This window comes from Klebsiella sp. 4_1_44FAA (assembly GCF_000238715.1).
GTDB lineage: Bacteria > Pseudomonadota > Gammaproteobacteria > Enterobacterales > Enterobacteriaceae > Klebsiella > Klebsiella pneumoniae.
The window spans coordinates 19,238-75,112 of the sequence record NZ_JH414804.1 but is presented as its reverse complement, the minus strand read 5'-3'; the positions used below and the strand labels follow the sequence as shown (position 1 = coordinate 75,112).

Sequence of the window (55,875 nt, the reverse complement as noted above, 5' to 3'; positions counted from 1 at the left end):
GCAGCTATGTCGTCTATGGCGATAGCTGCCCCGCTAACCGTAGGTTTTTCGCAGGTCGGTTCTGAATCCGGCTGGCGTGCGGCGGAAACCAGCGTCGCGAAAGAGGAGGCCGCCAAGCGCGGTATCACCCTGAAGATCGCTGATGGTCAGCAAAAACAGGAAAACCAGATCAAAGCAGTGCGTTCCTTTATTGCTCAAGGGGTCGACGCGATCTTCATTGCGCCGGTGGTGGCCACCGGCTGGGAACCGGTGCTGAAAGAGGCGAAAGAGGCCAAGATCCCGGTTTTCCTCCTCGACCGTTCCATTGATGTTAAAGATAAAGATCTCTACATGACCACCGTGACCGCCAACAACGTGCTGGAAGGCCAGCTGATTGGCGACTGGCTGGTGAAAACCGTCGACGGTAAGCCGTGTAACGTCGTTGAACTGCAGGGCACCGTTGGGGCCAGCGTGGCCATCGATCGTAAGAAAGGCTTCGCCGACGCGATTGCCAAAGCGTCGAATATCAAAATTATCCGCTCCCAGTCCGGTGACTTCACCCGCAGTAAAGGGAAAGAGGTCATGGAGAGCTTTATCAAAGCTGAGAATAACGGCAAAAACATCTGCATGGTGTTCGCTCATAACGACGATATGGCCATCGGCGCCATCCAGGCCATTAAAGAAGCTGGCCTGAAGCCGGGCAAAGATATTCTGACCGGCTCCATCGACGGCGTGCCGGATATCTATAAAGCGATGATCGCCGGAGAAGCCAACGCCAGCGTCGAGCTGACGCCAAATATGGCCGGCCCGGCGTTTGATGCGCTGGAGAAATACAAAAAAGACGGCACCCTGCCGGAGAAGCTGACCATTACCAAATCGACGCTGTACCTGCCGGATACGGCGAAAGAAGAGTTAGAGAAGAAGAAAAATATGGGCTACTGAGTGGGGAGCCCCTCATTCCATCCCTCCCCCCGGTGGGAGAGGGTAAAAAGCAGCGTTCCAGAAACCCCGGGAAGCCCAGCGCGACCCGGGGTAACCTGACATCATTTGAAGGTGACATCGATTATGAGCGCCGAGGCACACCAGGAGATCCTTCGCACCGAAGGACTTAGTAAATTCTTCCCCGGCGTTAAGGCGCTGGATAACGTCAACTTTAGCCTGCGGCGCGGCGAAATCATGGCCCTGTTGGGCGAAAACGGCGCCGGAAAATCGACGCTGATCAAAGCGCTCACCGGCGTTTACCATGCCGATCGCGGCACTATCTGGCTGGAAGGCCAGGCTATTTCGCCCAAAAATACCGCCCATGCCCAGCAGCTGGGGATCGGCACCGTCTACCAGGAAGTGAACCTGCTGCCTAATATGTCGGTGGCGGATAACCTGTTCATCGGCCGTGAGCCGCGGCGGTTTGGTCTGCTGCGACGTAAAGAGATGGAGGCCAGGGCGACGGCGCTGATGGCCTCCTACGGCTTTTCCCTCGACGTGCGCGAGCCGCTGAACCGCTTTTCGGTGGCGATGCAGCAGATCGTCGCTATCTGTCGGGCCATCGACCTGTCGGCCAAGGTGCTGATTCTCGACGAGCCCACCGCCAGCCTCGATACCCAGGAGGTGGAGATGCTGTTCACCCTGATGCGCCAGCTCAGGGATAACGGCGTCAGCCTGATCTTCGTCACCCATTTTCTCGACCAGGTCTATGCGGTCAGCGACCGCATCACCGTGCTGCGTAACGGCACATTTGTGGGCTGCCGTGAGACCCGCGAGCTGCCGCAGATTGAGCTGGTGAAAATGATGCTGGGTCGCGAACTGGACCACAATGCCCTGCAGCGGGCGGGCCGTACCCTGCTGAGCGATAAACCGGTAGCGGCGTTTGAAGGCTACGGTAAAAAAGGAACCATCGCCCCGTTCGACCTGCAGGTCCGCCCGGGAGAAATTGTAGGCCTCGCCGGCCTGCTGGGTTCCGGACGCACGGAAACCGCCGAGGTGATCTTCGGCATTAAAACGGCGGACAGCGGGAAGGCGTGGATCAAAGGCAAACCTCAGACCCTGCGCTCCCCGCATCAGGCTTCCTGCCTCGGGATCGGCTTCTGTCCTGAAGATCGCAAAACCGACGGCATTATCGCCGCCGCTTCGGTGCGGGAAAATATCGTTCTGGCCCTGCAGGCGCAGCGCGGCTGGCTGCGGCCGATCCCCCGGCGTGAACAGAACGAGATCGCCGAGCGCTTTATTCGCCAGCTGGGGATCCGTACCCCGAGCGCCGAGCAGCCGATCGAGTTTCTCTCCGGCGGCAATCAGCAGAAGGTGCTGCTCTCCCGCTGGCTGCTGACCAAACCGCAGTTCCTGATCCTCGATGAGCCGACCCGCGGCATCGACGTCGGCGCCCATGCGGAAATTATTCGCCTGATTGAAACCCTCTGCGCCGATGGCCTAGCGCTGCTGGTTATCTCTTCTGAACTGGAGGAGCTGGTGGGTTACGCCGATCGGGTCATTATCCTGCGCGATCGCCGACAGGTGGCGGAGATCCCGCTCGCCGAGCTCTCTGTTCCGGCGATCATGAACGCTATTGCGGCATAAGGAGTAACCCATGATGCCTCGATCTCTTTCGCAAACCGGCCCGGAGAAGCGACGCTTCACCTGGCCGAAGGGCACCCCGCAGATTATTGCCCTGCTGCTGGTTCTGCTGGTAGACAGCCTGGTGGCGCCCCATTTTTATCTGGTGGTGCTCCAGGATGGCCGCCTGTTTGGCAGCACGATCGATATTCTCAACCGCGCCGCGCCGGTGGCGCTGCTGGCGATTGGCATGACGCTGGTGATCGCCACCGGCGGCATCGACCTGTCGGTAGGGGCGGTGATGGCGATTGCTGGCGCGACGGCCGCCTCGATGACCGTCGCCGGGCACAGCCTGCCGGTGGTGCTGTTGGCCGCGCTGGCCGCGGGCGCGCTGGCCGGATTGTGGAACGGCATCCTCGTGGCGGTCCTTAAGATCCAGCCCTTTGTGGCGACGCTGATCCTGATGGTGGCCGGGCGCGGGGTGGCGCAGTTGATCACCGCCGGGCAGATCGTCACCTTTGATTCCCCGGCCCTGGCGTGGCTCGGCAGCGGATCGTTTCTGCTGTTTCCGACGCCGGTGATCGTCGCCGCAGCTACGCTGCTGCTGTTCTGGCTGTTTACCCGTAAAACGGCGCTGGGCATGTTTATTGAGGCGGTAGGGATCAACATCCGCGCGGCGAAAAACGCCGGCGTCAATACCCGCATCGTGGTGATGCTGGCCTATGTCCTGAGCGGCGTCTGCGCGGCGATCGCCGGGATCATCGTGGCGGCGGACATCCGCGGCGCGGATGCCAATAACGCCGGGCTATGGCTTGAGCTGGACGCCATTCTGGCGGTGGTCATCGGCGGCGCCTCGCTGATGGGCGGGCGCTTTAACCTGCTGCTCTCGGTGGTGGGGGCGCTGATTATCCAGGGAATGAACACCGGGATTTTGCTCTCCGGCTTCCCGCCGGAGCTCAACCAGGTGGTGAAAGCGGTGGTGGTGCTGTGCGTACTGATTGTCCAGTCGCCGCGCTTTATCGGTTTACTGAAAGGGGTACGCGGCCATGATAAAACGTAATTTACCATTGATGATCACCCTTGCGGTGTTTGTGCTGGGCTACCTCTACTGCCTGACCCAGTTCCCCGGTTTTGCCTCAACGCGGGTGATCTGCAATATCCTGACGGATAACGCCTTCCTCGGGATCATCGCCGTGGGCATGACCTTTGTGATCCTCTCCGGCGGGATCGATCTGTCGGTGGGGTCGGTGATCGCCTTTACCGGCGTCTTCCTCGCCAAAGCGATTGGCTTTTGGGGAATTTCGCCGCTGGTGGCCTTTCCGCTGGTGCTGGTGATGGGCTGCGCCTTCGGCGCGTTTATGGGGCTGCTGATTGACGCCCTGAAGATCCCGGCCTTTATCATCACCCTCGCCGGCATGTTCTTCCTGCGCGGCGTGAGCTATCTGGTGTCAGAGGAGTCGATTCCGATTAACCACCCAGTGTACGACACCCTGTCCGGGCTGGCATGGACCATTCCCGGCGGCGGTCGTCTCAGCGCCATGGGACTGCTGATGCTGCTGGTGGTGGTGGCCGGTATTTTTGTCGCCCATCGCACCCGCTTTGGCAACCAGGTGTATGCCATCGGCGGCAACGCCATGTCGGCGAATCTGATGGGGATCTCGACTCGCAGCGCCACGATCCGTATCTATATGCTCTCCACCGGACTGGCGACACTGGCCGGGATTGTCTTTTCCATTTATACCCAGGCGGGCTATGCGCTGGCGGGCGTCGGCGTCGAGCTGGATGCGATTGCCTCGGTGGTGATCGGCGGTACGCTGCTAAGCGGTGGCGTCGGTACCGTGCTGGGAACGCTGTTCGGGGTGGCGATCCAGGGGCTGATTCAGACCTACATCAACTTCGACGGCACCCTCAGCTCATGGTGGACGAAAATCGCCATCGGCATTTTGCTGTTTATCTTTATCGCGCTGCAGCGTGGTCTGACCGTGCTGTGGGAAAATCGGCAAAATGCGGCGGTGACGCGGGTGAGCGGGGCGGGGAGTCGCTAAGAAATGCTCCTCCCGCAGGCGCGGGAGGAGCGGGCAGGGCGCTTAGGCGTCCGGGAACGCTTTAATAAAGTTCTCGACGTCTTCTACCATGTGGTTGTTGCCGACGAAGAAGGAGCGACGCTGATGCAGGCTTTCCGGGATAATATCCAGAATACGCTCTTTACCGTCGCTGGCCTTACCGCCCGCCTGTTCGGCGAGGAAGGCCATCGGGTTGCATTCATACAGCAGGCGCAGCTTGCCTTCCGGGTGGCTGGCGGTGCTCGGATAGAGATAGATGCCGCCTTTCAGCAGGTTGCGGTGGAAGTCCGCCACCAGCGAGCCGATATAGCGTGAGGTATAAGGACGCTGAGTCGCTTTGTCCTCTTCCTGACAGTACTTAATGTACTTCTTCACGCCCTGCGGGAATTTGATGTAGTTGCCTTCGTTGATGGAGTAGGTATTGCCCTTCTCCGGGAAGCGCATGCGCTCCTGGCATAGACAGAAGACGCCAAGGGACGGGTCGTAGGTGAAGGCGTGAACGCCGCAGCCGGTGGTATACACCAGCATCGTCGACGATCCGTAGACCACATAGCCCGCGGCCACCTGCTTGTTGCCCGGCTGCAGGAAGTCTTCTTCTGTCACCGGCGTGCCGACAGGCGTCACGCGGCGGTAGATAGAGAAGATCGTACCGACAGATACGTTAACGTCGATGTTAGAGGAGCCATCCAGAGGGTCCATCAGCACCACGTATTTGGCGTGTTCACACCCTTCGAAGACGACAATCTCATCTTCTTCTTCAGAGGCGATCCCGGCAACAATATCGCGTGCTCGCAGTGCGGCTTTTAATTTTTCATTAGCGAACAGATCGAGTTTTTGCTGAACCTCGCCCTGAACGTTTTCAGCACCGCTGGCACCCAGGATATCGACCAGACCGGCCTTGTTGATATCGCGGTGGATGATCTTGGCGCCCAACTTTATTGCTGACAACAAAGCAGTCAGCTCACCGGTGGCGTGGGAGAACTCGTGCTGCTTTTCAACAATAAACTCACCTAACGTTTTCATAACTCGTTCCCTGCATTTTTATGTTGAGTAAAACGAACGCAACAATCTTAACAAAGAATCAAAAAAGTGCGCACAGGTGAATCGCGCCAGCAAAATACAGATTCGCCTGAAATGCATTTCGCCAGGGCCCGGGATATGGGTAAAATGTGCCCCGGATAAGAAAAGGAAATGACGAATGCGCATTCATATTTTAGGAATCTGTGGCACGTTTATGGGGGGGCTGGCCATGCTGGCGCGCTCCCTCGGTCATGAGGTAACGGGGTCGGATGCTAACGTCTATCCGCCGATGAGCACCCTGCTGGAAAACCAGGGGATTGATTTAATTCAGGGCTATGACCCCAGCCAGCTGGAGCCCCGGCCGGACCTGGTGATCATCGGTAACGCCATGACTCGCGGCAACCCGTGCGTTGAAGCGGTGCTGGAAAATAATATTCCCTATATGTCCGGCCCGCAGTGGCTGCACGACTTCGTGCTGCGCGATCGCTGGGTGCTGGCCGTCGCCGGGACCCACGGCAAAACCACCACTGCCGGCATGGCGACCTGGATCCTTGAAGCCTGCGGCTATAAACCGGGGTTCGTGATTGGCGGCGTTCCGGGCAATTTCGACGTCTCCGCGCGCCTGGGCGACAGCCCGTTCTTCGTCATTGAAGCCGACGAATATGACTGCGCCTTCTTCGACAAGCGCTCCAAGTTTGTTCACTACTGCCCGCGGACGCTGATCCTCAACAACCTTGAGTTCGACCACGCGGACATCTTTGATGACCTGAAGGCGATTCAGAAACAATTCCACCATCTGGTGCGCATCGTGCCGGGCAAAGGCAAAATTATCCTGCCGGAGAACGACATCAACCTGAAGCAGGTGATGGCGATGGGCTGCTGGAGCGAGCAGGAGCTGGTGGGCGAGCAGGGCCACTGGCAGGCGAAAAAACTGAACGCCGACGCCTCGCAGTGGGAAGTCTTACTCGACGGCGAAAAGGTCGGCGAAGTGAAGTGGGCGCTGGTCGGCGAGCATAATATGCATAACGGCCTGATGGCGATTGCCGCGGCGCGTCACGTCGGCGTGCTGCCGGCGGATGCCGCGAACGCGCTGGGCAGCTTTATCAACGCCCGCCGTCGCCTGGAGCTGCGCGGCGAAGCCAACGGCGTCACCGTGTATGATGATTTCGCCCATCATCCGACGGCAATCCTCGCCACGCTGCAGGCGCTGCGCGGTAAAGTAGGCGGTACCGCGCGCATTCTCGCCGTGCTGGAGCCGCGCTCTAACACCATGAAAATGGGCGTCTGCAAGGACGATCTGGCGCCGTCTCTCGGCCGCGCCGATGAAGTGTTCCTCCTGCAGCCGCAGCATATTCCGTGGCAGGTGGCGGAAGTGGCGGAAGCCTGCGTCCAGCCGGCCCACTGGAGCGCCGACGTCGATACCCTGGCGGAGATGGTGGTCAAAACCGCCCACCCGGGCGACCATATCCTGGTGATGAGCAACGGCGGCTTCGGCGGTATTCATCAGAAGCTGCTGGATAAGCTGGCGCAAAAAGCGGCCGCGGCTGAATAAGCGCGTACGCCTCCGGTAACTGCCCTCCGCGTGAGGGCAGTTTTATTTTAGCTACCAGGAATTGTGTGATGCTGACCTGCGAAAGCGTACGTTCTACCGACTCGCCCCATTTCGCCATGCTGGACGCGCTTTACGCGCGCGCCTTTCCGTGGCACGAGCAGCGCGAAAGCGAGGCCAAACGTCAGGCGCTGAGCCACCCGCGCTACGCGCTGGAAGCATGGTTCGATGAAGGCGTCTTTGTCGGCCTCAGCGGCTGCTGGCAGTTTGCCGGCTACGGTTATATCGAACATCTGGCGATTGACGACACGCTGCGCTCCCGCGGCTATGGTAAACAGCTGCTGGCGCAGATCCTGACGCGCGCCCCGCTGACCATTCTGGAAATCGATCCGCTAACCACGGCCATCGCCCATAAACGGCTGCGCTTTTATCAGTCGATGGGGTTCCATGCTAATCCCTGGGCGCATCATCACCCGAGCTATCATCAGGGCATTGCGGATCATGAGCTGCTGGTGCTGAGCTACCCGCAGCCGATCGATGAGCGGCAGTATCAGCAGTTTGCCCGGGATCTCGGGCACGAGGTGATGGGGCGGGAGTAGCCCGGCTCGGCGTACCGCTCCGGGCATTCGACTGGCGGCGCTGTTACTCTTTGGCGATCGGCGTCTCGTTCTCCGCGACTTTGTTATCGCCCTGAATCTTAGCGATTTTCTGCTCAACGGCGGCTACCTGGGCGCTGTCGCGCAGCAGGGTGTAGGTTAGATCAAACTGCGCGCTGGCGCCCGGCTGCAGCTGCTTCACGCGTTTTTGCTCGCGTTCAATGGTCACCGGATAGGCGTAGCTGGTCCCCGGCTCGATACCGGTGACATAGCCCTGCTTGACGGTATCGGTGTTTTTCCACAGCGTCAGGACCGGCAGCTGACGGGTATCAAACTGAATAGAGGCCCCTTTATCGCCCGCTTTGTTGACCACCGCGGCCAGGGTCTGGTGATTTTCATCGGCCAGCGGCTGAATATTAAATACCATCTCGTCAAAATCTTTGGTCGGTCCCTGATAGGTCTGCCAGGTTTTTAACCCGCTCTTCGCGTAATCATTGAACGGGCTGATGCTGGACATCGGGGCGAGGAAGCGCGCGCCTTCTTCGAGGATCGGGGTGCCGAAGTTGCTGTGGTAGATGATCTGATAATCATGCGGATAGTCGGCATGGTTGGTTAAGACGTCATGTAAGCTGAAGCTGTTGCTACCCGGCACGTAGCGCAGTTCGGTCAGGGTCTGCAGATCGGCTTTTTTAAAGGTGCTTTCTTTCACCAGCCCGCGGATGCGGATTTCATACGGCGCGCTGTCGGCCACCTCCACCTCCACCAGAGAGGCCGGCGTGTTGCCCGCCTTGCCGTGTAGGGTATAAATTTGCCCGTCCGCGGTCACCGGATGGCCGGTCCATTCATAGCCGCAGCGGACCATCATCTCGTTGAATCCTTCCAGCCAGCCGAGGCCATTGCGGCTTTCCAGGTTGATAAACGCCGGGTTGACGACCTCTTTAACCGGCGAATCCCAGCCCATCCGGCTGCCGAAACCCTCAATACGCAGCAAGTTCATGCCGCGTGTCGGGCTCAAGGTAATGGTCAGGCCGTCTTTACTGTGAATGGTAAGGATTTTGCTGCCTTCCTGCTTACCGCCGTGCAGGACTTTCTGCTCAATGCTGAACGCATGATCTTTCACCTTCAGCTGATCGCTGTTGATCTGCCAGTTTCCTTTATCCATCCCCTCTTCAGCGTTCGTCAGCACCCATGTTTTTGCCGCGGCCGAGCCGGAAACCAGCAGGGCGATCGTCGTCAGAACCAATGTCTTTTTCATTTTTATTCCCTTTTTGCTGAATCGATTGTGTCATTGACGTGTGAAATCTACCGGCATGGGGGTGATTAAAATGTGAAGCGCCTCACCTGGTGAGAAAGTGGCCGTTTTTATGATGTTAAATGAGATGAAAGTCGTATTATTTTGCTGAGTAATACGTATTTATCACCAGGATATGTGATCAATATTGTTTTCAGCTTTAACGATTCAGCTTGGCAGCAAGGCAATAAACAAACGTATCGTCGTGTGGATGAGGGGATTCAGGCGATGCGACGGGAATCCCCCTGCTGGCGCAAGCCTTAGAGCTGGGGTGAAGGTAGGCCGGATAAGGCGTAGCCGCCATCCGGAACAATGACGGGAACGGAGCCTGGTACAGCTTGCCCGGCGGCGCTGCGCTTGCGCGGGCCTACGGTGTTGCGTAACCGTTTGATATACAGGGCTCCGTAGGCCGGATAAGGCGTTAGCCGCCATCCGGCACAATGACGGGAACGGAGTCCGGTACAGCTTGCCCGGCGGCGCTGCGCTTGCGCGGGCCTACGGTGTTGAGTAACCGTTTGATATAGGGAACCGTAGCCCGGATAAGGCGCAGCGCGCCGCCATCCGGGAGACTATTGCGGGCAAAAACAGCGGGACTTAGCCTTCGTTTTCCGCCAGTTCACGCAGATACTGGAAGATCAGGCGCGCCGATTTCGGCGGCTTGTTGCCTTCTTTCTCTTTCTTCGCATTGCGGATCAGCGAACGCAGCTGCTGACGGTCAGCCTCTGGCCACAGGTTCAGTACTTCAGCGACGGCGTCATCCCCGTCGTCAATCAGTCGATCGCGGATCTGCTCCAGCTTGTGGAACAGCGCAACCTGCTGGTTGTGACGGTTTTTCAGCTTGTCCAGCGCCTGACGAATCGGATCGACATCGCGGTTGCGCAGCATCTTGCCGATAAGCTGCAGCTGGCGGCGGCGACCCTCTTTTTTGATTCGCTGGGCGAGTTCGATGGCGTCGCGCAGGTCGGTATCCAGCGGAATTTTATCCAGCGCGTTTTTCCCCAGGTCAACGAGTTCCGCGCCAAGACGCTTCAGTTCTTCCGCGTCGCGCTTAATTTCACTCTTACTGACCCAGATGATTTCATCATCTTCATCTTCAACGTCATCACCGGGCACGTCGTCGAGCCAGTCTTCGGGCTGCTTTGTCATCTCAGGCTCCTTAAAAAAAGAGGCTAATGTTACCAGTTAAGGCGCGCACTGAAAAACGGTTCTCTGTTAGACTTCAGTTAACTCCTTCTTACATTATGGCATTAGCAATGAAAGTCATCTCTCAAGTTGCACAGCAGCGTAAGACGCTGGAAGAAGCCGTTACCACGGCACTGGAACTGGCGGCAGGTAAATCTGATGGTGCGGAAGTTTCCGTCAGCAAAACCACGGGCATCGGCGTCAGCACCCGCTATGGCGAAGTGGAGAATGTAGAATTCAACAGCGATGGGGCATTAGGCATCACGGTTTACCATCAGAACCGCAAGGGCAGTGCCTCCTCCACCGATCTTAGCCCGGACGCTATCGCCCGCACCGTGCAGGCGGCGCTGGATATCGCCCGCTATACCTCCCCGGACCCGTTTGCCGGCGTAGCCGATAAAGATCTGCTGGCCTTTGACGCCCCGGATCTGGACCTGTTCCACCCGGCGGAGGTCTCCCCGGACGACGCTATCGAACTGGCCGCCCGCGCGGAGCAAGCGGCCCTGAAGGCCGATAAACGCATCACCAACACCGAAGGCGGCAGCTTTAACAGCCACTACGGCATTAAAGTGTTCGGCAACAGCCATGGCATGCTGCAGAGCTACTGCTCGACTCGCCACTCCCTCTCCAGCTGCGTCATTGCGGAAGATGACGGCGATATGGAGCGCGACTACGCGTACACCATTGGCCGGGCGATCGAGGATCTGCAGTCCCCGGAATGGGTCGGGGAAGAGTGCGCCCGCCGCACCCTGTCGCGCCTGGCGCCGCGTAAGCTGTCGACCATGAAGGCGCCGGTCATTTTCGCCAACGAAGTGGCGACCGGGTTGTTTGGTCACCTGGTCGGAGCGATTGCCGGCGGCGCGGTCTACCGTAAATCGACCTTCCTGCTCGATTCGCTGGGCAAACAAATTTTGCCGGAGTGGCTAACCATTGAAGAGCATCCGCACCTGCTGAAAGGGCTGGCCTCCACGCCGTTCGACAGCGAAGGCGTGCGCACCGAACGTCGCGATATCGTCAAAGACGGCGTGCTGACCCAGTGGCTGCTGACCAATTACTCAGCGCGCAAGCTGGGGATGAAAAGCACCGGCCACGCCGGGGGCATCCACAACTGGCGCATTAACGGCCGCGGCCTGAGTTTTGCAAAGATGCTTAAAGAGATGGGCACCGGTCTTGTGGTTACCGAACTGATGGGGCAGGGTGTCAGTGGCGTCACCGGCGACTACTCACGCGGCGCATCCGGCTTCTGGGTAGAAAACGGCGAAATTCAATATCCTGTCAGTGAGATCACCATTGCAGGAAATCTGAAAGAAATGTGGCGTAATATCGTGACCATTGGCGATGATATTGAAACGCGCAGCAACATTCAGTGCGGTTCTGTGCTGCTGCCGGAGATGAAAATCGCCGGGCAATAACACCTGTTTGCTTAAATAATAAAAAGGAAGTGAGCAATGCGTAAAAAACTGTTAGCGATGCTGGCTGTCTCTGCTTTTGCGCTCGGTTCAGCGTCGGCCTTCGCCGACCTGGGCGAAGACATGGACACTCTGGCAGAAAACCTGCAAGTGGTACAGAAGACCTCCGACGCCGGCGAGCTGAAAGCGGCGCTGAATAAGATGCGTACCGCCGCGGTCGATGCTCAGAAAGAGACCCCGCCGAAGCTGGAAGGCAAAGCGGCCGACAGCGCTGAGATGAAAGATTACCGTCACGGTCTGGATATTCTGATCGGCCAGATCGACGGTGCGCTGAAGCTGGCGAACGAAGGCAAGGTGAAAGAGGCGCAGGCCGCCGCGGAGGAGTTTAAAACCACCCGCAATACCTATCATAAGAAGTACCGCTAACCGTTCTTTTCGGGAGGCATCAGCCGATGCCTCCCACCTGAAAGCCTACCTGTATCACATTTTTCCCTTTTCTTTTTCCGGTCTTTCTGCGGTCGTTTTCCGCTAAACCTCGCTCATTGTTGTGATGCGCATCACGTCATATCGCCTGTTTTTACATTTATCCGGCGAATATGTGGAGTCGATCACCTAAGCCTTCTCCCTTTCCACTTCGAAGTGGAAAACAACTCGCTACAAACTCCTGACCCCCGGCGCTACCTTGATTTCCAGAGACATCAGCGGGGTAACACAAGTGAATAACGGAGCGGTAATAAACGACGTAGGGGAGCAGGCGGCGCAGACCGAACGCCTGGCTGACAAGATGTTACAGCAGGTATTCGCCCTGTTAAGCCGTCACGACATCGTCCCTAACGACGTTCAGGAGCAAATGCTGACTTCCCACGTGCGGGCCATGGCCCACCGGTCAATCAGCGGCGAACCGCTACCGGAAGTGGATGCCAGTCTGTTCGAAGAAATTTCTGAAGATTCAATGATGCTGGCCCGCGAAGTGGTCGCACAGTTCGGCAACCTGCCTGATGAAGAGGCCTGGCTGCTCTCCGTCCACTTCGAAGTCGCGAAAGATAACCTGTAAGGAGCAAAACATGGAACAAATCACCGTAGTCATTGGCGACCGTCTGGGTAAAGGCCAAAAAGTCGCCGCAGGCGCTGAAAAAGCGGGCGCACGTGCTGTGGTCGTCCCTGGCGTTGCGGCCGACATGAAGCTTGGCGACATAATGAAAGCGGAAAACGCCACCTTCGGCATCTCCTTCTGCGGCAGCGGCGGCGCCGGCGCCATCACCGCCCAGACCAAATACGGCTACAAAGCAAAATATGGCATGCGCTCTATTGATGAGGGCGTCACCGCTATCAACGAAGGCTGCAACGTGCTGGGCTTCGGCTTTATGGATAAAGAAGAGCTGGGCGAGCGGCTGGTCGAAGCCTGGAAAAAGAAATACGGCGCATAAGTATGAAAGAGCAATTCACCACCACGGTGAGGGTTGCCGGCAAAGGCGAAAGCAAATCACGGGCCTTCGCCGATGCCCTGAACCATGTGCAGGCTGCGGTGATGAAATCATCCTCGCGCATCCTACTGCGTATTGAGCCACAGGACGTGACGGTTGTTCATGCGCGCGAAGCGGTACGAAAAGAGGCGTTTCTGTTCTTCTTTTTGCGCCGTGAACGACGGACCTACAGCGTGGAGCTGGACGTCACCGTCAATGTGACCGCCATCGATCTCGATAAAGTGGATTTCGTCACGCAAACCTGATTGTTAGCAAAAGGTCTGACTATGTTCCTGATAATTTTAATAAAATCGCTTATCATCGGCGGCCTGGTCGGCGTCGGCGTGGGCGCCGGAGCGGCACGCATGTTTCATGCCCCCACCACGCAGGGGATGGGGGCGTTTCGAACCCTGGGCGAGCTGAATTCCTGTGAGGGCGATCCGGCCTCCCACTTCTCCTTTGGCCTTGGCTTCTTCTTTAACGCCTGGGCCTCTTCCGTTGCAGCAGGCTCCTTCACCCAGGATGTTGACCACCGCATTATACCCAACTGGGGCGCGGCGGCGCTGATGCTGAAAAATCGTAACGTCGGCGAAACGCTGCACGATCCGAAAAAAATGGCCATCTCCTGCGGCATCATCGGCATGATTGTCGTCGCCTTCCTCAACCTGACCGCCTCGTCCGTACCGGAAGCGCTGCAGGTGACCGCCGTTAAGGTACTGGTGCCGGCGGCAAACCTGCTGGTAAACACCGTGATGCCGGTGATCTTCTGGCTGGCGGCGATCGATGCCGGTAAAAAATCAGGCTTCTGGGCGACGATTTTCGGCGGCGCCGCGCAGCTGATTATGGGTAACGCCGTACCGGGTCTGGTGCTGGGGATCCTGATCGGTAAAGGCGTCGAAGAGAGCGGCTGGAACCGGGTGACTAAAGTGATGATGGTGGCCATCGTCGCGCTGTTTGTCCTCAGCGGCTTCTTCCGTGGCTTCGACATGAAGATGATCGAATCCTTCCATCTGACCGTGCCGAACTGGCTGGACATGATCCACAACTCACTCAGCGGCAAGTAACGGGAGCCGGATAATGGAACAGAATAAAGGTTTTTGGTATGCCGACTGGTCGTTCCCGATCTTTGTTGGCCTGCTCTCCTCCGGCGTCTTCGCCGGGACCCACATGTACTACCTGTACGGCATCGGCGCCTTTAACGAAGTGGCCTTCGTGGCGATGCTGAAGTCGGGGATTGATACCGGCGTTTACGGCGCGGTGGCGGCGTTTGGCGCCAGCTTCCTTTTCGCCCGCATCATCGAAGGGTCGCTGGTAGGGATCCTCGATATCGGCGGCGCGATACAGACCGGTATCGGTCTTGGCGTGCCGGCGCTGCTGCTCGGCGCGGGCTTTGTCTTCCCGGTGGCGAACTTCGCCGCGTCGCTGGTCACCGGTCTGGTCCTCGGCCTGGCGGTGGGCTATATCATCATTCTGGCGCGTAAGTTCACCATCAACCAGAGCGATTCCACCTACGGCGCCGACGTGATGATGGGGGCCGGTAACGCCTCCGGCCGCTTCCTTGGTCCCTTGATCATCCTCAGCGCAATGACCGCCTCGATTCCTATCGGGATTGGCTCGCTGGTTGGCGCACTGCTGTTCTACATCTGGCAGAAACCGATCACCGGCGGCGCCATCCTCGGGGCGATGATCCTCGGTTCCATCTTCCCGGTGGCGATTAGCTAAGCGCCCGATGGCGCTGCGCTTATCGGGCCTACAAGCCAGCGCGGTTTGTAGGCCGGATAAGGCGGTACGCCGCCATCCGTACACTCTTTTCATCAGGAGATAGCTATGTTTGATTTACTCCTGCGCCGCGCGCGCCTCGTCGACGATACCCTGACTGATATCGCCATTCAGGACGGGAAAATCGCGGCGCTGGGCGAGATTAGCGCGCCCTCCCGTAAAACCATTGAGCTGAACGGCAAGGTTTACGTCAGCGCTGGCTGGATTGACTCTCACGTTCACTGCTACCCGAATTCACCGATTTATCACGATGAGCCGGATAGCGTCGGCATCGCCACCGGCGTCACCACCGTGATCGATGCCGGCAGCACCGGCGCCGACGACGTCGATGACTTCTATCAACTGACCCGTAAAGCGGCGACGGAAGTTTATGCGCTGCTCAACATCTCCCGCGTCGGGCTGATTGCGCAGAATGAGCTGGCCAATATGGCCAATATCGACGCCGCCGCGGTGAAGCAGGCGGTGCAGCGTCATCCCGACTTTATCGTCGGCCTGAAGGCGCGGATGAGCAGCAGCGTGGTGGGCGAAAACGGCATTACGCCGCTGGCGCGCGCCAAGGCCATTCAGCAGGAAAACGACGATCTGCCGCTGATGGTGCACATCGGCAATAACCCGCCGAACCTCGATGAAATCGCCGATCTGCTGAGCAGCGGCGACATCATTACCCACTGCTATAACGGCAAGCCGAACCGCATTCTGAATCCTGCCGGCGAGCTGCGCAGCTCTATTACTCGCGCTCTGCAGCGCGGCGTGCGTCTCGATGTCGGCCATGGCACCGCCAGCTTCAGCTTTGAGGTGGCGCGGCGGGCGATTGCGCTGGGCATTCTGCCGCACACCATTAGCTCCGATATTTACTGCCGCAACCGGATCGACGGCCCGGTGCGCTCGCTGGCGCTGGTGATGTCGAAATTCCTCGCCATCGGCATGACGCTGCCGCAGGTGATTGACTGCGTGACCGTCAGCGCCGCAGAAGGGCTGCGCCTGTCGCGTAAAGGGCGGCTGGAAGTGGGCTTCGACGCCGATTTAACGCTATTTCGCCTGGAGCACCGGCCCTCGCTGCTGGTGGATGCCGAAAAAGAGAGCCTGCAGGCTGTCAACATTCTGGTGCCGCTGGCCGCGATCCGCGCGGGCAAAGGCTATCTGACCGAACAAGGGAGCGCGGAACATGCCTTCGATTTTTGAGAAATACCATTTAAAACAGGTGATTAATACTTCTGGCCGCATGACGGCGCTGGGCGTTTCCACACCGCGCCCGGAAGTGGTGGAAGCCGCGATGGCCGGTATGAACCAGTACTTTGAAATGAAAGACCTGGTGAATAAAACCGGCGAGTACATCGCCAAACTATTGGATGTGGAAGGGGCGACCGTTGTCTCCTGCGCATCGGCGGGGATTGCCCAGTCGGTAGCGGCGGTGCTGGTGAAAGACAGCGACTGGCTGCTGGAGAATCTGCACGTTACGCCGATTGAGAATAACGAAATCGTGTTGCCGAAGGGCCACAACGTCAACTTCGGCGCGCCGGTTGGCACCATGGTGGCGTTGGGCGGCGGTAAGCTGGTGGAAGCGGGCTACGCCAACGAATGTTCTGCCCAGCAGCTGGCGGCGGCGATCACTCCGCGCACCGCGGCGATTCTGTACATCAAATCCCACCACTGCGTGCAGAAAAGCATGCTCAACGTGGCGCAGGCCGCGGAAGTGGCGCGCCAGCATAACTTGCCGCTGATCGTCGATGCGGCGGCGGAAGAAGATCTGCAGTGCTACTACCGCATGGGCGCCGACCTGGTTATCTACAGCGGCGCGAAAGCGATTGAAGGGCCGACCAGCGGGCTGGTGATCGGCAAAACGCAGTACGTCGAGTGGGTTAAGCGCCAGTCGATGGGCATTGGCCGGGCGATGAAAGTGGGTAAAGAGGGCATTCTCGGCCTGACCTGCGCCATTGAACACTACCTGACGGCGAGCAAAGAGAGCGGTCAGCAGATGGTGGACAAGATGACGCCGTTTATCGAACAGCTCAATACTCTCAACGGCGTGACCGCGCGGGTGGTGTGGGACAGCGCGGGCCGCGATATCGCCCGCGCCGAAATTAAATTTGATGAAGCCGCGACCGGCGTGAAGACCGGCGATCTGGTTAACGCGCTGAAGCAGGGCGAATACGCCATCTACTTCCGCGGCTATAAAGCGAATGAAGGCATTATCGAAGCCGATGTCCGCAGCGTAAACGCGGAGCAGCTGGCGGTGGTCGCTCGCCGCATCGCAGAAGTTCTGAATAAGGAGAAACAAGCATGAAACTGACCCCAAACTTTTACCGTGACCGCGTGTGCCTGAACGTCCTGGCGGGCAGCAAAGACAACGCCCGTGAAATTTACGACGCGGCGGAAGGTCACGTCCTGGTCGGCGTGCTCTCCAAAAACTATCCGGACGTCGCCAGCGCGGTGGCCGATATGCGCGACTACGCGAAGCTTATTGATAACGCGCTCTCCGTCGGGCTGGGGGCAGGCGATCCAAACCAGTCGGCGATGGTGAGCGAGATTTCTCGCCAGGTGCAGCCGCAGCACGTCAACCAGGTCTTCACCGGCGTGGCTACCAGCCGCGCGCTGCTCGGGCAGAACGAGACGGTGGTCAACGGCCTGGTCTCTCCCACCGGTACGCCGGGAATGGTTAAGATCTCCACCGGCCCGCTGAGCAACGGCGCGGCGGATGGCATTGTTCCGCTGGAAACCGCCATCGCGCTGCTGAAAGACATGGGCGGCAGCTCAATCAAATACTTCCCGATGGGCGGCCTGAAGCACCGCGCCGAATTCGAAGCCGTCGCTAAAGCCTGCGCCGCGCACGATTTCTGGCTCGAGCCGACCGGCGGTATCGATCTGGAAAACTACAGCGAGATCCTGAAAATCGCCCTCGATGCCGGGGTAAGCAAAATCATCCCGCATATTTACAGCTCGATTATCGATAAAGCCAGCGGTAACACCCGCCCGGCCGATGTTCGCCAGCTGCTGGAGATGACCAAACAGTTAGTGAAGTAGTGCCCTTGCCCCTCACCCTCAAAGGGTGAGGGGCAGCTTATCCCACTGAACCATCAAGGAGTTGCTATGCCTGTCGCTCGTCATCTGCTTGTCGCTTCACTGTCCCTGTTTGCCGCCGCCGCGGGCGCCGCGCAAACCCACTATGCCTGGGTAGGCACCTATAACCCCAATGGCGAAGGTCTGTATCGCTTTACCGTCGATGCCAAAACCGGCGCCCTGCGCGATAAGACGCTGGTGAGCTCGTTGCCGAACGTCGCGCAGTTAACCGTGTCGCGCGATGGCAAAACGCTGTATGCCGCCAGTGAAGTCGAAAAAGGCGTGGTGCAGGCGTGGCGCATTGAAAAGAACGGCGAGCTGACCGCGCTCAATCAGGTCGCCTCCGGCGGCGCCGGGCCGGTGTATCTCTCCCTGACGCCGGACGGTAAGCATCTGCTGGTGGCTAACTATGTCAGCGGCAGTATCGCCGTGCTACCGGTGCAAGAAGATGGTAGCCTGGCTGAGGCGGTGGACAGGCATCAGGATGAAGGCCCGGCAGGCGCCGAACGCCCGGCGGCGGCCGTCGAGGGCAGCTTCGCCATCAGCGATCACAATGGCCCTCACGCCCATATGATCGCCGCGGATCCCAGTGGGAAGTTTGTTTACTCCACCGATCTGGGGCTGGATCGGATCTATCAGTATCGGCTGGATAGCGCCAGCGGCAAGCTGACGCCGAACGATCCGCCGTTTATCGCCGCCTCGTCGCCGGGAGCCGGCCCGCGCCACTTCGTCTTTACGCCACAGGGCGACGGCCTGTGGCTGATTAACGAGGAAGCGTCGACGCTGACCTTCTATCATCTGGATAAGCAAAGCGGCCTGCTGCGTGAAGGCAAAACTGTCTCCGCGCTGCCGGAAGGGTATAAAGGCACCAGCTTTGCCGCCGGACTTGTGTTGAGCAACGATGGCAAACAGCTATATGTCGCCAACCGCCTGCATAACAGCATTGCCCACTTCACGGTGCTGGCCGACGGCAGCCTGAGTCACCAGGAAGATATCTGGACGCGTGGCGATTATCCCCGCACCCTGACGCTGGATAATCAGGGGCAGTGGCTGTACGTCATGAACCAGCGTAGCGATAATATTACCCGCTTCAGCGTGGCGCCGAAGGATGGCAAATTAACCTTTGCCTCCGACTATACGCCGGTCGGTAGCCCATCGCAGATGGTGATATCCGCCCAACCCTGAGCCGTAATTACAAGGAACTGACATGCGATTTCCCAACCAACGCTTAGCGCAACTCTTCACCCTGCTGCGAAATGAAACGCTGCCGCAGGATGAGCTGGCGCAACGCCTGTCGGTTTCCACCCGTACCGTGCGCGCCGATATTACCGCCCTGAATACGCTGCTGGCGCAGTATGGCGCGCAGTTTATCCTTAACCGCGGCAGCGGTTATCAGCTGAAGATAGATAATCCGACGAGTTTCCAGGCGCTGGAGGAGACCGCGCCGAAGGCGCAGCACGTGCCGCGTACCGCCCAGGATCGCATCACGTTTCTGCTGGTGCGTTTCCTGACCTCGGCATTCTCCATCAAGCTGGAAGACCTGGCGGATGAGTGGTTCGTCAGCCGCGCCACGTTGCAAAATGACATGGTTGAGGTGCGCGAGCGCTTCCAGCGCTATCAGCTGACTCTTGAAACCCGCCCGCGCCACGGCATGAAGCTGTTCGGCAGCGAGGTGTCAATTCTCGCCTGCCTGACCGACCTGCTGTGGGAGCTGACCCAGCAAGGCGATATCGCGCCGCCGATCGGCGCCGAGGCCTTTGCGGAGGAGGTGCCAGCGCTGCTGGAGCCGGTGCTGCAGGAGACGCTCACGCGGCATCATATTCGCCTCACCGACGCCGGCGAGCGCTTTGTCTGCCTGTATGGCGCGGTGGTGGTGCGCCGCGTCAGCGAAGGCTACCCGCTGGCCGAATTCAGCGCTGAAGATGTGGCGCAGAACGTCCGCGACGCCGCGCGCGAGCTGACGGGTGAGCTGCAGCGGCTGGCCGGGAAACCTTTATCGCCCGCCGAAGAAGAGTGGCTATGCGTGCATATCGCGGCCCGTCAGGTGCAGGATGTCGATCCGGAAACTATCAGCGCCGACGATGATGAAGCGCTGGTCAATTACATCCTGCGCTACATCAACAGCCAGTATAACTACAACCTGCTGGACGACGCCCAGCTGCATGCCGATCTGCTGACCCACATTAAAACCATGATTACCCGGGTGCGCTACCAGATCATGATCCCCAATCCGCTGCTGGATAACATCAAACAGCACTACCCGATGGCCTGGGATATGACCCTGGCCGCGGTCTCCAGTTGGGGGAAATATACTCCGTACACCATCAGCGAAAACGAAATCGGCTTTCTGGTACTGCATATCGGCGTTGGGCTGGAGCGCCACTACAACATCGGCTACCAGCGTCAGCCGCAGGTGCTGCTGGTGTGCGATACCAGCAATGCGATGGTACGGATGATCGAGGCGATCCTGCAGCGTAAATATTCGCAGCTGGAGATCGCCGCTACCATCTCCCAGCGCGAGTACGAACAGCGGGACGCGATCGAGGCGGATTTCGTTATCTCAACGGTGCGGATCGGCGAAAAAGACAAGCCGGTGGTGACCATCGCGCCGTTCCCCACCGACTATCAGCTGGATCAAATCGGCAAGCTGGTGCTGGTGGACCGTACCCGTCCGTGGATGCTGAATAAGTACTTCGATGCCGCCCACTTCCGGGTGGTGGATAAGCCGATGGATCAGCAAACGCTGTTCGCCGAGCTGTGCCAGCAGCTGCTGGAGGAAAGCTTTGTCGATGCGGAGTTTCATGCTTCGGTGGTGGAACGTGAAGCGATCGTCAGCACCATGTTGGGGGATGGCATTGCGCTGCCGCACTCCCTGGGGCTGCTGGCGAAAAAGACGGTGGTTTATACCGTTATCGCCCCGCAGGGCATCGCCTGGGGCGACGAAACCGCCCATCTCATCTTCCTGCTCGCTATCAGCAAGCGCGAGTATGAGGAGGCGATGGCGATCTACGATATTTTCGTGACTTTCCTGCGCGAGCGCGCCATGAGTCGCCTCGCCGCGACCCGCAGCTTCGATGAGTTTAAAACGGTGGCGATGGAGTGCGTCAGCCGGTTTTGAGAGGCGTTTTCCAGATACGAGTGTAATTCAAATGTAATGCTATACTGCATTACAAAATTCCCTTTTCTGGAGGCATAATGGCCACGCTCAATGTTCGACTGGACGATAAACTCAAAAAAGAGGCTTATGCCGTGCTGGAGAAACTCGATATGACACCAACGGAGGCGGTACGCCTGCTGTTTCAATACATTGCGGAAAATGGCCGCATGCCGGTGAAAAGTATGACCATCAGTGATGGCGAAGCGGCGTTATTACGCACCGTTCGCGAACGGCTGGAAAACCCACGGCCAGGGGTTAAGGTGAGTCTGCATGACCTATGAACTGGAGTTTGATCCACGAGCCTGGCGCGAATGGCAGAAGCCTGGCGAGACGGTCAAAAAACAGTTCAAAAATAAGCTCCAGCAGATTGTGCAGAATCTGCGAATTGAGTCGGCCAGGCTGAGCGATTTACCGGATTGCTACAAAATCAAGCTTAAGGCGTCAGGTTATCGGTTGGTGTATCAAGTACGAGATAGTGTGGTGGTGGTTTACGTTATTGCCATTGGCAAAAGAGAGAAAGCGGCCGTTTATCATCAGGCGAATAAACGGCTCTAAACGCTATCGCAAATGATGTACGACCTGGTTGCTGCTGCCGCGCCAGATCAGCGCCGGATCTTTCAAATCCTGCACAAACTTACCGTCAACCAGCACGTTAATCAGGTTCACCACCTGCATTTGCGCCTCATTCAGCTCATCAAGTTTATAGCCGGTCCAGACCCAGATATCTTTGCCGGGGCATTCGGCGCGCACGCGCTGAACCAGTTTGATGATCTCCGCGACGTTCTGCGGATGCAGCGGATCGCCGCCGGAGAGCGAAAGCCCCTGGCGTTTGATGCGGGTGTCGTTGAGGTCGGCGATGATACGGTCGGCCATCTCAGCGGTAAACGGCATACCGGAGTTCACCCGCCAGGTGCTTTTGTTGTAGCAGCCGGGGCACTCGTGGACGCAGCCGGAGACAAACAGGGTGCAGCGGGTGCCGGGGCCGTTGACAATATCTACCGGGTAGTACTGATGGTAATTCATTTTTCGCTTCTCAATTAACGCCATAGCCGCGTTGGCTGCGCTCGCTCACCCCAGTCACGTACTGAATGTACGCTCCCGGGGATTCCCTCGTTTGCCGCCTTGCTCTGACGCTAATTGCTTTGCGAAAACGGAGGTGCTGTGCATTTGTAAAGGGAACGGCTCCCGGCGTCGCTGCGCTCGCCCGGGCTACGAAAAGCCGCATACGCGGTTGTAGCCCGGATAAGGCGCTATGCGCCGCGATCCGGGAACGGCTCCTTAGTGGCCAAACGGCTACGGGGCCGGTCCCTTCTCCCCGTTGGGGAGAGGGGGAGGGGCTAAACCAGCTGGAATTAACCAATCTGCCCATTGCCCAGGTGCTTCACGCGGCGCTTCACCTCTTCCTGCTTGCCGGCGTTGAACGGCCGCGCGTCCGGGCTGCCGAGATAACCGCACACCCGGCGGGTAACGGAAACGCGGGCGGCGTCGTGGTTACCGCATTTCGGGCAGGTAAAGCCCTTGCTGGTGCACTCGAACTCGCCGGTAAAACCGCACTCGTAGCACTCATCGATCGGCGTATTGGTCCCGTAGTACGGCACGTGCTGATAGCTGTAATCCCACACGTCTTCCAGCGCCTTGAGGTTATGCTGGATATTCGGGTACTCGCCGTAGCAAATGAACCCCCCGTTGGCCAGCGGCGGGTACGGCGCTTCGAAATCGATCTTGTCGTACGGGTTGACCTTCTTCTCCACGTCGAGGTGGAAGCTGTTGGTGTAGTAACCTTTGTCGGTTACCCCTTCCACCACGCCAAACTCGGCGGTGTCGAGACGGCAGAAGCGATCGCACAGGTTTTCGCTCGGCGTGCTGTACAGGCTAAAGCCGTAGCCGGTTTCTTCCTTCCACAAATCGACGGCGTCGCGCAGGCGCTGGACGATGGCCACGCCTTTCTCACGCAGCGCCTCGCTGTCGTACATATGCTGGTTGCCGTACAGCGCATTGATGGTTTCATGGATACCGATATAGCCCAGAGAAATGGACGCGCGGCCGTTTTTGAAGATCTCGGAGACGTCGTCGTCGGCTTTCAGCCGCACGCCGCAGGCGCCTTCCATATACAGGATCGGCGCCACGCGAGCCTTCACTCCTTCCAGGCGGGCGATACGGGTCATCAGCGCTGTACGCGCCAGCTGCAGGCGCTCGTCCAGCAGCGCCCAGAAGGCGGCTTCATCGCCTTTCGCTTCCAGGGCGATGCGCGGCAGGTTGAGACTGATCACGCCGAGGTTATTGCGTCCATCATGCACCTGCTCGCCGTTCTCGTTTTCCCATACCCCGAGGAAGCTGCGGCAGCCCATCGGCGTTTTAAAGGACCCGGTGACTTTCACCACCTGATCGTAGTTGAGGATATCCGGGTACATGCGCTTGCTGGCGCACTCCAGCGCCAGCTGTTTGATGTCGTAGTTCGGGTCGCCGAACTTATGGTTCAGGCCGTCGCGGATCGCGAACACCAGTTTCGGGAACACCGCGGTTTTGCGATTTTTACCGAGGCCGGCAATGCGGTTGCGCAGAATCGACTGCTGGATCAGCCGCGATTCCCAGCTGGTGCCAAGGCCGAACCCGAAGGTGACGAACGGCGTCTGGCCGTTGGCGGTATGCAGTGTGTTGACCTCATACTCCAGCGACTGGAAGGCGTCGTAGCACTCTTTTTCGGTACGGGCGCGGGCATAGCCTTCGGCATCCGGGATCTGCCACTCTTCGGCGATTTTGCGATGCTTTTTGAAGCTTTCGCTGACGAACGGCGCCAGCACTTCATCGATGCGGTTGATGGTGGTGCCGCCGTAAATATGGCTGGCGACCTGGGCGATGATCTGCGCCGTCACCGCGGTGGCGGTAGAGATAGACTTCGGCGGCTCGATCTCCGCGTTGCCCATCTTAAAGCCCTGGGTCAGCATGCCTTTCAGGTCGATCAGCATGCAGTTGAACATCGGGAAGAAGGGCGAGTAATCGAGGTCATGATAGTGGATCATGCCGCGTTCGTGAGCCATCACCACATCGTGGGGCAGCAGGTGCTGCCGGGCGTAGTGCTTGGCGACGATCCCGGCCAGCAGGTCGCGCTGGGTCGGGATGACTTTACTGTCCTTGTTGGCGTTCTCGTTGAGCAGCGCGGAGTTGGTCTGCTCGACGAGGCCGCGGATCTCCTGATTGAGACGGCCGCGCTTCTCACGCTGGCTATCGCGGTCATGGCGATACTCAATGTAGGCGCGCGCCAGCTGCTTATAGGGGCCGGACATCAGCTGGTTTTCCACCGCGGTCTGGATCTCGTTGATGTCGACCTGGGCGCGGCCCTGCATTTGTTGGCTAACGACTTCTGCGACGGTGGCGCAATAGTCTGCGTCATCGACTCCCGCTGCTTTAGCTGCACGCAGAATTGCTTCCTGAATGCGCTCTGAGTTGAACGGCACTTTACAGCCATCACGTTTCATCACATGCGGTGTCATGATCACTCCATATATAGAACAGGTTATCCACAGAGGCGGAGGTTATCCCGAAGGCGCTGCACGCTACGGCTCGTGCTGTTTACCTTCGGATCCGGCCCGTTTTATCCACATCTCATCACCGCCAGACATCGACAAGATATGGTGACATAATAGACGATTAATACAACATGTTGGGCCGAGGCGCATTTTAAGTTCTATATGTAGTGATTTGCATCAAAGATGTTTGCGATTTTATTGACCCAGAACAAGGTAAAAAGGTGAGAGTACGGATGATGGGCGCTGGCGATAAATGTAAATTTAGACGCTTAAAATATAAGCAAAAATCGAGCCCGTTCACGCATGAAACGGGCAAATATTCAGGCAATCAACGTATCGTTAAGCAGATCGACCAGCAGTAGCAGGGCATAGCGAGCCTGCTGCGGGTCAGCGGGCAGCGGCAGGATGGCGCTGGCCATATCGCCAAGGGCGTGCTGTTCCGGCGTCAGAGCAATAATGGTCACTCCCTGCGTGCGCGCCTGCAAGGTGGCGCTTTGCAACACAGGGTTGGCCTCGGCAGTGGCCAGCACCAGCAGCAGATGATCGTCATTGAGGGTGCTGGCGGTCAGCCGCATCAGCGCCGCATCCTGACAGAGATTAATCGCGATGCCGGAGGGCAGTAGCTGATGCTGGAGCAGCGCGGCCAGCGTCACGTCCTGGGCGCCAAGGGCGAAGCAGTGTACCGCACGGGCGCTCAGCAGGCGCGATTTACACTTTTCCACCGCCGCTTCCGCGGTATGGCCGAGCTGACGAGTTAGGGTAACGCCAAGGCTGCTAAGTTTGTCGCGCCAGGCGACGGGCAGGGCGGCGCTGTCCGGCGTAAGCCAGCTGGCGCGCCGTTCGCTGGCCTGCGCCAGCTGTTTACGCAGATCACGAATATCATCGCAGCCCACTGAGCGGGCGAAGCGGGTAATGGTGGCAGGGCTGACCCCCGCGCTGGCTGCCAGCTCGTCAATAGAGGCGCTGGCGGTAAAGCTTAGATTTTGTAGAATAAAGGTGGCGACGCGCGACTCCTGGGCACTAAAGCGGCGCATTCCTTCCTGCAGCTGACCTACGATATCCATCCTCATGTTCCCTTTGGCAAAACCCGCATTTGAAAATATTTTTCAATTATCGACTGTCTCTCTTTATAGCACCCACGCCGCATATTTCCTATGGTCAGAGCAGTAAAGGGTGACACCCTGGCGATAAAAATGCGCAAAAATTGAGCCTCGATCACATCGGTGAAAATTATTTTCATATAGCCTTCACTATCACACAATATTAACAATATAGTCGTCCAGGCCCTGAGGGCTGAAGCGATAACACGTAAAGGGGAAGCGCAATGCCACGAATCGTACTCTGTTGTGCCGCAGGCATGTCGACCAGCATGCTGGTGAACAAAATGAAAGCAGAAGCCCAGCAGCGTGCGCTGGCGCTGGAAATCTATGCGGTGGCGGTGGCGGAATTTGAACGTGAATTGCCACACGCCGACGTCATCCTGCTTGGGCCGCAGGTTAAATATGAAGCCGGGCGCCTGGCCGCGCTGGCCGCGCCGCAGGGCAAGGCGGTGGCGGTGATCGATATGGCTGACTACGGCATGATGCGCGGCGCCGCGGTGTTGGATAAAGCGCTAGCCCTGCTCGAACACTAATTTTCTCATCCCGTTTTTCATCATCATCACGTGCGGTCCTGGCGATCGCGCGCGGCGCTCTGTATGCCGAAAATCCGAAAAGAGGACACTATGCAAGCACTGAAAATTGCCGTTATCGGCGGCGGCAGCAGCTACACGCCGGAGCTTATTGAAGGGATTATCGTTCGTTACGAGCAGCTTCCGGTCACAGAGCTGGCGCTGGTAGATGTCGAATCCGGCCGGGAAAAGGTGGAGATCATCGCCGCGCTGACCCGGCGGATGCTGAAACATAAAGGGCTGGAGCAGGTGGCGGTCAGCGTCCACTTTACGCTCGATGAGGCCATCCGCGGCGCCAGCTTTGTGCTGACCCAACTGCGTGTCGGACAGCTGGCGGCGCGCGCCGCCGATGAGCGGCTGGGTCTCAAGTACCACCTGCTGGGCCAGGAGACCACCGGCGTCGGCGGTTTTGCCAAGGCGCTGCGGACGATCCCGGTGATCCTTGAGGTGGCGCGCAAAGTGGAACAGCTGGCGCCGGAAGCGTTCATTCTCAACTTTACTAATCCGACGGGGATCGTCACCGAGGCGGTCAGCCGCTACAGCACGGCGAAGATCATCGGCCTGTGCAACGTGCCGATCAATATGCAGCACATGATCGTCGGGATGCTGGGCGCCCAGGAGTCCGAAGTAAAACTGCGCTTTGCCGGGCTCAACCATATGGTTTGGGTGCATAAGGTGCTACAGGGGCGCGAGGATGTCACCGGCAAGGTGATCGACATGCTGTGCGACGGTAAGGCGCTGTCGATGAACAACATTAAAGAGCTGCCGTGGCCGGCGGAATTCCTGCGCGCGCTGAAGGCGATTCCGTGCCCCTATCATCGCTATTTTTGGCTGACGCCGGCGATGCTGGCGGAAGAGATCGCCGCGGCGAAAACCAAGGGCACCCGCGCCGAACAGGTGATGAAAGTCGAGCAGGAGCTGTTTGCGCTGTACGCCGACCCGCAGCTGGAAGAAAAACCGGAGCAACTGAGCTTTCGCGGCGGCGCCTACTACTCGGAGGTGGCCGTCGAGCTTATCAACGCGATCTACAACAACCTGGGCGCGGAGATGGTGGTGAATACCCGCAACAACGGCGCGATTCATGGCCTGGATGATGATGCGGTGGTGGAAACCAACAGCATTATTGATGCGCAAGGGGCGCGGCCGCTGGCGTTCGGCCCGCTGCCGCCGGCGATGAACGGCCTGACCCAGCAGGTGAAAGCCTTCGAGCGGTTGACGATTGAAGCCGCGGTACACGGCTGTCGCGAAAGCGCACTGCTGGCGCTGGTGACCAACCCGCTGGTCGGTAACGTCACCGATGCCCAGGCGCTGCTGGATGAAGTATTAACCATCAACCGTCAATGGCTGACGCAATTTAACTGACCGCTATTTCCCCTCGGGAGCACACCATGTCGAATACAAGCTGGATTGAACGTTACGTCATGCCGGCGGCGCTGAGAATCGCCGGGCAAAAGCACGTCCTGTCGGTGCGCGACGGCATCATTCTCAATATGCCGTTTATGTTGATTGGCTCATTCTTCCTGATTTTCGCCTACCTGCCGATCCCCGGCTATGCCGATATGATGAGCGGCCTGTTTGGCGAGGTCTGGCGCGATAAAATGCTGTACCCGGTGAAAGCGACCTACGACATTATGGCGCTGATTTCCAGCTTCGGCATCGCCTACCGGCTGGCGGAGAAGTATCGCACTCTCGATCCGCTGAGCGCTGGAGCGATGTCGCTGGTGGCCTTCATGATGACGATCCCGCAGAACACGCTGTTTACGCCGGTACACGGCGCGGCGGAGGTGATTAAAGGGGTGATCCCAGTGAGCATGGTCGGCAGCCAGGGGCTGTTTGTCGCCATTGTCATTTCGCTGCTGTCGACGGAGATTTATCGTTTGGTCGCCAGCCGCAATCTCGTTATCCGCATGCCGGACGGCGTGCCGCCGGCAGTGGCGAAATCTTTCCTCGCCCTGATCCCCGGCTTCTGTGTTCTGGCGGTGGTGCTGGCGCTGCGCCTGGCGGTTGAGGCCTCGCCGTTCGGCGACATCAACAGCATGATCGCCACTTTGATCGGTATTCCGATGCATCACGTCGGCGGTACGCTGCCGGGCATGATTATTTCAGTCATTTTGATTGGTATTTTGTGGACCCTGGGCCTGCACGGCGACGCGATTGTGCTGGTATTTATTCAGCCGGTGTGGCTGTCGAATATGTCCGAGAACCTGACGGCCTTCCAGAACGGCCAGCCGATCCCGCATATCATTACCCAGCAATTTTACGACCTGTGGATTGCCCCCGGAGGTACCGGCGCGCTGCTGGGGCTGGTGATTTTTATGTTGCTGCGTAGCCGTAGCCAGCAGATGAAGCAGCTGGGGAAAATTGCCGCGCCCGGGGCATTGTTTAACATCAGCGAGCCGATGGTGTTTGGCATCCCGCTGGTGATGAACCCGTACTTTTTCCTGCCGTTTATTTTAACGCCGGTGCTGCTGGTGATCGTGTCCTATACCGCGATGGCGACCGGGCTGGTGGCGCCGCCCGCCGGAATCGCGCTGCCGTTCACCACGCCGATCTTCATCAGCGGCTATCTGGCGACCGGAGGGCATATCTCCGGCACGGTGCTGCAGGTGGTGAATTTAGCGATTTCGCTGGTGGTCTACTATCCGTTCTTCTGCGCCTGGGATCGGCTAAAGGCAAAAGAAGAGCACGCCTCGGCGCAACCCCAAGCGAGCGCTGCGATTGCTGATGCCGACCGCGCATAACTTCCAGCCTGACGAATCGTAGCCCCGGTGAGCGTTGCGCCACCGGGGAAAAGCGTTATCCCTGCAGCCACCATATCGCTTCGAACGGCCGCAGCGTCAGCCCGGTCGGGCGCGGGGTGGTCTCGGCATAGTTGCTGATGATCATCTTCCACTCGCCCGGGGCCTCAGCGGGCTGCCAGGCCTGCAGCTCGCGGCTCAGGTTAGCGGCGACTACCAGCGTTTGCCCCTGCCACTGACGACGATAGCACCACAGCGACGGATGCTCCGGCAGCAGATCCTCGTAATCACCCCAGGTCAGTAGCGGCAGGGTTTTACGCAGCGTAATCAGCTGCTGATAGGTATAAAACACCGAATCGGGGTCCGCCAGCGCCGCCTCGACGTTGATCTCCTGGTAATTATCGCCAAGGCCGATCCACGGCTCACCGTCGCTGAAGCCACCGTTCTCGCCGGCGTGCCACGGCATCGGCGTGCGGCTGTTGTCGCGCGACTTGCTGGCGAGGATCGCCAGCAGTTCGTCCGGGCTTTGCCCCTGCGCCGCACGTTCGATAAACATATTGTGGCTTTCGACGTCACGGTAATCGCTGATGCTGCTGAAGTGCGGATTGGTCATGCCGATCTCTTCGCCCTGGTAGATATAGGGCGTGCCCTGCATGCCGTACAGCACCATCGCCAGCATCTTCGCCGCCGTCACCCGGTACTCGCCTTCGTCGCCAAAGCGCGACACGATGCGCGGCTGATCGTGGTTACACCAGAACAGCGCGTTCCACGCCCGATTGTGCATTCCCCGCTGCCAGTGGCGGAACAGCGCCTTCAGCGCCACATAGTCCGGGCGGGCGAGGGTCCATTTCTCTCCGCCGGGATAATCGACCTTTAAGTGGTGGAAGTTAAAGGTCATCGACAGCTCGCGGCCGTCCAGCGCGGCGTACTGCTGGCAGTGCTCCAGCGAGGTGGAGGACATCTCGCCGACGGTCATCAGGTTACGCGGGGTGAAGACATCGCGGCTCATCTCCTGCAGGAACTCATGCACCCGCGGGCCGTCGGTATAGAAGCGGCGGCCATCCCCGTCCAGATCGCAGGGAAAGGTCTGGTCTTTTGAGATCAGGTTGACCACGTCGAGGCGCAGACCGTCGACGCCGCGGTCAGCCCAGAATTCGCAGACCTTTTTCAGCTCGGCGCGCACCGCCGGATTCTCCCAGTTGAGATCCGCCTGCTCAATGGCGAACAGGTGCAGATAATACTGCCCGCTGTCGGCGTGCCACTGCCAGGCGTTACCGCCAAATTTGGAGCGCCAGTTGTTCGGCAGGGCGTCCGGTTCGCCATCGCGCCAGATATAGAACTGGCGGTAGGGACTCTCCTTATTCAGCGACTGACGGAACCATTCATGTTCGGTCGACGTGTGGTTCAGCACCATATCCAGCACGATACGGATGCCGCGGGCCTTTGCCTCCGTCACCAGGGCGTCAAAGTCGGCCATCGTGCCGTAGGAGGGATCGATGGCGGTGTAGTTCGCCACGTCGTAGCCGTTATCTACCTGCGGTGAGACGTAGAACGGCGTCAGCCAGATGGCGTCGACCCCAAGCTTTTGCAGATAGTCGAGGCGGGAGGTGACGCCGCGCAGGTCGCCGGTACCGCTGCCGGTGGTATCCTGAAAACTCTTCGGATAGATTTGATAAATAACGCCGTTTTGCCACCAGTGGGGGAGATGATTCATAGTACTTTCCTGCTGCAACGAGGGGCGCCAAAGGCGCCCCGAAAGAAGAAGTTAGACAATCTGCAAGGTGCCCTGACGGTACTTGCGCTGATACACCACGCTGGTGAGGATAATTGGCACCACCACCGCGATAGCCATCGCCATGGCGTACACCTGCCAGTAGGTAGGCTGGATGGAGAGGATCCCCGGCAGGCCGCCGACGCCGATGCCGTTCGCCAGCACGCCGTTCAGGCCGCACAGCAGGCCGGCGAGGCCAGAGCCAATCATTGCGCACAGCATCGGGAAGCGGTATTTCAGGTTGATACCGTACATCGCTGGCTCGGTGACCCCGAGATAGGCGGAGATCGCCGCCGGTACCGAGATTTCACGTTCATTCTGCTTGCGGCTGGCGATGATGATGCCGACCACCGCCGACGCCTGGGCAATATTTGACAGCGCAATCAGCGGCCACACCGGGGTGCCGCCCATGCTCTGGATCATCTGCATATCGATAGCGAGGGTGGTCTGGTGGACACCGGTAATCACCAGCGGCGCGTAGAGGAAGCCGAACAGCGCGGCGCCGATCGGCGCGAAGCTGCCGGTTAACAGATGGCGTACCGCGAAGGCCACGCCGTCGCCGATCAGGCGGCCGAACGGACCGATAATGGCGTGCGCGAGGAACACCGCGAGGATCAGCGAGCAGACCGGGACAATCACCAGGTAGAGGTAGTCAGGCACGATGCGCTTGAGGCGCGTCTCGATAAAGCCTAAGGCCAGGCCAGCCAGCAGGGCCGGGATCACCTGCGCCTGGTAGCCGACTTTGGCAATGGTAAACAGGCCGAAGTTCCACACCTCCGGCACCTGCTGGCCGAGGAGATAGGCGTTCATCAGCTGCGGGGAGACGAGGGTGACGCCAAGGACGATCCCGAGGATCGGCGTGCCGCCCATCTTCTTCACCGCTGACCAGCAGATCCCCACCGGCAGATAGAAGAAGATCGCCTCGCCAATCAGCCACAGGAAGTCATAGATGGTTTTCAGCGACGGGTGCATCTGGGCCAGCGTCTGGCCATTGCTCATGGGCAGGTCGCCGATAACGTTGCGGAAACCGAGGATCAGACCGCCGCTAATCAGGGCCGGCAGCAGGGGAAAGAAGATCTCGGCGAAGTGCGAGATTAACTGTTCATGCCACTTCATATTTTGCCGCGCGGCCTGCTTGACCTGCTCTTTGTCGGCGGAGGTCTGGCCGGTGGTCGCCAGCAGGGCCTTGTAGTAATCGCCCACCTCGGTGCCGATGACCACCTGGAACTGGCCGGCGTTAGTGAAGCATCCCTTCACCATGCGCAGCTGCTCAATCTCTTTTGGTCTGGCGATGGCCGGGTCGTTCAGCACAAAGCGCAAACGGGTAATACAGTGGCTGACGGTGGCGATGTTACCGCGCCCGCCCACCAGTTCGATCAGTTTATCGATGTCCTGCTGGTTTACTTTGCTCATGATGAAGCCTCAAAAACAGAGGGGAGAGATGCCGTTTTTACCTTGAGGGCATCCTAACCGTTCCGCTTAATTTGCAAAATGGGAACGTTCCCGAAACCCGGCGACGATCACATAAATCGCCCGAGCGAGATTAATTGAGGGCGGCGGGAATCACGATCTGGCGGGGATCGACGCTGCCGGCGATCTGCTCGATCAACTGCCGGGCGGCCCGGCGTCCGGACTCGGCATAGCCCGGATCGACGGTCAAGATTTCCGGGTGGAGAAACTTCATCAGCGGCGTGCTGCCGACGCTGGCGAGCTGCAGCGCATCGCGACCCTGCTGCTGGAGGTACTTGCTGGCGCCGAGGGCGAGGGTATCCGTCGCGCAGACCAGGGCGCTGGTTTCGGCCGTCAGCACGCTGGCGACGGTGTCATATCCCTGCTTCATGCCCAGCCCCGGCAGGGCGGCGGTGGGCGTCAGACGATGCTTTTTACAGAAGGCGAGGTAGGCCAGATGGCGGCGTTCGCCGGTGGTGACGTCGCTGTGCGGTACGCCAAGAAAACTGATGTGGCGGTGTCCGCGCTCGTAGAGCCGCTGCATCAGCAGCGTGATGGCCCCCTCGTCGTCATAGCACACCGAGGCGAAGCCGGGAGCGTCGCGGGCCATCAGCACCAGGGTGTCGCGCCAGGGGGCGAGCATCGCTTCGTCGATGCCGGTAAAACCGAACAGCACCACGCCGTCAATATTGCGCCGGGCGAGCATGCCGAGATGCTCCTCCACCAACGCCGGGGAGAACTGGCTCTCCATCATAATCGGATCGTAACCCTGCTCATAAAAGGCGGGCAGCATGGTCTGCACGGCAAGGTTTTCCGACAGCGAATCGAGACGGGTGACGATAATCGCCACCACTTTATCGCTCTGGCCGCGCATGGCGCGGGCGGAACGGGAGGGCGAGAAACCGTGCTGCTGCATCACCGCTTCGACGCGCTCGCGGGTCCGTTCGCTGACCCCGCTCTCGTTGTTAAGGACGCGGGATACCGTCGATTTCCCTACGCCGCTTAAGCGCGCGATATCTTTGATGGTCAGCCGGTTCTGCATGCGGAATTCTCGTCAGGGATGGTAGAAGTGAGCCTAATGCTACTCAACCAAACCGCAATGAGCAAAGTCTGGTTTACGTTCGGTTTAGTTGCGAGGGTTTATCATCGCCATTATTGCCACACAATCCTCAGCGAGGGCGCTATAATTCGCGCCGTTTATATTCACTTACCGGAGATAGTTATGGACCCCGATCCCACTCCTCATCCTCGATGGAGCAACCTTTCTTTCCGGTAAGCCTGTTTAACACTGCTTTACCGGAAAGCGTAAAGCAGTGACGTCCTTGATGTCCCTGCCATAAAAATAACATGCCTGACAGGTAGGTTTTGCTACGCCCGTCGGCAACGCTGCGTTCGCTTTGGCGAGCGCGGAGGGACTGTTTATGCTGAAAAATTATACCCGGCAGCTGTTCGCGCAGCTTAGCCGCCATCTGCCACGTCGTTTAGTCCAGCGCGATCCGCTGCCGGACGCCCGCCATCTGGCGAGTGGCCCCATTCCTGAATCGCTTGGTCAGCATTGCCTGAACGTGGCGGCGATGGACGACCAGGAGATCTGGCGCGCCTTTGACAGCCACCCTGAAGGGCTCAATGAAGGCGAAGTGGCGGCGAAAATCCTCAAACATGGTGACAACCAGATCCCGGCGCAGAAGCCCTCCCCGTGGTGGGTGCATCTGTGGACCTGCTATCGCAACCCGTTCAACTTGCTGCTGACCGTGCTCGGCATCGTCTCCTATTCCACCGAGGATCTGTTCGCCGCCGGGGTTATCGCCCTGATGGTGGGGATCTCGACATTGCTCAATTTCATCCAGGAGGCGCGCTCGACCAAAGCGGCGGATGCGCTGAAGGCGATGGTGAGCAACACCGCCACCGTGCTGCGGGTGGTGAACGAGCAGGGGGAGAGCCGCTGGCTGGAGCTGCCTATCGACCAGCTGGTGCCGGGCGACATTATCCGGTTGTCGGCGGGGGATATGATCCCGGCGGACCTGCGTATCCTGCAGGCGCGGGATCTGTTCGTCGCCCAGGCCTCGCTGACCGGCGAATCGCTGCCGGTGGAGAAAGTGGCTCGCAGCCGCGATCCGCTGCAGCAAAACCCGCTGGAGTGCGACACCCTGTGCTTTATGGGCACCAACGTGGTGAGCGGCTCGGCGCAGGCCATCGTCTTCGCCACCGGCGGCCGCACCTGGTTTGGCCAGCTGGCCGGCCGCGTCAGTGAACAGGAGAGCGAGCCGAACGCCTTTCAGAAGGGCATCAGCCGGGTCAGCATGCTGCTGATCCGCTTTATGCTGGTGATGGCCCCGGTGGTGCTGCTGATCAATGGCTACACCAAAGGCGACTGGTGGGAGGCGGCGCTATTCGCGCTGTCGGTGGCGGTCGGCTTGACGCCGGAGATGCTGCCGATGATCGTCACTTCGACGCTGGCGCGCGGGGCGGTGAAGCTGTCGAAGCAAAAGGTCATCGTGAAGCACCTCGACGCCATTCAGAATTTCGGCGCGATGGACATCCTCTGCACTGATAAAACCGGCACCCTGACCCAGGATAAGATTGTGCTGGAGAACCATACCGACGTCTCCGGCAAGGTCTGCGAGCGGGTACTGCATGCCGCCTGGCTCAACAGCCACTACCAGACCGGCCTGAAAAACCTGCTCGACACCGCGGTGCTGGACGGGGTTGAGCTGGATGCCGCCCGCGGGCTGGCGGAACGCTGGCAGAAGGTGGATGAGATACCCTTCGACTTCGAACGCCGCCGCATGTCGGTGGTGGTGAAGGAGGATGACGCCGCGCATCAGCTGATCTGCAAAGGGGCGCTGCAGGAGATCCTCAACGTCTCGACCCAGGTGCGCTACAACGGCGATATCGTACCGCTGGACGACACCATGCTGCGCCGCATTCGCCGGGTGACCGATACCCTCAACCGACAGGGGCTACGGGTGGTGGCGGTGGCGACCAAATACCTGCCGGCCCGCGAAGGCGACTACCAGCGCGCCGATGAGTCGGACCTGATCCTTGAAGGTTACATCGCCTTCCTCGATCCGCCGAAAGAGACCACCGCCCCGGCGCTGAAGGCGCTGAAGGCCAGCGGCATCACGGTGAAGATCCTCACCGGCGACAGCGAGCTGGTGGCGGCGAAGGTGTGCCATGAAGTGGGACTGGATGCTGGCGAAGTGGTGATTGGCAGCCAGATCGAAGCCATGAGCGACGACGAACTGGCGGCGCTGGCCAAACGCACCACGCTGTTCGCCCGCCTGGCGCCGCTGCATAAAGAGCGTATCGTGACGCTGCTCAAGCGTGAAGGTCACGTGGTGGGCTTTATGGGCGACGGCATCAACGACGCCCCGGCGCTGCGCGCGGCGGATATCGGCATCTCGGTCGACGGCGCGGTGGATATCGCCCGCGAGGCGGCGGATATCATTCTGCTGGAGAAGAGCCTGATGGTGCTGGAGGAGGGGGTAATCGAAGGCCGCCGCACCTTCGCCAACATGCTCAAGTACATCAAAATGACCGCCAGCTCCAACTTCGGCAACGTCTTCAGCGTGCTGGTGGCCAGCGCCTTCCTGCCGTTTCTGCCGATGCTGCCGCTGCACCTGTTGATTCAGAACCTGCTGTACGATGTTTCCCAGGTGGCGATCCCGTTTGATAACGTCGATGATGAGCAGATCCGCAAGCCGCAGCGCTGGAACCCGGCCGATCTCGGGCGCTTTATGGTCTTCTTTGGACCGATCAGCTCGATTTTCGATATCCTCACCTTCGGCCTGATGTGGTGGGTGTTCCACGCCAATACCGTGGAGATGCAGACCCTGTTCCAGTCCGGCTGGTTTATCGAAGGGCTGCTGTCGCAAACGCTGATTGTGCACATGATCCGCACCCGGCGCATTCCGTTCGTTCAGAGCCGGGCCGCCTGGCCGCTGTTCGCCATGACCCTGGTGGTGATGGCGGTGGGTATCGCGCTGCCGTTCTCGCCGCTGGCTAGCTACCTGCAGCTGCAGGCCCTGCCGCTGAGCTACTTCCCATGGCTGGTAGCGATCCTGGCGGGCTATATGGTGCTGACCCAGGCCGTGAAGGGCTTCTACAGCCGCCGCTACGGCTGGCAGTGAGGGACGCGTTTTCGGATGAACCACGTAAAAAAGGCAGCCTGCGGGCTGCCTTTTTTCATGCCGAGGTTAGCGATCAGCGACGCACGGCGATGGCTTCGATCTCGATCTTCACGTCTTTCGGCAGACGTGCGACTTCAACGCAGGAGCGCGCCGGGAAGGTGGCGTTATGCTCGGTGAAGAACGCTTCGTAAGTGGCGTTAACGGTAGCGAAATCGTTGAGATCTTTGACGAATACGGTGGTCTTGACGATATCACCGACGGTGAGGCCTGCGGCTTCAACGATCGCTTTCACGTTGTTCAGCGACTGGCGCGCCTGCGCGGACACGTCTTCCGGGACGCTGCCGGTTTTCGGGTCGACCGGGATCTGGCCAGAGGTGATGATCATGCTGCCGAGGTCAACGCCCTGAACGTAGGGGCCAATCGCCGCTGGTGCATTTTCCGTCGCAATAGTTTTGCTCATGTTATCTCCAGATGAACTGAGTAATGTTACGCAAAATCATTCAGGTTGCCGCCAGGCGGTAAGCGCTGCATCGCCGGCGCAGACGCCGCCTGAAGGACGAAGCGTAGGGTGGTAGCCATTATAGGGAGGCCTACCACCAATACCAACCGCATTTAGTTGGCCAGCACCACATAATGAGAAAACTCTTTTTCGCAGTATTTGCATTTGAGTGCGATGTCATCAGCGCGTTTTTTCACTGCAAAACTGGAAGAAACCGGTTCGGCGTGGCTGATACAGTTGCTGTTCGGGCAGACCAGCACGCTGTCGATACGATCCGGCAGGCTCGGGCGGGATTTGCCCACCACTTCGTAATCATCAATGCGGTTTACCGTCGCCTGCGGGGCGTACAGCGACAGCTGGTTAACCTGCTCGTCGGTCAGGAAGGTGTTCTCGATTTTAATCAAATCCTTGCGGCCCATCTCGCCGGAGGGCAGGTTCAGGCCGATGGTGATGCGCTGGTCGGTTTCGGTCAGTTTGAACAGGGTGAGCAGCTTAAAGCCGACCTGCGCCGGGATATGGTCAATCACGGTGCCGCGTTTGATCGCTTCTACCTGCAGTTTATTGTCGTGTGTCATCTCTCATTCCCCCTTACAGTGCCAGCTCGCTATTCAGTACCAGTGCCAGTAACGCCTGGCGGGCGAAGATGCCGTTACCGGCCTGCTGGAAGTACCAGGCGTGCGGTGTTTTATCGACATCGGTGGTGATTTCGTCAATGCGCGGCAGCGGGTGCAGCACCTTCATATTGGCGCGCGCCCCTTCGAGGTCGGCGGCGCGCAGGACGAACTGCGCTTTGACGTTGGCGTATTCCGACGGATCCAGACGCTCTTTCTGCACGCGGGTCATGTACAGAATATCCACTTCCGCCATCACGTCGTCGATGGCGCTATGCAGGCTCCAGGCGATGCCTTTTTCATCGAGCATATCGAGGATGTACTGCGGCATGGCCAGCGCGTCCGGGGCGATGAAGTAGAAGCGGTTGCCGTTGAATTTGGCCAGCGCCTGGGTCAGGGAGTGGACGGTACGGCCATACTTCAGATCGCCGACCATCGCCACGTTGAGGTTTTCGAGGCGGCCCTGGGTCTCCTGAATGGTGAACAGGTCGAGCAGGGTTTGGGTCGGGTGCTGGTTAGCGCCGTCGCCGGCGTTCAGTACCGGCACGCCGCCGGAGAATTCGGTCGCCAGGCGCGCGGCGCCCTCCTGCGGATGACGCATCACGATGGCGTCGACGTAGGTGCTGATGACGGAGATGGTATCCGCCAGCGTTTCCCCTTTTTTGCCCAGTGAGGTGTTGGCGCTGTCGGAAAAGCCGACCACGCTGGCGCCCAGGCGGTGCATCGAGGTTTCAAAAGAGAGGCGGGTGCGGGTCGAGGCTTCAAAGAAGCAGCTGGCGATAACCTTATGCTTCAGCAGCTCGGGTTGTGGATTGGCTTTCAGCTTTGCCGCCGTCGCCAGCACCAGTTCGAGGTCTTCGCGGCTGAGATCGTTTATGGAAATGATATGTTTTTGATATAGCGGGTTAGCCATGCTTATCTCCTGACGCCTGGGCAAAAAAAAAGCCCCTTAAATAAGGGGCTTCGGGAATCCAATGAGCAACGGAAAGAAAAACGGCAGGCCAGCGTCTGCATTGAGACGCGCTAAGACAGAATGTCGTACGCAATTGGCCATGCTTCCTCCCGGCAAAACGACTGGCATTATACGCAGACCGTTATGACGATCAAGCGATTCATTCACAAACAGGTAATCGTTTGCCTGTCGAAAAGTGCGCCAGCGCAAAGAAGCGTGAAACTGTACTGGTATGGCAGCGGTGATGGGGGTATAAAACAAAGAAATGAAATGCTGTTTTATATTTGAGGTAAGCAATGATTATTGGCAATATCCACCATCTGCAGCCATGGCTGCCTGCCGCGCTGCGCGAGGCTATCGAACAGGTTATCGCTCAGGTCAGCGAGGCGACGCCGCTGGGTAAACACGCTATCGACGGCGACAACCTGTTTTATCTGATCTCCGAAGACACCACCGAGCCGCAGGCCGCGCGCCGCGCGGAATACCATGCTCGCTATCTCGATATCCAGATTGTCCTCCGCGGCAGCGAGGGGATGACCTTCAGCACCTTGCCGCCAGGAGAGCCGCAGACCGACTGGCTGGCGGAGAAAGACATCGCTTTTCTTGCCGAAGGCCAGCAGGAGAAAACGGTGATCCTTAACGAAGGGGACTTTGTGGTGTTTTATCCCGGCGAAGTGCATAAACCGCTGTGCGCCGTTGGCGCCCCGGCGAAGGTGCGCAAAGCGGTGGTGAAGATGCTGATGGCGTAAAATGGCGAACCGAATCCCGGATGAACGCCGTGCCATCCGGGAGACAGCCGCGAGCGAGGGGTTATTTGCTCAGCGTCGCCACCATCACCGCTTTGATGGTGTGCATCCGGTTTTCCGCCTGGTCGAAAACCACGCTCGCCGCCGACTCAAACACCTCGTCAGTCACCTCCATGCCGCCGTGCAGGCCGTAATCGGCAGCCATCTGTTTGCCCAGCGTGGTCTGGTCGTCGTGGAACGCCGGCAGGCAGTGGAGGAACTTGACCTGCGGGTTGCCGGTGAGCGCCAGCATCGCGCTGTTAACCTGATAGTCGCGCAGCAGGGCGATACGTTCGGCCCATTTTTCCTTCGCCTCGCCCATTGAGACCCAGACGTCGGTATAGATAAAATCGGCGCCTTTCACCCCCGCGGCGATATCTTCCGTCAGGGTGATGTTGCCGCCCTGCTGTTTGGCCAGCGCGGTGCAGGTCTCCACCAGCGCGGCCTCCGGCCAGCAGGCCGATGGCGCCACCAGGCGCAGATCCAGACCGGTCAACGCGGCGGCTTCCAGCATCGAATTGCCCATGTTGTTGCGCGCGTCGCCGGCGTAGACCAGCGTCATCTGGTTAAAGGCTTTGCCCGGCAGATGCTCTTTCATGGTCAGCAGGTCCGCCAGCAGCTGGGTGGGGTGGAACTCGTTGGTGAGGCCGTTCCACACCGGCACGCCGGCGTATTGCGCCAGGGTCTCTACCACTTCCTGGCCGTGGCCGCGGTACTGAATGCCGTCGTACATCCGTCCGAGCACGCGGGCGGTGTCCTTGATCGACTCTTTATGGCCAATCTGGCTGCCGCTGGGCCCCAGATAGGTCACGCGGGCGCCTTGATCGTATGCGGCAACTTCGAAAGAGCATCGTGTACGGGTTGAGTCTTTTTCGAAGATGAGCGCGATGTTTTTTCCTGCCAGTTTCTGGACTTCGATACCGTTTTTCTTATCGGCTTTCAGCTTTGCCGCCAGCTCGAGCAGGGCGGTGATTTCTGCAGGCGTAAAATCGAGTAACTTTAAAAAATGCTTCTGGTAAAACGCAGACATGGTTCCCTCACCTGGCATAGGCCACTAATTGAATTAAAATTCAATTTATATGTATGAATATTCATTTGCAAGTCTGTGATCGAAATCTTTCACTGAGAAGTGGAGGCAATGACGGCGGTATGTGACAATAGGGATAACTGCCGCACATTATGAGGAACGAGCCATGGCAAACCCGGAACACCTGGAAGAACAGCGTGAAGAGACGCGTCTGATTATCGAAGAGCTGCTGGAAGATGGCAGCGATCCGGACGCACTGTACACGATTGAGCATCACCTCTCTGCAGACGATTTCGAAACCCTGGAGAAAGTGGCGGTTGAAGCGTTCAAGCTGGGCTACGAAGTGACCGAGCCCGAAGAGCTGGAAGTGGAAGAGGGTGACATGGTCATCTGCTGCGATATTCTGAGCGAATGCGCGCTGAACGCAGACCTGATCGATGCCCAGGTGGAACAGCTGATGACGCTGGCAGAAAAATATGACGTCGAGTATGACGGTTGGGGCACCTATTATGAGGACCCGAACGGTGAAGACGGCGACGACGATGACGAAGAGTATGTCGATGAAGACGACGATGGTGTTCGCCACTAAGTCGCAAATGTCGTAGATGGATACGGCGGCGCCTGCCGCCGTATAGCAAGGAACCTCCATGGATTACCCGCAAATTCTTTCCCCGATTATCAACTTCCTGCACTGCCCGACGCCGCAGGCGTGGATTGACGAAGCCCGCAAGCCGGAAAACCTGCCGCTGCTACTGACCGACCATATGGTGTGCGAGCTGAAAGCGGCGCAGAACGCCATGCTGCTGGTGCGTCGCTACGTCGCGGATAAAGCTGACGCCGACGAACTGTTGGCCTGCCTGAAGCCGTACGAAGACTTCACCTACCGCCGGGGGCCGGAGCCGGATTTTGTCGCTCTGCATAAACAGATCAACAAAAGCGCCATGCCGCAGACCGACGACCCGTGGGGCCGCCAGCTGCTGGACAACATGATTTTGTTGATTAAAGAGGAACTGCATCACTTCTGGCAGGTGCGGGAGATGATGCTGGCGCGCGATATCCCCTACGTCAAAATCACCGCCAGCAACTATGCCCGCGGCCTGCGGCGCGAAGTGCGCTCGCATGAGCCGGTGATGCTGATCGATAAGCTGATCTGCGGCGCCTATATCGAGGCCCGCTCCTGCGAACGCTTTGCCGCCCTGGCGCCGTGGCTGGACGACGATCTGCAGAAGTTCTACCTGTCGCTGCTGCGCTCCGAGGCGCGTCACTATCAGGACTATCTGGATCTGGCGCAGAAGATTGCCGGAGAAGATATCAGCGAGCGGGTGCGCCAGCTCGGCGAGGCGGAAGCGGCGCTGATCCTCCGTCCCGAGGCCGAGTTCCGCTTTCACAGCGGTGTGCCGGTAGCGGCGTAACCCACGATATTCGGGCCCTGTAGCCCCGGTAGCCACTAACACCGGCAGTTTCAGTAGCCATGGGGAGAGATAGCGTTGAGAGCTTCAGCTCGCAATGGTACGGGCCGTAGGTCGGGTAAGGTTAGCCGCCACCCGACAAAAAAACGGCACCGCGAGCACGGGTAAGGTGCCATTCGGGACATACCCGGCTCGCGCTACGCTTAGCCGGGCTACCGAACTGTAGCCCCGGTAAGCGTAGCGCTACCGGGGACGCCTGCGATATCGAGGCGCTACAGCGTTTTCAGCATCCGTACTTCGCAGTCCACGTGGCCGGTGCAGCCCAGCGGCCCGTCAATGTGCTCGAAGCCAAGATGTTCATATAAGCCGATCGCCTCCGTCAGGAAGGCGGTGGTTTCCAGATAGCAGCGCTTAAACCCTTGTTCGCGGGCGTAGTCCAGCGCCAGCAGCGCCAGCTTCTTCGCCAGCCCCTGGCCGCGGGCGCTGGTCATAAAATACATTTTCTGCAGCTCGCAGATATCCGGCTCGCTGCAGGCGAGCGGCGCGACGCCGCCGCCGCCAACCACTTCCCCCTCTTGCTCCACCACCCAGTAGGCGGAGCCCGGCTGGCTGTACAGCTCATACAGCTCATCGAGATTCGGGTCGGCGACCGTATAGCCTTTATCGGCGGTCAGGCCATATTCAGCCGAGACCTGGCGGATGACCCTGGCGATGGCGGCATTGTCTGCCGCCGTAATGCGACGCAGCAACGTCGCCGCGGGGACGCTCGTATTCATACAATGACTCATTACCCAAAAAAGACGAATGATGATGTTAATAACATCGCGACAGGGGAAAGCGCAAGCGAGGATGTTTCATAAAAAACGCCCCTTGCCGGGTGGCAAGGGGCGGGAGGATCACAGCGCGGCGATCACCGCCTGCTGCTCAATCAGCTTCGCTTTCGCTTCCGCGTAGCCTTCCAGCTTCTCGCGCTCTTTAGCGATCACTGCTTCCGGCGCGCGGGCGACAAAGCCTTCGTTGGCCAGCTTGCTCTCGATGCGGCCAATTTCACCTTCGATTTTGGCCACTTCTTTCGCCAGACGCGCCAGCTCATCTTCTTTATTGATGAGGCCCGCCATCGGGATCAGCAGCTCGGCGCCGTCGACAATCTTGGTCACCGAGACCGGACCTTTATCATCGGCAGGCAGCACGGTAATGCTTTCCAGACGCGCCAGGTTCAGCAGGAAGCTGCGGTTGTCGTTCACACGACGCTCGGCCTCTTTGCTGCAGCCGCGCAGCAGCAGTTCCAGCGGTTTGCCCGGAGCGATGTTCATTTCCGCACGGATGTTACGCACGGCGACGATCGCCTGCTTCAGCCATTCGGTGTCGGCCAGCGCCGCGTCATCCACCTGAGAAGCATCGTACTGCGGGAACGGCTGCAGCATGATGGTGTCGGCGGTGATCCCGCAGATCGCTTTCACGCGCTGCCAGATGGTTTCGGTAATGAACGGAATGATCGGATGCGCCAGGCGCAGCAGACCTTCCAGCACGGTTACCAGCGTATGGCGAGTCCCGCGCAGCTCCGCTTCGCTGCCACCGTTCATAACCGGCTTGGTCAGCTCCAGGTACCAGTCGCAGAACTGGTTCCAGGTGAACTCATACAGGATACCGGCGGCGATATCGAAGCGGAAGTTATCCAGCGCTTCGCGATACGCTTTCACGGAGTGGTTGAATTCCGCGATGATCCAGCGGTCGGCCAGGGAGAGCACCATTTCGCCGCCGTTGAAGCCGCAATCCTGATCTTCGGTGTTCATCAGCACGAAGCGGCTGGCGTTCCACAGCTTATTACAGAAGTTACGGTAACCTTCCAGACGCTTCATATCCCAGTTGATGTCGCGGCCGGTAGAGGCCAGCGCCGCCAGGGTGAAGCGCAGGGCGTCGGTGCCGTGCGGCTCGATGCCGTTCGGGAACTGTTTCTCGGTACGCTTGCGGATTTTATCCGCCAGCTGCGGCTGCATCATGTTGCCGGTACGTTTTTCCAGCAGCTCCGGCAGGGTGATGCCGTCAACCATATCCAGCGGGTCAATGACGTTACCCTTGGACTTGGACATCTTCTGGCCTTCGTCATCGCGGATCAGACCGGTCATGTAGACGGTCTTAAACGGAACCTGCGGTTTACCGTTTTCATCTTTGATGAAGTGCATGGTCATCATGATCATGCGGGCGATCCAGAAGAAGATAATGTCGAAGCCGGACACCATCACGCTGGTCGGGTGGAACTGACGCAGGGCGTCGGTGTTTTCCGGCCAGCCGAGGGTGGAGAAGGTCCACAGCGCGGAGGAGAACCAGGTATCGAGAACGTCTTCATCCTGACGCAGGGCAACGTCGGCGCTCAGGTTGTTTTCCTGACGCACTTCGTCTTCGCTACGGCCTACGTAGACGTTGCCGTCGTTGTCATACCATGCCGGGATGCGGTGACCCCACCACAGCTGACGGGAGATACACCAGTCCTGAATATCGCGCATCCAGGAGAAGTACATGTTTTCGTACTGCTTCGGTACGAACTGGATGTCGCCGTTTTCAACGGCCTCGACTGCTGGCTTGGCCAGCACGTCCGCGCGCACGTACCACTGGTCGGTCAGCATCGGCTCGATCACCACGCCGCCGCGATCGCCGTAAGGGACGGTCAGGTCGTGCGGTTTGATCTCTTCCAGCAGGCCGAGGGCGTCAACTGCCGCAACAACGGCTTTACGCGCCGCGAAGCGTTCCAGTTTCTGGAACTCCGCCGGGATCTCGCTGGAGTAGACGTCGGATTCATTGCCTTTGGTGTCGTAGACTTCCGCGCTTTCGCGGATGTCGCCGTCAAAGGTGAGGATGTTGATCATCGGCAGCTGGTGACGACGACCCACTTCGTAGTCGTTAAAGTCGTGCGCCGGGGTGATCTTCACGCAGCCGGTGCCTTTTTCCATGTCGGCGTGCTCGTCGCCCACGATCGGGATGCGGCGGTTAACCAGCGGCAGCACCACGAATTTGCCAATCAGATCTTTGTAGCGCGGATCTTCCGGGTTAACGGCCACGCCGGTATCGCCCAGCAGGGTTTCCGGACGGGTGGTGGCGACCACCAGGTAATCTTTACCGTCAGCGGTTTTCGCACCATCGGCCAGCGGGTAGCGGATGTGCCACATGGAACCTTTCGATTCGCGGTTTTCCACTTCGAGGTCGGAAATGGCGGTGCGCAGTTTCGGGTCCCAGTTAACCAGGCGTTTGCCGCGGTAGATCAGGTCTTCTTTGTACAGGCGAACAAAGACTTCTTTCACGGCATTGGAAAGCCCCTCGTCCATGGTGAAGCGCTCGCGCTCCCAGTCCACGGAGTTGCCGAGACGGCGCATCTGACGGGTAATGGTGCCGCCGGATTCCGCTTTCCACTGCCAGATTTTGTCGATAAAGGCGTCGCGGCCGTAGTCGTGGCGGGTTTTCCCTTCTTCAGCGGCAATCTTACGCTCAACCACCATCTGGGTAGCGATACCTGCGTGGTCGGTACCGGCCTGCCACAGGGTGTTTTTGCCCTGCATGCGCTGGTAGCGAATCATGGTATCCATGATGGTTTGCTGGAAGGCATGACCCATATGCAAACTGCCGGTGACGTTCGGCGGCGGGATCATGATGCAGAAGCTCTCCTGGCTTTCATCACCATTCGGTTTGAAATAGCCCTGCTTTTCCCAGTGCTCGTAAAGCGGCTGTTCGATATCTTGTGGGTTGTATGTCTTTTCCATTATTTCCAGGTTGCCGTGTTCAGGTTGAAACCAGCCATGCGGTACGCCTTATAGCGTTCGCGCGCCAGTTGTTTCAGATTGTCTTCGTAAGGGACAAAGTCTATCACTTCTGTGAAAGCGGTGGCAAAATCTGCAAAGTTTAGCCGCAGGCTGATAAGAATATCCCGCGGGCTGCTGTTGCGCTTTTGCGGCCAGGCAATCTCTACCGGCGCGCCGCCTCTCGGGCCTTCGCCCGCCAGATTATGCGGCACAAAGCTCTCCGGCGGCCGCGACCACAGCGCCTCGTCGAGACGAATCGCCTGCTGTTCATCTTCGCAGGCGATCAGGACGCGCTTGCCGTTGCGCCAACGTTCTGCGGCAATGTCACACACCAGCTGCTCGACGGCGCTCAGGCCGTCGACGGTGGCGTCATTGTCCAGAAGATAGAACGTTGCGTTTTTCATATATGGGGCTTCTTGTTGTGGATTTAAATGCAAAGCCGGGCGGCGCTACGCTTACCCGGCCTACAGTGTGCTGCCGTTTGTAAGCCGGGTAAGGCATCGCCGCCACCCGGCATGTCACATCACTCTTCGCCGTTAAAACCCGCACGATTGAGCAGGAACTGCGACAGCAGCGCCACCGGACGACCGGTCGCGCCTTTGGCCTTACCGGAACGCCAGGCAGTACCGGCGATGTCGAGGTGCGCCCAGTTGTACTTGCGGGTGAAGCGCGACAGGAAACAGCCGGCGGTGATCGCGCCGCCAGGACGGCCGCCAATGTTCGCCATATCGGCAAAATTGGACTCCAGCTGATCCTGGAACTCGTCGGCCAGCGGCAAACGCCATGCGCGGTCGCCCGCCAGTTCGGAGGCGCCGATCAGCTCATGGGCCAGCGGGTTATGGTTCGACATCAGGCCGGTGATGTGATGGCCGAGGGCAATCACGCAGGCCCCGGTCAGCGTCGCCACGTCGATAACCGCTTCCGGCTCGAAGCGCTCAACGTAGGTCAGGACGTCGCACAGCACCAGGCGGCCTTCGGCGTCGGTGTTCAGCACTTCCACCGTCTGGCCGGACATAGTGGTCAGGACGTCACCCGGACGATAGGCGCGGCCGCCAGGCATGTTTTCACAGCCCGCCAGCACGCCGATGACGTTCAGCGGCAGCTGCAGTTCGGCAACCATCCGCATCACGCCGTACACCGCCGCCGCGCCGCACATGTCGTACTTCATCTCGTCCATGCCTTCGGCAGGCTTGATGGAGATACCGCCAGAGTCGAAGGTCAGGCCTTTACCGACCAGCACGATAGGGCGCGCGTCCTCAGCCGGGTTACCTTTATATTCGATGACCGACATCAGCGACTCGTTCTGCGACCCATTGCCGACGGCGAGGTAGGCGTTCATCCCCAGCTCGCGCATCTGCTGTTCGCCGATCACCCGGGTGATGACGTTTTTGCTGTAGGTATCGGCCAGCTGACGCGCCTGAGAGGCCAGATAGGCGGCGTTACAGATGTTCGGCGGCATATTGCCAAGATCTTTCGCCGCTTTGATGCCGGCGGCAATCGCCAGGCCATGCTGAATGGCGCGTTCGCCACTGGTCAGCTCGCGACGGGTCGGCACGTTAAAGACCATTTTACGCAGCGGGCGACGCGGCTCGCTTTTGTTGGTCTTCAGCTGGTCGAAGCTGTACAGCGTCTCTTTAGCGGTTTCAACCGCCTGGCGAACTTTCCAGTAGTTGTTACGGCCTTTGACGTGCAGCTCGGTCAGGAAGCAGACGGCTTCCATTGAGCCGGTATCATTCAGGGTATTGATGGTTTTCTGGATGACCTGCTTATACTGACGCTCATCCAGCTCGCGCTCTTTGCCGCAGCCAATCAGCAGAATGCGCTCAGACAGAATGTTTGGCACATGGTGCAGCAATAACGTCTGGCCAGGTTTGCCTTCCAGCTCGCCGCGACGCAGCAGGGCGCTGATGTAGCCGTCGCTGATTTTATCGAGTTGTTCGGCGATGGGGGAGAGGCGACGTGGTTCAAAGACGCCGACCACGATACAGGCGCTCCGCTGCTTCTCCGGGCTACCGCTTTTTACACTGAACTCCATGCACTATGCTCCTGAATCTTAAAGACAACAGTGGTGGCTACGGCTATACTCGTCGCCTTTCAAGTTGCAGATGCGCCGGCTGCGCCTGCTTACCCTGACGTGGCACATTGTGCGCGCCAGGGGCCACAGCCCTGCTGCCTTCTTACAACTCGAAATCCATTGAGTATATAATTGCAAGCTTTCGTAACTCATATCCGCTGTTGCGGTGACTTCGTGTTAATCTTAACGTTATTAAGGCCTGGGTTCGTCAGAAAAGATCCTGACATGCAGAACCGATGAGTCATTTAATCTTAGCGACGTTTTCGACGACCAAAGAGAATAAATGACGTTTAAGCCATGAAACAAGCAATTTTCCTGCACTAAAACGGGTTTTTACGGGCGTATTTATAGTGATAATCATAAGATATCTGGTTCGTGAGACGCTGAAAAGCCAGTTGGCGATCCTATTCATCCTGTTACTGATTTTCTTTTGTCAGAAATTAGTCAGGATCCTCGGCGCCGCGGTGGATGGCGATATCCCAACCAATCTGGTGCTCTCGCTGTTGGGGCTCGGCATCCCGGAGATGGCGCAGCTTATCCTGCCGTTAAGTCTGTTCCTTGGCCTGCTGATGACCCTCGGCAAGCTGTACACCGAAAGTGAAATTACGGTGATGCACGCCTGCGGCCTGAGCAAAGCCGTGCTGATCAAGGCGGCGATGATCCTCGCGCTGTTCACCGGCGCGGTGGCGGCGGTCAACGTTATGTGGGCGGGGCCGTGGTCGTCGCGCCATCAGGACGAAGTGCTGGCCGAAGCTAAAGCTAACCCCGGTATGGCGGCGCTGGCCCAGGGCCAGTTCCAGCAGGCCAGCGATGGTAACGCGGTGATGTTTATCGAAAGCGTCAACGGCAACCGCTTCCATGACGTCTTCCTTGCCCAGCTGCGTCCGAAAGGCAATGCGCGCCCCTCGGTGGTAGTGGCGGATTCCGGCGAGCTGTCGCAGCAGAAAGACGGCTCGCAGGTGGTGACCCTCAACAAGGGCACCCGCTTTGAAGGCACCGCGATGCTGCGCGACTTCCGCATTACCGACTTCAATAACTATCAGGCTATTATCGGCCACCAGGCGGTGAGCGCCGATCCGGACGACACCGAACAGATGGATATGCGCACCTTGTGGAAAACCCACACCGACCGCGCGCGCGCCGAACTGCACTGGCGCTTCACGCTGGTGGCGACCGTCTTCATTATGGCGCTGATGGTGGTGCCGCTCAGCGTGGTGAACCCGCGTCAGGGCCGCGTGCTGTCGATGCTGCCGGCGATGCTGCTTTACCTGGTGTTCTTCCTGCTGCAAACGTCGATTAAATCGAACGGCGGCAAAGGCAAAATGGACCCGGCTATCTGGATGTGGGCGATTAACCTGCTCTATTTTGCGCTGGCGGTGCTGTTAAACCTGTGGGACACGGTGCCGATGCGCCGCTTCCGCGCCCGTTTTAATAAAGGAGCGGCCTGATGCAGGCGTTTGGCGTACTTGACCGTTATATCGGTAAGACGATTTTCAACACCATCATGATGACCCTGTTCATGCTGGTGTCGCTCTCCGGCATTATCAAGTTTGTCGATCAGCTGAAAAAGTCCGGGCAGGGCAGCTACGATGCGCTGGGCGCTGGTCTCTACACCATCCTCAGCGTGCCGAAGGACATCCAGATCTTCTTCCCAATGGCGGCGCTGCTTGGCGCGCTGCTGGGGCTGGGGATGCTGGCCCAGCGCAGCGAACTGGTGGTGATGCAGGCATCCGGTTTCACCCGGCTGCAGGTAGCGCTGGCGGTAATGAAAACCGCGATCCCGCTGGTGCTGCTGACCATGGCCATCGGCGAGTGGGTGGCGCCGCAGGGCGAACAGATGGCGCGCAACTACCGTGCCCAGCAGATGTACGGCGGCTCGCTGCTCTCAACCCAGCAGGGGCGTGTGGGCGAAAGATGGCCACAACTTTGTCTATATCGAACGCGTAAAAGGCAACGATGAGCTGGGGGGCGGTCAGCATCTATGCCTTCAACCCGGAGCGTCGTTTACAGTCGGTGCGCTATGCCGCTTCGGCAAAATTCGATAGCGAAAATAAAGTGTGGCGTCTGTCGCAGGTGGATGAATCCGACCTGACCGATCCAAAGCAGGTGACCGGGTCGCAGATGGTGAGCGGCACCTGGAAAACCAACCTGACGCCGGACAAACTGGGCGTGGTTGCCCTGGATCCGGATGCGCTGTCGATCAGCGGGCTGCACAACTATGTGAAATACCTGAAGTCCAGCGGCCAGGATCCGGGACGCTACCAGCTCAATATGTGGAGCAAAATCTTCCAGCCGCTGTCGGTGGCGGTGATGATGCTGATGGCGCTGTCGTTTATCTTTGGCCCGCTGCGTAGCGTGCCGATGGGCGTGCGGGTGGTGACGGGGATTAGCTTCGGCTTTATCTTCTATGTCCTCGACCAGATTTTCGGCCCGCTGACCCTGGTCTACGGCATACCGCCGATCATCGGCGCGCTGTTGCCGAGCGCCAGCTTCTTCCTGATAAGCCTCTGGCTGATGATGCGCAAGGCCTAGCGGGTAAGCCTGAAACGTAAGCCCCCTCAGCGATGAGGGGGCTTTTTTTTAGCGCTTGCGTCCGCCCAGCAGGCTGCCCAGCATACCGCGGACGATCTGATTGGTGACCTGGCGAACCGCGCTTTTCGCTGCGGTCTGCACGATACCGTCGCGTTTACCGCCTCGCGGGCCGGTGCTGCCGAACAGGATATCTTTCAGGCCGCCAAGCAGCCCGTCGTCATCGCCGTTCTGCTGGCCCTTCGCCGGCGGAGCCGACTGCTGCCCGGTGGCGACCTGCACCCCTTGCTGCAGCATTTCGAAAGCCGACTCGCGGTCCACCTCCTCCTCATACTTACCGTACAGCGGCGAGTGGTTCAGCAGACCATTGCGCTCGTCATCGCTGACCGGCCCCATTCGCGAGCAGGGGGCGATAACCATCGCCCGCTCGACCACCGACGGGCTGCCTTTCTCATCGAGGAAGGAGATCAGCGCCTCGCCGGTGCCCAGCTCCTGGATCGCCTGTTCGGTACTGAAGGCCGGGTTGGCGCGCATGGTCTGGGCGGCGGTTTTCACCGCCTTCTGGTCCTTCGGCGTAAAGGCGCGCAGGGCATGCTGCACGCGGTTGCCCAGCTGGCCGATCACGGCGTCGGGAATATCCGCCGGGTTCTGCGAGACAAAGTAGACGCCGACGCCCTTGGAGCGGATAAGGCGGATCACCTGTTCAATTTTATCCAGCAGCACCTGCGGCGCGTCGTTGAACAGCAGATGCGCCTCATCGAAGAAGAACACCAGCTTCGGTTTATCGAGGTCGCCGGCTTCCGGCAGGCGCTCGTAGAGCTCGGAGAGCATCCACAGCAGGCTGGCGGCGTACAGCTTCGGCATCTGGTAGAGCTTTTCGGCGCTAAGGATATTGATCACCCCTTTACCGCTGGCATCGACGCGCATCCAGTCGGCAATATCCAGCATCGGCTCGCCGAAGAAGTGCTCGGCGCCCTGTTGCTCCAGGGTCAACAGCCCGCGCTGGATGGCGCCGATCGAGGCGCTGTTAATATTGCCGTACTGGTTCTGGAAAGACTTGGCGTTATCGCCGATAAACTGGGTGATTGCGCGGAGGTCTTTGAAGTCGAGCAGCAGCAGGCCGCGGTCGTCCGCGATGCGGAAAATAATGTTCAGTACGCCGCTCTGCACCTCGTTGAGATTGAGCAGGCGCGCCAGCAGCAGGGGGCCGAGATCGGAAACCGTCGCCCGCACCGGGTGGCCCTTCTCGCCAAAGATATCCCAGAGCACCACCGGGTTGGCGTGCGGCTCCCAGTCGCTGACGCCGATCTTCTCCAGCCGCGCCTGCAGTTTCTCTGAGCTCTGCCCCGCGGCGGCAATGCCGGTCAGGTCGCCCTTGACGTCGGCCATAAATACCGGCACGCCAATCTCCGAGAACGACTCAGCCAGCTTCTGCAGGGTGACGGTTTTACCGGTGCCGGTCGCACCGGTGATAAGCCCATGGCGGTTGGCCATCGCGGGCAGTAAATAGAGCGCGTTATCCAGCGTGCGCGCAATCAACAGGGGTGAGCTCATGGTCGATTCCTCCATTTATCCTGCGACGATTATAGGCAACCTCGTCGTCCGGCGTTGGGAAAATCGTCACGCGCCGCGCACGCTGTACCGTGAGGGTCTCAGGCGCAGTGGCGCTGGATGAGCGCGATGCTCTGCTCAATTTCGCGCTCGATATCCGCTTCGCTCCATTGCGCCAGCTCGGGGGCGAAGGGCTCAAAAGCGTACACCCCCTGATAGCCGCGGGCTTCCAGCGCTTTAACCTGCTCGCAGGTGCCGAGACGATCCTTCGGGGTTAGCATGATGCGCTCGGCATCGGTGAGCTGCTCGCGCGGACGGCTATCGTCCACTCCTGAAAGGTGCACCAGCCCGATATCCGCCACCTCTACCTGGCTGAACTCGTCCGCCGCCTGCGGGTAAAGATGGTGATGGAAGGTATCGATCAGCAGCTTAAACGGCACGCGGGCGTCGTGGATCAGCGTCTGCGCCTGGTGCGCAGAACGCAGCGAGCTTTGCGGGAAGCCCAGCGGCTCCACCAGGCCGTGGATGCCATAGAAGGCGAACAGCGGCGCCAGGTCGCGCAGGGCGCCAAGGGTTTCGCTGGCCGGCACCTCGCTGCCGTCGTTGAGCGGACAGAGCACCAGCGATTTGGCACCGATGGCCTGGGCCTCTTTCAGCAGCGATTCGGTCAACTGCCGCACCTCTTCGCTACGACGGTTAAAGGGGTAGACCGCGTTAATCGTCAGGATCTCGATGTGGTAGCGCGCCGCCAGCTCGCGCACCTGCTGATGGCTCAGATCGTCGGTCACTTTTCCACTGGGTAAATCGTTGCGCAGCTCGACCTTATTCAGGCCCAGACGGTTCACCAGACGGAAAAACGCTTCAATGCTGAGCGCTGGCGCGATTTTGCGGTTAATACAAAAACGTTGCATTGCGATGGCCATAGGACACTCCTGACGGAAGAGGGGGTGGGTTCGTTCAATTGGCTAACAGTCAAAACGTTTATTCCAAAATTAGCAAGAATGGAAATGATGAATGTTTGAGCTGTCTCGCAAAATATCACCGGCACCGACTGCCGGCGCGACAGCGGCGGGAAGCCTGGCGTCGAGGGCAACGAGGTGCGATGCGGGAAGCGCACAGGCGACCGGTTAGCGCAAAATGCGACTGTTATCACCAAAATGAAATTTCATTTCACAACAATGTTGAAATATAAATTTCATTTTACTACGGTTATAGCACAGCAGAATCAGCGACGGGCCGGTGTGCGCTGGCCCCCTTCACTATGAGGCGAGAACATGACGATCACAGGAAACTTTATTGGCGGGAAAACCGTTATTAGCAGCAGCAACGAAACGATGCCGGTGTACGACCCGGCGACGGGCAAAGCGGTGCGCGAAGTCACGGTGTCAACCGCGCAGGAAGTCTCCGAGGCGATTCAGGTTGCTCGCGATGCGTTTGACAGCTGGTCCCGTACCACGCCGCTGCGCCGCGCCCGCGTGCTGTTCAACTTCAAAATGTTGCTGGAGCAGCACGTGGAAGAGCTGGCGGGGATCATCGTCAGCGAGCACGGTAAGGTGTGGTCGGATGCGCTGGGCGAGCTGACCCGCGGTATGGAAGTGGTCGAATTCGCCTGCGGGATCCCGCACCTGATTAAAGGCGAATACTCCTCTGACGTCGGCACCGGCGTCGACAGCTACTCGTTGATGCAGCCCCTGGGCGTGGTGGCAGGGATCACCCCGTTCAACTTCCCGGCGATGGTGCCGATGTGGATGTTCCCGCTGGCGCTGGCCTGCGGCAACAGTTTCGTCCTCAAGCCGCCCGCGCTGGCGCCGACGGCCGCTGTGCGTCTGGCAGAGCTGCTGAAAGAGGCTGGTCTGCCGGACGGCGTGTTTAACGTCGTGCACTGCAGCAATGAAGATGCTGAGCAGCTGTACACTGACCCGCGTATTGCGGCTGTGAGCTTCGTCGGCTCCTCCGGCGTGGCGGAGTATATCTATAAGACCGCCAGCGCCCACGGCAAGCGCGTGCAGGCCTTTGGCGCCGCAAAAAACCACGCGATTGTGATGCCGGATGCCGATCTCGACGCTACCGTTAACGCCATTATGGGCGGCGCTTTTGGCTCCGCAGGCGAGCGCTGCATGGCGCTGCCGGTGGTGGTGGCGGTGGGAGATGAAACCGCCGACAAACTGATCGCCCGCCTGAAGCCGCTGGTGGAAGCGCTGAAAGTAGGTCCGGGCTGCATGCGCGGCCAGGAAGAGAACGAGATGGGACCGGTGGTGTCTGATACCCACCAGAAAAAAAGTGCTCGGCTATATTGATAAAGGCGAAAGCGAAGGGGCAAAACTGGTGGTCGATGGCCGCAAACTGCGCGTGCCGGGTTACGACGCGGGCTACTATGTCGGCGGCACCCTGTTCGATCACGTCACCCCGGAGATGACCATCTGGCGCGAAGAGATCTTTGGCCCGGTGCTGGGGATTGTGCGCGCGGCGGACTATGACAGCGCCCTTGAGCTGGTCAACAGCCACGAGTTTGGCAACGGCAGCGCCGTTTTCACCAGCAACGGCCACACCGCGCGTGAATTCGTCCACGACGTGCAGGCGGGGATGGTCGGGGTGAACGTGCCGGTCCCGGTGCCGATGGCGTTCCACAGCTTCGGCGGCTGGAAGCGCTCGGTGTTTGGCGCGTTGAACGTCCACGGGCCGGACGGCGTGCGCTTCTACACGCGTATGAAGACCGCCACCGTACGCTGGCCGGCAGGGCAGCAGACCGTATCTGAATTCAGCATGCCGACGTTAGGTTAATCGACGAAGGAGAGCGCCATGTCGTTACTGGCTAAATCGCGAAAAGAGGGACAGATCCAGCATATTACGCCGCAAAGCGCCGGTTGGCGCTATATCGGCTTTGATGTCTGGATGTTGAAAAAAGGGCAGACCGTGACGCTGGAGAGCGGCGATCGCGAGCTGTGCCTGGTGCTGGTCGCTGGGCTGGCGTCGGTGAAAACGCAACATGCCGATTTCCCGAATCTCGGTAAACGGATGTCGCCGTTTGAACGCACCCCGCCGTGGTCGGTCTACATCCCGCCGCAGGATAAAGTCGAGGTGACTGCCGATTCCGATCTGGAGCTGGCGGTATGCAGCGCGCCGGGCAAAGGCAGCTTCCCGGCACGCCTCATTCGGCCGGAAGACGTCGGCGTAGAGCACCGTGGGAAAGGGCGCAACCAGCGTCGGGTGCATAATATTCTGCCGGACAGCGCCGAGGCGGACTGCCTGCTGGTGGTGGAGGTCTACACCGACGAGGGGGCCACCAGTTCGTGGCCGTCGCATAAGCATGATACCGCCCAGCCGGGCAAAGAGACGCAGCTGGAAGAAACCTACTATCACCGCTTCGATCCGCCGCAGGGCTTTGCCTTCCAGCGGGTCTACACCGATGACCGCAGCCTGGACGCCTGTATGGCGCCCTACAACCACGATGTGGTGATGGTGCCGCGCGGTTACCATCCGGTGGCAGCGATTGCCGGTTACGACAGCTACTATCTGAACGTGATGGCCGGGCCGGACCGGAAATGGCTGTTCACCTGGGAAGATGACCACGCCTGGATCAACACGCCGGAGTATCCGCGCCACGACTGACGCGCGGTGCAGAAGCGGATAAAGAAGGCCGGTTAGCGATGCTAACCGGCCTTCTTGTTTGAGGGGCGGGTGTTTTTTCGCGAAACGCTCCGCGGAATCCCACTCCCCGACCCGGCAAGCGCAGCGCCGCCGGGGAGGACACCACCGGTGCCATTCCCGCCTTTGTGCCGGATGGCGGCTTCGCCTTATCCGGCCTACGGGAGCCTCCCGTAAGCCCATATACCCCAGGCCCGGCAAGCGCAGCGCCGTCGGGCAGGACACCTCCGGCGCCATACCTGCCTTTGTGCCGGATGGCGGCTTCGCCTTATCCGGCCTACGGGAGGATCCCGTAAGCCCCTATACCGTCGGCCCGGCAAGCGCAGCGCCGCCGGGCGATAACCGCAGGCACGGCGCTGCTTTTATGCCGGGCGGCGGCTCACGCCTTGCCCGGCATACGGTTCGTGCGACCTGCCGTTAATTTATTCACCATTGTTGCTGAAACTGCCGGTGCTGACGGCCTCAAAATCGCTGAGACGTTCCCGGAAGGCCGGGGCAGCCCGCATGGATGCGGGCTGAGGGCCGTGTTTTGCACGGACGCTGCCTCGGCCCGACCCGAAGCCTGCAGGGATAAGTCGAAGGGACCGCGTAGCGGCGATTTTGCTGGCCGGAGCCCGGGGGTACAGGGG

52 protein-coding genes and 3 pseudogenes (1 of these 55 running past the window's edge) are annotated in these 55,875 nt (G+C 59.2%); 33 read left to right on the top strand and 22 right to left on the bottom strand.

Annotation, left to right across the window (positions count from 1 at the left end):
- From ytfQ to yjfF, 4 genes are all read left to right on the top strand, one after another.
- Window positions 1-921, top strand: partial view of a galactofuranose ABC transporter, galactofuranose-binding protein YtfQ gene (gene ytfQ / locus HMPREF1024_RS06360; protein ID WP_002886769.1) — the 3' portion only. Its footprint begins 36 nt before the window's first position; the window shows 921 of its 957 coding nt (coding positions 37-957); its start codon lies off the left edge, out of view; its stop codon occupies window positions 919-921.
- Window positions 922-1,044: 123 nt separating this feature from the next.
- A complete protein-coding gene (gene ytfR / locus HMPREF1024_RS06365) occupies window positions 1,045-2,547 on the top strand; it encodes a galactofuranose ABC transporter, ATP-binding protein YtfR (protein WP_004177669.1) in 1,503 nt (500 codons plus the stop codon).
- A gap of 10 nt (window positions 2,548-2,557) precedes the next feature.
- Window positions 2,558-3,583: a galactofuranose ABC transporter, ATP-binding protein YtfT gene (gene ytfT, locus HMPREF1024_RS06370; protein WP_009309317.1), complete on the top strand. Its 1,026-nt coding sequence runs from the start codon at window positions 2,558-2,560 to the stop codon at window positions 3,581-3,583.
- The gene (gene yjfF / locus HMPREF1024_RS06375; RefSeq protein ID WP_004178367.1) at window positions 3,570-4,568 is read left to right on the top strand and encodes a galactofuranose ABC transporter, permease protein YjfF; all 999 of its coding nucleotides are present in this window, start codon (window positions 3,570-3,572) and stop codon (window positions 4,566-4,568) included. Before ytfT ends, yjfF begins: the two co-directional genes overlap by 14 nt.
- Before the next feature lie 42 nt (window positions 4,569-4,610).
- On the opposite strand, the gene fbp is transcribed toward yjfF, so the two are convergent.
- Window positions 4,611-5,609: a class 1 fructose-bisphosphatase gene (gene fbp / locus HMPREF1024_RS06380; protein ID WP_002886827.1), complete on the bottom strand. Its 999-nt coding sequence runs from the start codon at window positions 5,607-5,609 to the stop codon at window positions 4,611-4,613.
- 175 nt (window positions 5,610-5,784) lie between these two features.
- Between fbp and mpl the strand changes: the two genes are divergently transcribed.
- Together mpl and HMPREF1024_RS06390 are read left to right on the top strand one after the other, a co-directional pair.
- Window positions 5,785-7,158 carry a UDP-N-acetylmuramate:L-alanyl-gamma-D-glutamyl-meso-diaminopimelate ligase gene (mpl, locus tag HMPREF1024_RS06385; protein ID WP_002886886.1) on the top strand — a complete coding sequence of 458 codons (1,374 nt, stop codon included), beginning with the start codon at window positions 5,785-5,787 and terminating at the stop codon, window positions 7,156-7,158.
- A gap of 68 nt (window positions 7,159-7,226) precedes the next feature.
- The gene (locus HMPREF1024_RS06390) at window positions 7,227-7,754 is read left to right on the top strand and encodes a GNAT family N-acetyltransferase (RefSeq protein WP_002886889.1); all 528 of its coding nucleotides are present in this window, start codon (window positions 7,227-7,229) and stop codon (window positions 7,752-7,754) included.
- A gap of 43 nt (window positions 7,755-7,797) precedes the next feature.
- Here the strand turns inward: HMPREF1024_RS06390 and HMPREF1024_RS06395 are convergent, their stop codons facing one another.
- Entirely contained in the window at window positions 7,798-9,006 is a 1,209-nt protein-coding gene (locus HMPREF1024_RS06395; protein ID WP_009309316.1) for an aldose 1-epimerase family protein, read from the bottom strand.
- A 184-nt stretch (window positions 9,007-9,190) separates the two neighbouring features.
- Between HMPREF1024_RS06395 and HMPREF1024_RS31420 the strand changes: the two are divergent.
- Window positions 9,191-9,306 (top strand): annotated as a pseudogene (locus tag HMPREF1024_RS31420) (hypothetical protein).
- Window positions 9,307-9,636: 330 nt separating this feature from the next.
- Here HMPREF1024_RS31420 and yjgA read toward each other — a convergent pair.
- A complete protein-coding gene (gene yjgA, locus HMPREF1024_RS06400) occupies window positions 9,637-10,188 on the bottom strand; it encodes a ribosome biogenesis factor YjgA (RefSeq protein WP_004186686.1) in 552 nt (183 codons plus the stop codon).
- A 95-nt stretch (window positions 10,189-10,283) separates the two neighbouring features.
- Here yjgA and pmbA point away from each other — a divergent pair, with 95 nt between their 5' ends.
- The 14 genes from pmbA (at window position 10,284) to HMPREF1024_RS06470 (ending at window position 21,644) form a co-directional block, all read left to right on the top strand.
- Window positions 10,284-11,636 carry a metalloprotease PmbA gene (gene pmbA, locus HMPREF1024_RS06405; RefSeq protein ID WP_004152265.1) on the top strand — a complete coding sequence of 451 codons (1,353 nt, stop codon included), beginning with the start codon at window positions 10,284-10,286 and terminating at the stop codon, window positions 11,634-11,636.
- A gap of 36 nt (window positions 11,637-11,672) precedes the next feature.
- Window positions 11,673-12,059 carry a cytochrome b562 gene (gene cybC / locus HMPREF1024_RS06410; RefSeq protein ID WP_002886893.1) on the top strand — a complete coding sequence of 129 codons (387 nt, stop codon included), beginning with the start codon at window positions 11,673-11,675 and terminating at the stop codon, window positions 12,057-12,059.
- 289 nt (window positions 12,060-12,348) lie between these two features.
- On the top strand, window positions 12,349-12,687 hold the full coding sequence (locus tag HMPREF1024_RS06415) for a PRD domain-containing protein (RefSeq protein WP_002886894.1): 339 nt from the start codon (window positions 12,349-12,351) through the stop codon (window positions 12,685-12,687).
- A 10-nt stretch (window positions 12,688-12,697) separates the two neighbouring features.
- Window positions 12,698-13,060 (top strand): SFCGS family glycine-rich protein, encoded by a 363-nt coding sequence (locus tag HMPREF1024_RS06420; protein WP_002886895.1) that lies wholly within the window; start codon window positions 12,698-12,700, stop codon window positions 13,058-13,060.
- Window positions 13,061-13,062: 2 nt separating this feature from the next.
- Window positions 13,063-13,362 (top strand): DUF4312 family protein, encoded by a 300-nt coding sequence (locus HMPREF1024_RS06425; RefSeq protein ID WP_002886896.1) that lies wholly within the window; start codon window positions 13,063-13,065, stop codon window positions 13,360-13,362.
- A 21-nt stretch (window positions 13,363-13,383) separates the two neighbouring features.
- The gene (locus HMPREF1024_RS06430) at window positions 13,384-14,160 is read left to right on the top strand and encodes a DUF4311 domain-containing protein (RefSeq protein WP_002886897.1); all 777 of its coding nucleotides are present in this window, start codon (window positions 13,384-13,386) and stop codon (window positions 14,158-14,160) included.
- 13 nt (window positions 14,161-14,173) lie between these two features.
- Window positions 14,174-14,818, top strand: a complete 645-nt coding sequence (locus HMPREF1024_RS06435; RefSeq protein ID WP_004152267.1) for a DUF4310 family protein — start codon at window positions 14,174-14,176, stop codon at window positions 14,816-14,818.
- Between the two features lie 105 nt (window positions 14,819-14,923).
- Window positions 14,924-16,057, top strand: coding sequence for an amidohydrolase/deacetylase family metallohydrolase (locus HMPREF1024_RS06440; protein WP_009309315.1), 1,134 nt, complete (start codon window positions 14,924-14,926; stop codon window positions 16,055-16,057).
- Window positions 16,041-17,159: a DgaE family pyridoxal phosphate-dependent ammonia lyase gene (locus HMPREF1024_RS06445; protein ID WP_009309314.1), complete on the top strand. Its 1,119-nt coding sequence runs from the start codon at window positions 16,041-16,043 to the stop codon at window positions 17,157-17,159. The genes HMPREF1024_RS06440 and HMPREF1024_RS06445 overlap by 17 nt, the downstream gene beginning before the upstream one ends.
- Window positions 17,156-17,896: a KDGP aldolase family protein gene (locus HMPREF1024_RS06450; RefSeq protein WP_009309313.1), complete on the top strand. Its 741-nt coding sequence runs from the start codon at window positions 17,156-17,158 to the stop codon at window positions 17,894-17,896. The genes HMPREF1024_RS06445 and HMPREF1024_RS06450 overlap by 4 nt, the downstream gene beginning before the upstream one ends.
- Window positions 17,897-17,962: 66 nt before the next feature.
- Complete coding sequence (locus HMPREF1024_RS06455) at window positions 17,963-19,117, top strand: lactonase family protein (RefSeq protein WP_009309312.1); 1,155 nt, start codon at window positions 17,963-17,965, stop codon at window positions 19,115-19,117.
- A gap of 22 nt (window positions 19,118-19,139) precedes the next feature.
- On the top strand, window positions 19,140-21,050 hold the full coding sequence (locus HMPREF1024_RS06460; protein ID WP_009309311.1) for a transcription antiterminator: 1,911 nt from the start codon (window positions 19,140-19,142) through the stop codon (window positions 21,048-21,050).
- Window positions 21,051-21,127: 77 nt separating this feature from the next.
- Complete coding sequence (locus tag HMPREF1024_RS06465; protein WP_009309310.1) at window positions 21,128-21,370, top strand: type II toxin-antitoxin system RelB/DinJ family antitoxin; 243 nt, start codon at window positions 21,128-21,130, stop codon at window positions 21,368-21,370.
- Window positions 21,360-21,644 carry a type II toxin-antitoxin system RelE/ParE family toxin gene (locus tag HMPREF1024_RS06470; RefSeq protein ID WP_009309309.1) on the top strand — a complete coding sequence of 95 codons (285 nt, stop codon included), beginning with the start codon at window positions 21,360-21,362 and terminating at the stop codon, window positions 21,642-21,644. The genes HMPREF1024_RS06465 and HMPREF1024_RS06470 overlap by 11 nt, the downstream gene beginning before the upstream one ends.
- A 3-nt stretch (window positions 21,645-21,647) precedes the next feature.
- Here HMPREF1024_RS06470 and nrdG read toward each other — a convergent pair whose 3' ends face one another.
- From nrdG to HMPREF1024_RS31415, 4 genes are all read right to left on the bottom strand, one after another.
- The gene (nrdG, locus tag HMPREF1024_RS06475; RefSeq protein WP_004192393.1) at window positions 21,648-22,112 is read right to left on the bottom strand and encodes an anaerobic ribonucleoside-triphosphate reductase-activating protein; all 465 of its coding nucleotides are present in this window, start codon (window positions 22,110-22,112) and stop codon (window positions 21,648-21,650) included.
- A gap of 329 nt (window positions 22,113-22,441) precedes the next feature.
- On the bottom strand, window positions 22,442-24,580 hold the full coding sequence (nrdD, locus tag HMPREF1024_RS06480) for an anaerobic ribonucleoside-triphosphate reductase (protein WP_009309308.1): 2,139 nt from the start codon (window positions 24,578-24,580) through the stop codon (window positions 22,442-22,444).
- 356 nt (window positions 24,581-24,936) lie between these two features.
- Window positions 24,937-25,680 carry a MurR/RpiR family transcriptional regulator gene (locus HMPREF1024_RS06485; RefSeq protein ID WP_002886905.1) on the bottom strand — a complete coding sequence of 248 codons (744 nt, stop codon included), beginning with the start codon at window positions 25,678-25,680 and terminating at the stop codon, window positions 24,937-24,939.
- Between the two features lie 2 nt (window positions 25,681-25,682).
- On the bottom strand, window positions 25,683-25,856 hold the full coding sequence (locus HMPREF1024_RS31415) for a hypothetical protein (RefSeq protein WP_032408826.1): 174 nt from the start codon (window positions 25,854-25,856) through the stop codon (window positions 25,683-25,685).
- Window positions 25,857-25,940: 84 nt separating this feature from the next.
- On the opposite strand from HMPREF1024_RS31415, the gene HMPREF1024_RS06490 reads away from it, so the two are divergent.
- The 3 genes from HMPREF1024_RS06490 to celB all read left to right on the top strand — a co-directional run bounded on the left by HMPREF1024_RS06490 (window position 25,941) and on the right by celB (window position 29,026).
- The gene (locus HMPREF1024_RS06490) at window positions 25,941-26,249 is read left to right on the top strand and encodes a PTS sugar transporter subunit IIB (RefSeq protein WP_004178377.1); all 309 of its coding nucleotides are present in this window, start codon (window positions 25,941-25,943) and stop codon (window positions 26,247-26,249) included.
- 90 nt (window positions 26,250-26,339) lie between these two features.
- The gene (locus tag HMPREF1024_RS06495) at window positions 26,340-27,647 is read left to right on the top strand and encodes a 6-phospho-beta-glucosidase (protein ID WP_009309307.1); all 1,308 of its coding nucleotides are present in this window, start codon (window positions 26,340-26,342) and stop codon (window positions 27,645-27,647) included.
- A gap of 26 nt (window positions 27,648-27,673) precedes the next feature.
- The gene (gene celB, locus HMPREF1024_RS06500) at window positions 27,674-29,026 is read left to right on the top strand and encodes a PTS cellobiose transporter subunit IIC (RefSeq protein ID WP_009309306.1); all 1,353 of its coding nucleotides are present in this window, start codon (window positions 27,674-27,676) and stop codon (window positions 29,024-29,026) included.
- Window positions 29,027-29,081: 55 nt separating this feature from the next.
- On the opposite strand, the gene treC is transcribed toward celB, so the two are convergent.
- From treC to treR, 3 genes are all read right to left on the bottom strand, one after another.
- Window positions 29,082-30,737, bottom strand: coding sequence for an alpha,alpha-phosphotrehalase (gene treC, locus HMPREF1024_RS06505; protein ID WP_009309305.1), 1,656 nt, complete (start codon window positions 30,735-30,737; stop codon window positions 29,082-29,084).
- 51 nt (window positions 30,738-30,788) lie between these two features.
- The gene (gene treB / locus HMPREF1024_RS06510) at window positions 30,789-32,207 is read right to left on the bottom strand and encodes a PTS trehalose transporter subunit IIBC (RefSeq protein WP_004186710.1); all 1,419 of its coding nucleotides are present in this window, start codon (window positions 32,205-32,207) and stop codon (window positions 30,789-30,791) included.
- A 130-nt stretch (window positions 32,208-32,337) separates the two neighbouring features.
- Window positions 32,338-33,285, bottom strand: coding sequence for a trehalose operon repressor TreR (treR, locus tag HMPREF1024_RS06515; RefSeq protein ID WP_009309304.1), 948 nt, complete (start codon window positions 33,283-33,285; stop codon window positions 32,338-32,340).
- Between the two features lie 18 nt (window positions 33,286-33,303).
- Between treR and mgtL the strand changes: the two genes are divergently transcribed.
- Together mgtL and mgtA are read left to right on the top strand one after the other, a co-directional pair.
- Complete coding sequence (mgtL, locus tag HMPREF1024_RS32180; protein ID WP_219620685.1) at window positions 33,304-33,519, top strand: mgtA regulatory leader peptide MgtL; 216 nt, start codon at window positions 33,304-33,306, stop codon at window positions 33,517-33,519.
- 145 nt (window positions 33,520-33,664) lie between these two features.
- A complete protein-coding gene (gene mgtA / locus HMPREF1024_RS06520; RefSeq protein ID WP_009309303.1) occupies window positions 33,665-36,373 on the top strand; it encodes a magnesium-translocating P-type ATPase in 2,709 nt (902 codons plus the stop codon).
- A gap of 73 nt (window positions 36,374-36,446) precedes the next feature.
- Here the strand turns inward: mgtA and ridA are convergent, their stop codons facing one another.
- From ridA to HMPREF1024_RS29190, 5 genes are all read right to left on the bottom strand, one after another.
- On the bottom strand, window positions 36,447-36,833 hold the full coding sequence (gene ridA / locus HMPREF1024_RS06525; protein ID WP_002886926.1) for a 2-iminobutanoate/2-iminopropanoate deaminase: 387 nt from the start codon (window positions 36,831-36,833) through the stop codon (window positions 36,447-36,449).
- Between the two features lie 152 nt (window positions 36,834-36,985).
- On the bottom strand, window positions 36,986-37,447 hold the full coding sequence (gene pyrI, locus HMPREF1024_RS06530) for an aspartate carbamoyltransferase regulatory subunit (RefSeq protein ID WP_002886927.1): 462 nt from the start codon (window positions 37,445-37,447) through the stop codon (window positions 36,986-36,988).
- Window positions 37,448-37,460: 13 nt separating this feature from the next.
- Entirely contained in the window at window positions 37,461-38,396 is a 936-nt protein-coding gene (pyrB, locus tag HMPREF1024_RS06535; RefSeq protein ID WP_002886928.1) for an aspartate carbamoyltransferase, read from the bottom strand.
- Between the two features lie 2 nt (window positions 38,397-38,398).
- Window positions 38,399-38,458: a pyrBI operon leader peptide gene (locus tag HMPREF1024_RS31985; protein WP_227650304.1), complete on the bottom strand. Its 60-nt coding sequence runs from the start codon at window positions 38,456-38,458 to the stop codon at window positions 38,399-38,401.
- The gene (locus tag HMPREF1024_RS29190) at window positions 38,433-38,537 is read right to left on the bottom strand and encodes a pyrBI operon leader peptide (RefSeq protein WP_002886930.1); all 105 of its coding nucleotides are present in this window, start codon (window positions 38,535-38,537) and stop codon (window positions 38,433-38,435) included. The genes HMPREF1024_RS31985 and HMPREF1024_RS29190 overlap by 26 nt, the downstream gene beginning before the upstream one ends.
- 194 nt (window positions 38,538-38,731) lie before the next feature.
- Here HMPREF1024_RS29190 and HMPREF1024_RS06540 point away from each other — a divergent pair, with 194 nt between their 5' ends.
- Entirely contained in the window at window positions 38,732-39,184 is a 453-nt protein-coding gene (locus HMPREF1024_RS06540; protein WP_009309302.1) for a YhcH/YjgK/YiaL family protein, read from the top strand.
- A gap of 61 nt (window positions 39,185-39,245) precedes the next feature.
- Here HMPREF1024_RS06540 and argF read toward each other — a convergent pair whose 3' ends face one another.
- Window positions 39,246-40,250 (bottom strand): ornithine carbamoyltransferase, encoded by a 1,005-nt coding sequence (gene argF, locus HMPREF1024_RS06545; protein ID WP_004178387.1) that lies wholly within the window; start codon window positions 40,248-40,250, stop codon window positions 39,246-39,248.
- Window positions 40,251-40,413: 163 nt separating this feature from the next.
- Here argF and rraB point away from each other — a divergent pair, with 163 nt between their 5' ends.
- Window positions 40,414-40,836: a ribonuclease E inhibitor RraB gene (gene rraB / locus HMPREF1024_RS06550; RefSeq protein ID WP_002886947.1), complete on the top strand. Its 423-nt coding sequence runs from the start codon at window positions 40,414-40,416 to the stop codon at window positions 40,834-40,836.
- Window positions 40,837-40,894: 58 nt separating this feature from the next.
- Window positions 40,895-41,659, top strand: coding sequence for a tRNA isopentenyl-2-thiomethyl-A-37 hydroxylase MiaE (gene miaE / locus HMPREF1024_RS06555; protein ID WP_009309301.1), 765 nt, complete (start codon window positions 40,895-40,897; stop codon window positions 41,657-41,659).
- Between the two features lie 269 nt (window positions 41,660-41,928).
- Here miaE and HMPREF1024_RS06560 read toward each other — a convergent pair whose 3' ends face one another.
- The 4 genes from HMPREF1024_RS06560 to pepA all read right to left on the bottom strand — a co-directional run bounded on the left by HMPREF1024_RS06560 (window position 41,929) and on the right by pepA (window position 47,482).
- Window positions 41,929-42,432, bottom strand: a complete 504-nt coding sequence (locus HMPREF1024_RS06560) for a GNAT family N-acetyltransferase (RefSeq protein WP_004152275.1) — start codon at window positions 42,430-42,432, stop codon at window positions 41,929-41,931.
- A 120-nt stretch (window positions 42,433-42,552) separates the two neighbouring features.
- Window positions 42,553-45,408, bottom strand: a complete 2,856-nt coding sequence (locus HMPREF1024_RS06565; RefSeq protein WP_009309300.1) for a valine--tRNA ligase — start codon at window positions 45,406-45,408, stop codon at window positions 42,553-42,555.
- Window positions 45,408-45,851 carry a DNA polymerase III subunit chi gene (holC, locus tag HMPREF1024_RS06570; RefSeq protein ID WP_002886953.1) on the bottom strand — a complete coding sequence of 148 codons (444 nt, stop codon included), beginning with the start codon at window positions 45,849-45,851 and terminating at the stop codon, window positions 45,408-45,410. Before holC ends, HMPREF1024_RS06565 begins: the two co-directional genes overlap by 1 nt.
- A gap of 119 nt (window positions 45,852-45,970) precedes the next feature.
- A complete protein-coding gene (pepA, locus tag HMPREF1024_RS06575; protein ID WP_002886954.1) occupies window positions 45,971-47,482 on the bottom strand; it encodes a leucyl aminopeptidase in 1,512 nt (503 codons plus the stop codon).
- 389 nt (window positions 47,483-47,871) lie between these two features.
- Here pepA and lptF point away from each other — a divergent pair, with 389 nt between their 5' ends.
- Together lptF and lptG are read left to right on the top strand one after the other, a co-directional pair.
- Window positions 47,872-48,969: an LPS export ABC transporter permease LptF gene (lptF, locus tag HMPREF1024_RS06580; RefSeq protein ID WP_002886955.1), complete on the top strand. Its 1,098-nt coding sequence runs from the start codon at window positions 47,872-47,874 to the stop codon at window positions 48,967-48,969.
- A pseudogene (gene lptG, locus HMPREF1024_RS0127190) lies at window positions 48,969-50,053 on the top strand (LPS export ABC transporter permease LptG). The gene lptF and the pseudogene lptG overlap by 1 nt, the downstream one beginning before the upstream one ends.
- A gap of 48 nt (window positions 50,054-50,101) precedes the next feature.
- Here lptG and HMPREF1024_RS06585 read toward each other — a convergent pair.
- Together HMPREF1024_RS06585 and HMPREF1024_RS06590 are read right to left on the bottom strand one after the other, a co-directional pair.
- Window positions 50,102-51,604 (bottom strand): helicase HerA-like C-terminal domain-containing protein, encoded by a 1,503-nt coding sequence (locus HMPREF1024_RS06585; RefSeq protein WP_009309297.1) that lies wholly within the window; start codon window positions 51,602-51,604, stop codon window positions 50,102-50,104.
- Window positions 51,605-51,702: 98 nt separating this feature from the next.
- The gene (locus HMPREF1024_RS06590) at window positions 51,703-52,524 is read right to left on the bottom strand and encodes a TIM barrel protein (protein ID WP_009309296.1); all 822 of its coding nucleotides are present in this window, start codon (window positions 52,522-52,524) and stop codon (window positions 51,703-51,705) included.
- Window positions 52,525-52,875: 351 nt separating this feature from the next.
- Between HMPREF1024_RS06590 and HMPREF1024_RS0127185 the strand changes: the two are divergent.
- Window positions 52,876-54,382, top strand: a pseudogene (locus HMPREF1024_RS0127185) (CoA-acylating methylmalonate-semialdehyde dehydrogenase).
- An 18-nt stretch (window positions 54,383-54,400) separates the two neighbouring features.
- Window positions 54,401-55,210, top strand: a complete 810-nt coding sequence (gene iolB, locus HMPREF1024_RS06595) for a 5-deoxy-glucuronate isomerase (protein ID WP_002886959.1) — start codon at window positions 54,401-54,403, stop codon at window positions 55,208-55,210.
- The last annotated feature ends 665 nt before the right edge of the window (window positions 55,211-55,875 follow it).

Bases quoted from the DNA above. Each gene is read 5' to 3' on its own strand.
- ytfR (WP_004177669.1), top strand. From the start codon at position 1,045: ATGAGCGCCGAGGCACACCAGGAGATCCTTCGCACCGAAGGACTTAGT.
- ytfT (WP_009309317.1), top strand. From the start codon at position 2,558: ATGATGCCTCGATCTCTTTCGCAAACCGGCCCGGAGAAGCGACGCTTC.
- yjfF (WP_004178367.1), top strand. From the start codon at position 3,570: ATGATAAAACGTAATTTACCATTGATGATCACCCTTGCGGTGTTTGTG.
- fbp (WP_002886827.1), bottom strand. From the start codon at position 5,609: ATGAAAACGTTAGGTGAGTTTATTGTTGAAAAGCAGCACGAGTTCTCC.
- mpl (WP_002886886.1), top strand. From the start codon at position 5,785: ATGCGCATTCATATTTTAGGAATCTGTGGCACGTTTATGGGGGGGCTG.
- HMPREF1024_RS06390 (WP_002886889.1), top strand. From the start codon at position 7,227: ATGCTGACCTGCGAAAGCGTACGTTCTACCGACTCGCCCCATTTCGCC.
- HMPREF1024_RS06395 (WP_009309316.1), bottom strand. From the start codon at position 9,006: ATGAAAAAGACATTGGTTCTGACGACGATCGCCCTGCTGGTTTCCGGC.
- yjgA (WP_004186686.1), bottom strand. From the start codon at position 10,188: ATGACAAAGCAGCCCGAAGACTGGCTCGACGACGTGCCCGGTGATGAC.
- pmbA (WP_004152265.1), top strand. From the start codon at position 10,284: ATGGCATTAGCAATGAAAGTCATCTCTCAAGTTGCACAGCAGCGTAAG.
- cybC (WP_002886893.1), top strand. From the start codon at position 11,673: ATGCGTAAAAAACTGTTAGCGATGCTGGCTGTCTCTGCTTTTGCGCTC.
- HMPREF1024_RS06420 (WP_002886895.1), top strand. From the start codon at position 12,698: ATGGAACAAATCACCGTAGTCATTGGCGACCGTCTGGGTAAAGGCCAA.
- HMPREF1024_RS06425 (WP_002886896.1), top strand. From the start codon at position 13,063: ATGAAAGAGCAATTCACCACCACGGTGAGGGTTGCCGGCAAAGGCGAA.
- HMPREF1024_RS06430 (WP_002886897.1), top strand. From the start codon at position 13,384: ATGTTCCTGATAATTTTAATAAAATCGCTTATCATCGGCGGCCTGGTC.
- HMPREF1024_RS06435 (WP_004152267.1), top strand. From the start codon at position 14,174: ATGGAACAGAATAAAGGTTTTTGGTATGCCGACTGGTCGTTCCCGATC.
- HMPREF1024_RS06440 (WP_009309315.1), top strand. From the start codon at position 14,924: ATGTTTGATTTACTCCTGCGCCGCGCGCGCCTCGTCGACGATACCCTG.
- HMPREF1024_RS06445 (WP_009309314.1), top strand. From the start codon at position 16,041: ATGCCTTCGATTTTTGAGAAATACCATTTAAAACAGGTGATTAATACT.
- HMPREF1024_RS06450 (WP_009309313.1), top strand. From the start codon at position 17,156: ATGAAACTGACCCCAAACTTTTACCGTGACCGCGTGTGCCTGAACGTC.
- HMPREF1024_RS06455 (WP_009309312.1), top strand. From the start codon at position 17,963: ATGCCTGTCGCTCGTCATCTGCTTGTCGCTTCACTGTCCCTGTTTGCC.
- HMPREF1024_RS06460 (WP_009309311.1), top strand. From the start codon at position 19,140: ATGCGATTTCCCAACCAACGCTTAGCGCAACTCTTCACCCTGCTGCGA.
- HMPREF1024_RS06465 (WP_009309310.1), top strand. From the start codon at position 21,128: ATGGCCACGCTCAATGTTCGACTGGACGATAAACTCAAAAAAGAGGCT.
- HMPREF1024_RS06470 (WP_009309309.1), top strand. From the start codon at position 21,360: ATGACCTATGAACTGGAGTTTGATCCACGAGCCTGGCGCGAATGGCAG.
- nrdG (WP_004192393.1), bottom strand. From the start codon at position 22,112: ATGAATTACCATCAGTACTACCCGGTAGATATTGTCAACGGCCCCGGC.
- nrdD (WP_009309308.1), bottom strand. From the start codon at position 24,580: ATGACACCGCATGTGATGAAACGTGATGGCTGTAAAGTGCCGTTCAAC.
- HMPREF1024_RS06485 (WP_002886905.1), bottom strand. From the start codon at position 25,680: ATGGATATCGTAGGTCAGCTGCAGGAAGGAATGCGCCGCTTTAGTGCC.
- HMPREF1024_RS31415 (WP_032408826.1), bottom strand. From the start codon at position 25,856: ATGAAAATAATTTTCACCGATGTGATCGAGGCTCAATTTTTGCGCATT.
- HMPREF1024_RS06490 (WP_004178377.1), top strand. From the start codon at position 25,941: ATGCCACGAATCGTACTCTGTTGTGCCGCAGGCATGTCGACCAGCATG.
- HMPREF1024_RS06495 (WP_009309307.1), top strand. From the start codon at position 26,340: ATGCAAGCACTGAAAATTGCCGTTATCGGCGGCGGCAGCAGCTACACG.
- celB (WP_009309306.1), top strand. From the start codon at position 27,674: ATGTCGAATACAAGCTGGATTGAACGTTACGTCATGCCGGCGGCGCTG.
- treC (WP_009309305.1), bottom strand. From the start codon at position 30,737: ATGAATCATCTCCCCCACTGGTGGCAAAACGGCGTTATTTATCAAATC.
- treB (WP_004186710.1), bottom strand. From the start codon at position 32,207: ATGAGCAAAGTAAACCAGCAGGACATCGATAAACTGATCGAACTGGTG.
- treR (WP_009309304.1), bottom strand. From the start codon at position 33,285: ATGCAGAACCGGCTGACCATCAAAGATATCGCGCGCTTAAGCGGCGTA.
- mgtL (WP_219620685.1), top strand. From the start codon at position 33,304: ATGGTAGAAGTGAGCCTAATGCTACTCAACCAAACCGCAATGAGCAAA.
- mgtA (WP_009309303.1), top strand. From the start codon at position 33,665: ATGCTGAAAAATTATACCCGGCAGCTGTTCGCGCAGCTTAGCCGCCAT.
- ridA (WP_002886926.1), bottom strand. From the start codon at position 36,833: ATGAGCAAAACTATTGCGACGGAAAATGCACCAGCGGCGATTGGCCCC.
- pyrI (WP_002886927.1), bottom strand. From the start codon at position 37,447: ATGACACACGACAATAAACTGCAGGTAGAAGCGATCAAACGCGGCACC.
- pyrB (WP_002886928.1), bottom strand. From the start codon at position 38,396: ATGGCTAACCCGCTATATCAAAAACATATCATTTCCATAAACGATCTC.
- HMPREF1024_RS29190 (WP_002886930.1), bottom strand. From the start codon at position 38,537: ATGGCCAATTGCGTACGACATTCTGTCTTAGCGCGTCTCAATGCAGAC.
- HMPREF1024_RS06540 (WP_009309302.1), top strand. From the start codon at position 38,732: ATGATTATTGGCAATATCCACCATCTGCAGCCATGGCTGCCTGCCGCG.
- argF (WP_004178387.1), bottom strand. From the start codon at position 40,250: ATGTCTGCGTTTTACCAGAAGCATTTTTTAAAGTTACTCGATTTTACG.
- rraB (WP_002886947.1), top strand. From the start codon at position 40,414: ATGGCAAACCCGGAACACCTGGAAGAACAGCGTGAAGAGACGCGTCTG.
- miaE (WP_009309301.1), top strand. From the start codon at position 40,895: ATGGATTACCCGCAAATTCTTTCCCCGATTATCAACTTCCTGCACTGC.
- HMPREF1024_RS06560 (WP_004152275.1), bottom strand. From the start codon at position 42,432: ATGAATACGAGCGTCCCCGCGGCGACGTTGCTGCGTCGCATTACGGCG.
- HMPREF1024_RS06565 (WP_009309300.1), bottom strand. From the start codon at position 45,408: ATGGAAAAGACATACAACCCACAAGATATCGAACAGCCGCTTTACGAG.
- holC (WP_002886953.1), bottom strand. From the start codon at position 45,851: ATGAAAAACGCAACGTTCTATCTTCTGGACAATGACGCCACCGTCGAC.
- pepA (WP_002886954.1), bottom strand. From the start codon at position 47,482: ATGGAGTTCAGTGTAAAAAGCGGTAGCCCGGAGAAGCAGCGGAGCGCC.
- HMPREF1024_RS06585 (WP_009309297.1), bottom strand. From the start codon at position 51,604: ATGAGCTCACCCCTGTTGATTGCGCGCACGCTGGATAACGCGCTCTAT.
- HMPREF1024_RS06590 (WP_009309296.1), bottom strand. From the start codon at position 52,524: ATGGCCATCGCAATGCAACGTTTTTGTATTAACCGCAAAATCGCGCCA.
- iolB (WP_002886959.1), top strand. From the start codon at position 54,401: ATGTCGTTACTGGCTAAATCGCGAAAAGAGGGACAGATCCAGCATATT.